The sequence below is a fragment of the Pseudarthrobacter sp. NamE2 genome, assembly GCF_005796205.1.
In the GTDB taxonomy this organism is placed as follows: domain Bacteria; phylum Actinomycetota; class Actinomycetes; order Actinomycetales; family Micrococcaceae; genus Arthrobacter.
This window is the reverse complement of record NZ_VAHN01000009.1, coordinates 111809-165944: the sequence shown is the minus strand read 5'-3', so window position 1 is coordinate 165944 and position 54136 is coordinate 111809. Positions and strand designations below refer to the sequence as shown.

At 65.9% G+C, this 54136-nt stretch carries 60 protein-coding genes and 1 pseudogene (2 of these 61 cut by a window edge); 33 read left to right on the top strand and 28 right to left on the bottom strand.

The window, feature by feature from the left end; translation table 11 throughout:
• The 3 genes from FDW83_RS12490 to FDW83_RS12480 all read left to right on the top strand — a co-directional run.
• A protein-coding gene (locus FDW83_RS12490) for an aldolase (RefSeq protein WP_138138405.1) crosses the window boundary here: on the top strand, nt 1-556 show its end. Its footprint begins 722 nt before the window's first position; only the last 556 of its 1278 coding nucleotides appear in the window; its start codon lies off the left edge, out of view; its stop codon occupies nt 554-556.
• Between the two features lie 13 nt (nt 557-569).
• Nucleotides 570-1382: a bifunctional allantoicase/(S)-ureidoglycine aminohydrolase gene (locus tag FDW83_RS12485; RefSeq protein WP_138138404.1), complete on the top strand. Its 813-nt coding sequence runs from the start codon at nt 570-572 to the stop codon at nt 1380-1382.
• A gap of 93 nt (nt 1383-1475) precedes the next feature.
• Complete coding sequence (locus FDW83_RS12480; protein WP_138138403.1) at nt 1476-2627, top strand: serine hydrolase; 1152 nt, start codon at nt 1476-1478, stop codon at nt 2625-2627.
• Between the two features lie 12 nt (nt 2628-2639).
• Here FDW83_RS12480 and FDW83_RS12475 read toward each other — a convergent pair whose 3' ends face one another.
• Nucleotides 2640-3821 (bottom strand): zinc-dependent alcohol dehydrogenase, encoded by a 1182-nt coding sequence (locus tag FDW83_RS12475; RefSeq protein WP_138138402.1) that lies wholly within the window; start codon nt 3819-3821, stop codon nt 2640-2642.
• 169 nt (nt 3822-3990) lie between these two features.
• Between FDW83_RS12475 and FDW83_RS12470 the strand changes: the two genes are divergently transcribed.
• Nucleotides 3991-4239, top strand: a complete 249-nt coding sequence (locus tag FDW83_RS12470) for a hypothetical protein (RefSeq protein WP_138138401.1) — start codon at nt 3991-3993, stop codon at nt 4237-4239.
• On the opposite strand, the gene FDW83_RS12465 is transcribed toward FDW83_RS12470, so the two are convergent.
• From FDW83_RS12465 to FDW83_RS12455, 3 genes are all read right to left on the bottom strand, one after another.
• The gene (locus tag FDW83_RS12465; protein ID WP_138138400.1) at nt 4236-4940 is read right to left on the bottom strand and encodes an HAD family hydrolase; all 705 of its coding nucleotides are present in this window, start codon (nt 4938-4940) and stop codon (nt 4236-4238) included. The two genes, FDW83_RS12470 and FDW83_RS12465, sit on opposite strands and share 4 nt — an antisense overlap.
• Entirely contained in the window at nt 4940-5230 is a 291-nt protein-coding gene (locus FDW83_RS12460) for a hypothetical protein (RefSeq protein ID WP_138138399.1), read from the bottom strand. Before FDW83_RS12460 ends, FDW83_RS12465 begins: the two co-directional genes overlap by 1 nt.
• Before the next feature lie 112 nt (nt 5231-5342).
• Nucleotides 5343-7151, bottom strand: a complete 1809-nt coding sequence (locus tag FDW83_RS12455) for a glycoside hydrolase family 15 protein (protein WP_138138398.1) — start codon at nt 7149-7151, stop codon at nt 5343-5345.
• A 60-nt stretch (nt 7152-7211) separates the two neighbouring features.
• On the opposite strand from FDW83_RS12455, the gene FDW83_RS12450 reads away from it, so the two are divergent.
• Together FDW83_RS12450 and FDW83_RS12445 are read left to right on the top strand one after the other, a co-directional pair.
• Nucleotides 7212-7943 (top strand): DUF72 domain-containing protein, encoded by a 732-nt coding sequence (locus FDW83_RS12450; protein WP_138138397.1) that lies wholly within the window; start codon nt 7212-7214, stop codon nt 7941-7943.
• Nucleotides 7944-8023: 80 nt separating this feature from the next.
• The gene (locus FDW83_RS12445; RefSeq protein ID WP_138138396.1) at nt 8024-9130 is read left to right on the top strand and encodes an App1 family protein; all 1107 of its coding nucleotides are present in this window, start codon (nt 8024-8026) and stop codon (nt 9128-9130) included.
• Here FDW83_RS12445 and FDW83_RS12440 read toward each other — a convergent pair.
• Nucleotides 9127-10695: a glycoside hydrolase family 32 protein gene (locus FDW83_RS12440; protein ID WP_138138395.1), complete on the bottom strand. Its 1569-nt coding sequence runs from the start codon at nt 10693-10695 to the stop codon at nt 9127-9129. The genes FDW83_RS12445 and FDW83_RS12440 overlap by 4 nt on opposite strands.
• A 220-nt stretch (nt 10696-10915) precedes the next feature.
• Here FDW83_RS12440 and FDW83_RS12435 point away from each other — a divergent pair, with 220 nt between their 5' ends.
• From FDW83_RS12435 to FDW83_RS12415, 5 genes are read left to right on the top strand one after another with little or no spacing between them, the layout of a single operon-like run.
• The gene (locus FDW83_RS12435; protein WP_138138394.1) at nt 10916-12352 is read left to right on the top strand and encodes a family 43 glycosylhydrolase; all 1437 of its coding nucleotides are present in this window, start codon (nt 10916-10918) and stop codon (nt 12350-12352) included.
• A gap of 53 nt (nt 12353-12405) precedes the next feature.
• Nucleotides 12406-13740 (top strand): ABC transporter substrate-binding protein, encoded by a 1335-nt coding sequence (locus tag FDW83_RS12430; protein ID WP_138138393.1) that lies wholly within the window; start codon nt 12406-12408, stop codon nt 13738-13740.
• A 9-nt stretch (nt 13741-13749) separates the two neighbouring features.
• On the top strand, nt 13750-14631 hold the full coding sequence (locus FDW83_RS12425) for a carbohydrate ABC transporter permease (RefSeq protein ID WP_138138392.1): 882 nt from the start codon (nt 13750-13752) through the stop codon (nt 14629-14631).
• Nucleotides 14628-15530, top strand: a complete 903-nt coding sequence (locus tag FDW83_RS12420) for a carbohydrate ABC transporter permease (RefSeq protein WP_138138391.1) — start codon at nt 14628-14630, stop codon at nt 15528-15530. Before FDW83_RS12425 ends, FDW83_RS12420 begins: the two co-directional genes overlap by 4 nt.
• A 38-nt stretch (nt 15531-15568) precedes the next feature.
• On the top strand, nt 15569-16645 hold the full coding sequence (locus FDW83_RS12415) for a LacI family DNA-binding transcriptional regulator (RefSeq protein WP_138138390.1): 1077 nt from the start codon (nt 15569-15571) through the stop codon (nt 16643-16645).
• Here FDW83_RS12415 and FDW83_RS12410 read toward each other — a convergent pair.
• The 4 genes from FDW83_RS12410 to FDW83_RS12395 all read right to left on the bottom strand — a co-directional run bounded on the left by FDW83_RS12410 (nt 16642) and on the right by FDW83_RS12395 (nt 19562).
• Nucleotides 16642-18189, bottom strand: coding sequence for a glycoside hydrolase family 1 protein (locus FDW83_RS12410; RefSeq protein WP_138138389.1), 1548 nt, complete (start codon nt 18187-18189; stop codon nt 16642-16644). The genes FDW83_RS12415 and FDW83_RS12410 overlap by 4 nt on opposite strands.
• An 80-nt stretch (nt 18190-18269) precedes the next feature.
• The gene (locus tag FDW83_RS12405) at nt 18270-18647 is read right to left on the bottom strand and encodes a hypothetical protein (protein WP_138138388.1); all 378 of its coding nucleotides are present in this window, start codon (nt 18645-18647) and stop codon (nt 18270-18272) included.
• 59 nt (nt 18648-18706) lie between these two features.
• The gene (locus FDW83_RS12400; protein WP_138138387.1) at nt 18707-19030 is read right to left on the bottom strand and encodes a J domain-containing protein; all 324 of its coding nucleotides are present in this window, start codon (nt 19028-19030) and stop codon (nt 18707-18709) included.
• A gap of 106 nt (nt 19031-19136) precedes the next feature.
• Entirely contained in the window at nt 19137-19562 is a 426-nt protein-coding gene (locus FDW83_RS12395) for an Hsp20/alpha crystallin family protein (protein WP_138138435.1), read from the bottom strand.
• Between the two features lie 138 nt (nt 19563-19700).
• Here FDW83_RS12395 and FDW83_RS12390 point away from each other — a divergent pair, with 138 nt between their 5' ends.
• On the top strand, nt 19701-20021 hold the full coding sequence (locus FDW83_RS12390; protein ID WP_138138386.1) for a MerR family transcriptional regulator: 321 nt from the start codon (nt 19701-19703) through the stop codon (nt 20019-20021).
• A gap of 19 nt (nt 20022-20040) precedes the next feature.
• Here the strand turns inward: FDW83_RS12390 and FDW83_RS12385 are convergent, their stop codons facing one another.
• Nucleotides 20041-20844 carry a phosphatase PAP2 family protein gene (locus FDW83_RS12385; protein WP_138138385.1) on the bottom strand — a complete coding sequence of 268 codons (804 nt, stop codon included), beginning with the start codon at nt 20842-20844 and terminating at the stop codon, nt 20041-20043.
• 61 nt (nt 20845-20905) lie between these two features.
• On the opposite strand from FDW83_RS12385, the gene FDW83_RS12380 reads away from it, so the two are divergent.
• Nucleotides 20906-22018 carry a DNA alkylation repair protein gene (locus FDW83_RS12380; protein ID WP_138138384.1) on the top strand — a complete coding sequence of 371 codons (1113 nt, stop codon included), beginning with the start codon at nt 20906-20908 and terminating at the stop codon, nt 22016-22018.
• A 36-nt stretch (nt 22019-22054) separates the two neighbouring features.
• On the opposite strand, the gene FDW83_RS12375 is transcribed toward FDW83_RS12380, so the two are convergent.
• From FDW83_RS12375 to FDW83_RS12365, 3 genes are all read right to left on the bottom strand, one after another.
• Complete coding sequence (locus FDW83_RS12375; RefSeq protein WP_138138383.1) at nt 22055-23869, bottom strand: S8 family serine peptidase; 1815 nt, start codon at nt 23867-23869, stop codon at nt 22055-22057.
• Nucleotides 23870-24040: 171 nt separating this feature from the next.
• Nucleotides 24041-24919 (bottom strand): NAD(P)-dependent oxidoreductase, encoded by an 879-nt coding sequence (locus FDW83_RS12370; protein WP_138138382.1) that lies wholly within the window; start codon nt 24917-24919, stop codon nt 24041-24043.
• A 33-nt stretch (nt 24920-24952) separates the two neighbouring features.
• Nucleotides 24953-25540 (bottom strand): adenylate kinase, encoded by a 588-nt coding sequence (locus tag FDW83_RS12365; RefSeq protein ID WP_138138381.1) that lies wholly within the window; start codon nt 25538-25540, stop codon nt 24953-24955.
• Nucleotides 25541-25828: 288 nt separating this feature from the next.
• On the opposite strand from FDW83_RS12365, the gene FDW83_RS12360 reads away from it, so the two are divergent.
• Complete coding sequence (locus FDW83_RS12360) at nt 25829-26572, top strand: GAF and ANTAR domain-containing protein (protein WP_138138434.1); 744 nt, start codon at nt 25829-25831, stop codon at nt 26570-26572.
• Nucleotides 26573-26637: 65 nt separating this feature from the next.
• The gene (locus FDW83_RS12355; protein ID WP_138138380.1) at nt 26638-27030 is read left to right on the top strand and encodes a response regulator transcription factor; all 393 of its coding nucleotides are present in this window, start codon (nt 26638-26640) and stop codon (nt 27028-27030) included.
• 77 nt (nt 27031-27107) lie between these two features.
• On the opposite strand, the gene FDW83_RS12350 is transcribed toward FDW83_RS12355, so the two are convergent.
• From FDW83_RS12350 to FDW83_RS12330, 5 genes are all read right to left on the bottom strand, one after another.
• On the bottom strand, nt 27108-27944 hold the full coding sequence (locus tag FDW83_RS12350) for an alpha/beta fold hydrolase (RefSeq protein WP_138138379.1): 837 nt from the start codon (nt 27942-27944) through the stop codon (nt 27108-27110).
• 109 nt (nt 27945-28053) lie between these two features.
• On the bottom strand, nt 28054-28251 hold the full coding sequence (locus tag FDW83_RS12345; protein WP_138138378.1) for a hypothetical protein: 198 nt from the start codon (nt 28249-28251) through the stop codon (nt 28054-28056).
• A 99-nt stretch (nt 28252-28350) separates the two neighbouring features.
• A complete protein-coding gene (locus FDW83_RS12340; RefSeq protein WP_171027549.1) occupies nt 28351-29541 on the bottom strand; it encodes an acyl-CoA desaturase in 1191 nt (396 codons plus the stop codon).
• A 13-nt stretch (nt 29542-29554) separates the two neighbouring features.
• Nucleotides 29555-30652 carry a ferredoxin reductase gene (locus FDW83_RS12335; RefSeq protein ID WP_138138376.1) on the bottom strand — a complete coding sequence of 366 codons (1098 nt, stop codon included), beginning with the start codon at nt 30650-30652 and terminating at the stop codon, nt 29555-29557.
• 220 nt (nt 30653-30872) lie between these two features.
• Nucleotides 30873-31907: an LLM class flavin-dependent oxidoreductase gene (locus FDW83_RS12330; RefSeq protein WP_138138375.1), complete on the bottom strand. Its 1035-nt coding sequence runs from the start codon at nt 31905-31907 to the stop codon at nt 30873-30875.
• 77 nt (nt 31908-31984) lie between these two features.
• Here FDW83_RS12330 and FDW83_RS12325 point away from each other — a divergent pair, with 77 nt between their 5' ends.
• The 3 genes from FDW83_RS12325 to FDW83_RS12315 are packed head-to-tail and all read left to right on the top strand — an operon-like array spanning nt 31985 to nt 33079.
• Nucleotides 31985-32323 carry a YnfA family protein gene (locus FDW83_RS12325; RefSeq protein WP_138138433.1) on the top strand — a complete coding sequence of 113 codons (339 nt, stop codon included), beginning with the start codon at nt 31985-31987 and terminating at the stop codon, nt 32321-32323.
• Between the two features lie 18 nt (nt 32324-32341).
• Nucleotides 32342-32746 (top strand): YidH family protein, encoded by a 405-nt coding sequence (locus FDW83_RS12320; protein WP_138138374.1) that lies wholly within the window; start codon nt 32342-32344, stop codon nt 32744-32746.
• Nucleotides 32747-32749: 3 nt separating this feature from the next.
• Nucleotides 32750-33079, top strand: a complete 330-nt coding sequence (locus FDW83_RS12315; RefSeq protein ID WP_138138373.1) for a DUF202 domain-containing protein — start codon at nt 32750-32752, stop codon at nt 33077-33079.
• A 13-nt stretch (nt 33080-33092) separates the two neighbouring features.
• Here the strand turns inward: FDW83_RS12315 and FDW83_RS12310 are convergent, their stop codons facing one another.
• Nucleotides 33093-33491 carry a hypothetical protein gene (locus FDW83_RS12310; protein ID WP_138138372.1) on the bottom strand — a complete coding sequence of 133 codons (399 nt, stop codon included), beginning with the start codon at nt 33489-33491 and terminating at the stop codon, nt 33093-33095.
• A 92-nt stretch (nt 33492-33583) separates the two neighbouring features.
• Between FDW83_RS12310 and FDW83_RS12305 the strand changes: the two genes are divergently transcribed.
• The 3 genes from FDW83_RS12305 (at nt 33584) to FDW83_RS12295 (ending at nt 36430) form a co-directional block, all read left to right on the top strand.
• The gene (locus FDW83_RS12305; RefSeq protein ID WP_138138371.1) at nt 33584-33817 is read left to right on the top strand and encodes a DUF2630 family protein; all 234 of its coding nucleotides are present in this window, start codon (nt 33584-33586) and stop codon (nt 33815-33817) included.
• Nucleotides 33818-33921: 104 nt separating this feature from the next.
• Nucleotides 33922-34740, top strand: a complete 819-nt coding sequence (locus FDW83_RS12300) for a carbon-nitrogen hydrolase family protein (RefSeq protein ID WP_138138370.1) — start codon at nt 33922-33924, stop codon at nt 34738-34740.
• Between the two features lie 367 nt (nt 34741-35107).
• Nucleotides 35108-36430 (top strand): ammonium transporter, encoded by a 1323-nt coding sequence (locus tag FDW83_RS12295; RefSeq protein ID WP_138138369.1) that lies wholly within the window; start codon nt 35108-35110, stop codon nt 36428-36430.
• 26 nt (nt 36431-36456) lie between these two features.
• Here FDW83_RS12295 and FDW83_RS12290 read toward each other — a convergent pair whose 3' ends face one another.
• Nucleotides 36457-37035: a PadR family transcriptional regulator gene (locus FDW83_RS12290; RefSeq protein ID WP_138138368.1), complete on the bottom strand. Its 579-nt coding sequence runs from the start codon at nt 37033-37035 to the stop codon at nt 36457-36459.
• Between the two features lie 181 nt (nt 37036-37216).
• On the opposite strand from FDW83_RS12290, the gene FDW83_RS12285 reads away from it, so the two are divergent.
• Nucleotides 37217-39391: a transglycosylase domain-containing protein gene (locus tag FDW83_RS12285; protein WP_138138367.1), complete on the top strand. Its 2175-nt coding sequence runs from the start codon at nt 37217-37219 to the stop codon at nt 39389-39391.
• A 33-nt stretch (nt 39392-39424) separates the two neighbouring features.
• Here the strand turns inward: FDW83_RS12285 and FDW83_RS12280 are convergent, their stop codons facing one another.
• Nucleotides 39425-40666 (bottom strand): HNH endonuclease signature motif containing protein, encoded by a 1242-nt coding sequence (locus FDW83_RS12280; protein ID WP_205754677.1) that lies wholly within the window; start codon nt 40664-40666, stop codon nt 39425-39427.
• A gap of 203 nt (nt 40667-40869) precedes the next feature.
• Here FDW83_RS12280 and FDW83_RS12275 point away from each other — a divergent pair, with 203 nt between their 5' ends.
• Nucleotides 40870-41415, top strand: coding sequence for a GNAT family N-acetyltransferase (locus FDW83_RS12275; RefSeq protein WP_138138365.1), 546 nt, complete (start codon nt 40870-40872; stop codon nt 41413-41415).
• On the opposite strand, the gene FDW83_RS12270 is transcribed toward FDW83_RS12275, so the two are convergent.
• Nucleotides 41412-42008, bottom strand: a complete 597-nt coding sequence (locus tag FDW83_RS12270) for a DUF1992 domain-containing protein (RefSeq protein WP_138138364.1) — start codon at nt 42006-42008, stop codon at nt 41412-41414. The two genes, FDW83_RS12275 and FDW83_RS12270, sit on opposite strands and share 4 nt — an antisense overlap.
• 122 nt (nt 42009-42130) lie before the next feature.
• Between FDW83_RS12270 and FDW83_RS19530 the strand changes: the two are divergent.
• Nucleotides 42131-42646 (top strand): annotated as a pseudogene (locus FDW83_RS19530) (beta-galactosidase); the annotation flags it as partial.
• Between the two features lie 507 nt (nt 42647-43153).
• Here the strand turns inward: FDW83_RS19530 and FDW83_RS12260 are convergent.
• Both FDW83_RS12260 and FDW83_RS12255 read right to left on the bottom strand, forming a co-directional pair.
• The gene (locus tag FDW83_RS12260; protein ID WP_138138363.1) at nt 43154-43651 is read right to left on the bottom strand and encodes an SRPBCC domain-containing protein; all 498 of its coding nucleotides are present in this window, start codon (nt 43649-43651) and stop codon (nt 43154-43156) included.
• A 12-nt stretch (nt 43652-43663) separates the two neighbouring features.
• Nucleotides 43664-43996 carry a helix-turn-helix transcriptional regulator gene (locus FDW83_RS12255; protein ID WP_138138362.1) on the bottom strand — a complete coding sequence of 111 codons (333 nt, stop codon included), beginning with the start codon at nt 43994-43996 and terminating at the stop codon, nt 43664-43666.
• A gap of 99 nt (nt 43997-44095) precedes the next feature.
• Here FDW83_RS12255 and FDW83_RS12250 point away from each other — a divergent pair, with 99 nt between their 5' ends.
• On the top strand, nt 44096-44845 hold the full coding sequence (locus tag FDW83_RS12250; protein WP_138138432.1) for a Type 1 glutamine amidotransferase-like domain-containing protein: 750 nt from the start codon (nt 44096-44098) through the stop codon (nt 44843-44845).
• A gap of 14 nt (nt 44846-44859) precedes the next feature.
• On the opposite strand, the gene FDW83_RS12245 is transcribed toward FDW83_RS12250, so the two are convergent.
• Nucleotides 44860-45591 carry a GAF and ANTAR domain-containing protein gene (locus FDW83_RS12245; protein ID WP_138138361.1) on the bottom strand — a complete coding sequence of 244 codons (732 nt, stop codon included), beginning with the start codon at nt 45589-45591 and terminating at the stop codon, nt 44860-44862.
• 113 nt (nt 45592-45704) lie between these two features.
• Between FDW83_RS12245 and FDW83_RS12240 the strand changes: the two genes are divergently transcribed.
• The 8 genes from FDW83_RS12240 to FDW83_RS12205 all read left to right on the top strand — a co-directional run bounded on the left by FDW83_RS12240 (nt 45705) and on the right by FDW83_RS12205 (nt 52423).
• Nucleotides 45705-46466 carry a GAF and ANTAR domain-containing protein gene (locus tag FDW83_RS12240; protein WP_370281261.1) on the top strand — a complete coding sequence of 254 codons (762 nt, stop codon included), beginning with the start codon at nt 45705-45707 and terminating at the stop codon, nt 46464-46466.
• Nucleotides 46467-46751: 285 nt separating this feature from the next.
• Nucleotides 46752-46931 carry a hypothetical protein gene (locus FDW83_RS12235; protein WP_138138360.1) on the top strand — a complete coding sequence of 60 codons (180 nt, stop codon included), beginning with the start codon at nt 46752-46754 and terminating at the stop codon, nt 46929-46931.
• Between the two features lie 188 nt (nt 46932-47119).
• Nucleotides 47120-47317 (top strand): hypothetical protein, encoded by a 198-nt coding sequence (locus FDW83_RS12230; protein ID WP_138138359.1) that lies wholly within the window; start codon nt 47120-47122, stop codon nt 47315-47317.
• A gap of 122 nt (nt 47318-47439) precedes the next feature.
• The gene (locus FDW83_RS12225; protein ID WP_138138358.1) at nt 47440-48384 is read left to right on the top strand and encodes a M48 family metallopeptidase; all 945 of its coding nucleotides are present in this window, start codon (nt 47440-47442) and stop codon (nt 48382-48384) included.
• 76 nt (nt 48385-48460) lie between these two features.
• Nucleotides 48461-49306 carry a CPBP family intramembrane metalloprotease gene (locus FDW83_RS12220; RefSeq protein WP_240720971.1) on the top strand — a complete coding sequence of 282 codons (846 nt, stop codon included), beginning with the start codon at nt 48461-48463 and terminating at the stop codon, nt 49304-49306.
• A gap of 14 nt (nt 49307-49320) precedes the next feature.
• Complete coding sequence (locus FDW83_RS12215; protein ID WP_138138357.1) at nt 49321-49647, top strand: hypothetical protein; 327 nt, start codon at nt 49321-49323, stop codon at nt 49645-49647.
• 98 nt (nt 49648-49745) lie between these two features.
• Nucleotides 49746-51833 (top strand): penicillin acylase family protein, encoded by a 2088-nt coding sequence (locus tag FDW83_RS12210; RefSeq protein ID WP_138138356.1) that lies wholly within the window; start codon nt 49746-49748, stop codon nt 51831-51833.
• Nucleotides 51830-52423 carry a GNAT family N-acetyltransferase gene (locus FDW83_RS12205; protein WP_138138355.1) on the top strand — a complete coding sequence of 198 codons (594 nt, stop codon included), beginning with the start codon at nt 51830-51832 and terminating at the stop codon, nt 52421-52423. The genes FDW83_RS12210 and FDW83_RS12205 overlap by 4 nt, the downstream gene beginning before the upstream one ends.
• A 7-nt stretch (nt 52424-52430) precedes the next feature.
• On the opposite strand, the gene FDW83_RS12200 is transcribed toward FDW83_RS12205, so the two are convergent.
• The 3 genes from FDW83_RS12200 to FDW83_RS12190 all read right to left on the bottom strand — a co-directional run.
• A complete protein-coding gene (locus FDW83_RS12200; protein ID WP_138138354.1) occupies nt 52431-52610 on the bottom strand; it encodes a hypothetical protein in 180 nt (59 codons plus the stop codon).
• 38 nt (nt 52611-52648) lie between these two features.
• Nucleotides 52649-53416, bottom strand: coding sequence for a hypothetical protein (locus FDW83_RS12195; protein WP_138138353.1), 768 nt, complete (start codon nt 53414-53416; stop codon nt 52649-52651).
• Between the two features lie 193 nt (nt 53417-53609).
• Nucleotides 53610-54136: the 3' portion of an NAD(P)-dependent alcohol dehydrogenase gene (locus tag FDW83_RS12190; RefSeq protein WP_138138352.1), read on the bottom strand. Its footprint extends 514 nt past the window's final position; only the last 527 of its 1041 coding nucleotides appear in the window; the start codon falls outside the window, past its right edge — the gene reads right to left on this strand; it ends in the stop codon at nt 53610-53612.

Genomic DNA, 54136 nt, shown 5'->3' with positions numbered 1-54136 from the left:
GCCGCATGCTGTTCCCGGACGGATCAGCGGACTGCACTACGGCACGTACGACTACTCCGCGTCGCTGCAGATCTCGGCCGAATACCAGTCCATGGAGCACCCGGTGGCCGACTTCGCCAGGGAAGTCATGCAGCTGGCCGTGGCGGGGACTGGAATCCGGCTTTCGGACGGGTCCACCAACATCATTCCGGTAGGCGACAACGTGGAGAACGCCTGGCGGCTGCACGGCCGACTGGTCCGGCGGTCGCTGGAGCGCGGCTACTACCAGGGCTGGGACCTGCACCCCGCCCAGCTCGCCAGCCGCTTCGCCGCCACCTACGCCTTCTACCGGGAGGGCCTGCCGGCGGCCGCCGCGCGCCTGCGCAACTACGTGGAGCGGACCGAAGGCGGCGTCATGGACGAGCCCGCCACCGCCCGGGCCCTGGCCGCGTTCGTCCTCCGGGGGGTCCAGTGCGGCGCTGTGGGGGCCGAGGAAGTCCAGGCGCTTGCCGGCGTCGGAATTCCGCAGCTCACCGCGCTGGCGCACCCGCGGCTCGCCACCACTTCCAACTCCTAAGTAAGGACCTTCGATGGGCAAGTACTACACCCCCACCGGCGGATTGCCGCCGCAGACCCACCTCACCACCGAGCGCGCCATCGTCACCGAGGCGTACACGGTCATCCCCAAGGGCGTGCTGACGGACATCGTCACCTCCAACCTGCCGGGCTTCGCCAACACCCGCTCGTGGATCATCGCCCGCCCCATCTCGGGCTTTGCCACCACCTTCTCGCAGCTGATCGTGGAGATCGGCCCGGGCGGCGGGGCACCCCGCGCCGAATTCGAGGAGGGCGTGGAAGGCGTCGTTTTCGTCACCAAGGGCACCGTCAACCTGACGCTGGACGGCGAACTGCACACGCTTGAGGAGGGCGGATACGCCTACCTGGCCGCCGGGGCACAGTGGGGCCTGGAGAACGTTTCCGATGACATCGTCTCCTTCCACTGGATCCGCAAGGCCTACGAACGGCTCGAGGGGTACGAAGCCAAGTCCTTCGTCACCAACGAAAAGGACGTGGAGCCAACGTCCATGCCGGACACCAACGACGTCTGGAAGACCACCCGATTCACGGACTCCAGCGACCTGGCCCACGACATGCAGGTCAACATCGTGACGTTCCAGCCCGGCGGCGTCATCCCGTTCCCGGAAACCCACGTGATGGAGCACGGCCTGTACGTCCTGGAGGGCAAGGCGATGTACCTGCTCAACAACGACTGGGTTGAGGTGGAGGCCGGCGACTTCATGTGGCTGCGCGCCTTCTGCCCGCAGGCCTGCTACGCCGGCGGCCCCGGCGAGTTCCGGTACCTGCTGTACAAGGACATGAACCGCCAGGTGCGCCTCACCTGACCCGACCACCCCACCCAACTGACTCGCAGTTAACGTCGTAAAAACCCGTTTTCGCGACGTTAACTGCGAGTCAGTTGGGGGAGAATCGGTTGTATGGGCAGGCGCCGGGGCGGCGGGTGGAGACGGACCGCGGCTGCCCTGTGCGCCGTCCTGCTCACGGCCGCCGCCTGTACCGGGGACCCGGAGCCGCCCCCGCAGCCGCCGGACGGGGATGAGCCCTCCGCCGTCGCCATCCTCGAGGCGTTCACCGCCCGAATGCTGGACGAAGGCGCCCCTGCGGTGCTGATCTCCGTGACGGACAACGGGGAAACGTGGAACCATGCGGCTGGTGTGCGGAACATGGAAACGGGCGGCTCCGCCCAGGTGTCCGACCCCGTCCGGGTTGGCGGCATCTCTGAATCCTTCGTCGCCGTCTCCGTGATGAAGCTGGTGGAGGAGGGCAGGCTGGACCTCGACGGCCAGGTCAGCAGCTACCTGCCCGAGTTCGGGACCGTCCTGCGGCCGCCCGTTCCCGTCAGTGTCCGCCAGCTGCTGACCCACGAATCCGGGATCCCCGACTTCTCCATCCCCCTGCTGGCATCCGGGCCGTGGGAGGAAACCATGAACCGGCCGCTCAGCCTTGAACAACAGCTGGCGCTGGCGGCCACGCTGCCCTGGGACGGCCGGCTGGCGCGGATCTTCGACTATTCGCGCTCGAACTACACCGCCCTGGCCCTGATCGTCGAGCGGCTCCGCGGCCAGGAGATCGGCGAGGTCCTGGCCGCGGACACCGCCGCTCCCCTGGACCTGGGAAACACCCGCCTGGGCGGGATGCCGCCGGACACGACGGTCCACGGGTACGTCACCCTGGAAGGACAGCGGGTGGACGTGACAGGGCCCGCCTGGCTCACCGAACTGCCCGCAGCGGGTGCCCTGTCCACGGTGGAGGAAGTGAACAGGTTCTACGCTGCCCTGCTGCAGGGCCGGCTGCTTGCCCCGGATACCGTGACGGCCATGAAGGGCGGCTACTCGCAGTACTACGGTTTTGCCCTGCGGCGCTGGAACAACACCTGCAACAACCGCTTCTACTATGGACTTCCCGGTGATGTGGACGGCTACGGCACGATCGCCATGACCAGCGAGGACGGCAGCAGGCAGCTGGCCATGGCGGTGGCTTACCCTCCCGCGCCGCCTACCCTGGACCTGAATCCGTTGATTTTCGAGATGCAGGATGTGGCGCAGGAGGCCCTCAACAGCCTGTGTTGAAAGAGCCCCTTCTCAGGCGCCCGGGTTCAGGACCACCTTGATGCAGCCGTCCTCCTTCTTCTGGAACTTCTCATACAGCGCCGGTGCGCCTTCCAGGCCCGAACGGTGGGTGACCAGGTCCATCACACCCAGCGGATCGGCGTCGTCTTCCACCAGGGGCAGCAGGTCGTCGGTCCAGCTGCGCACGTTGCACTGGCCCATCCGCACCTGCAGCTGCTTGTCGAACATGGTGAGCATCGGCATGGGGCTGGCCTGGCCGCCGTAGACGCCGCTGAGCGAAAGGGTCCCGCCGCGCCGGACGGCGTCGATGGAGGTATGCAGTGCCGCAAGCCGGTCCACGCCGCCGGTTTCCATGGCCTTCTGCGCCAGCTTGTCCGGCAGCAGCCCCAGGGCCTGGTGGGCAAAGCCGGCCACGGGTGAACCGTGGGCTTCCATCCCGACGGCGTCCACCACCGCGTCCGGGCCCCTTCCCGAGGTCATCTCCCGCAGTTCGTCCGCGATGGTTTTGGAGTAGTCGAACGTTTCCACCCCGTGCCGCGCCGCCATCTCCCGGCGTTCCGGTACCGGATCCACGCCTACAACACGGAAGCCGTGGTGCACGCCGATCCGGCTGGCGAACTGGCCCACCGGACCCAGGCCGAACACAGCGAGGGTGCCGCCGGGCTGCACGTTGGCGTACTCCACCGCCTGCCACGCGGTGGGAAGGATGTCTGAAAGGAACAGGTAACGCTCATCGGGCAGTTCGTTTCCCACCTTGACCGGCCCGTAGTCGGCATGCGGCACGCGCAGGTACTCGGCCTGGCCACCGGGGACGGACCCGTAGAGCTCGGAATAGCCAAAGAGGGCTGCCCCGGATCCTTTCTCCTTTACCTGGGTGGTTTCACACTGGGACTGCAGTCCCTGTCCGCACATGTAGCAGTGCCCGCAGGAGATGTTGAAGGGAATCACCACCCGGTCGCCCGGTCGAAGGTTGGTGACGGCGCTGCCCACTTCCTCCACAATGCCCATCGGCTCGTGGCCGATGACGTCGCCCTTGTGCATGTAGGGGCCAAGGACCTCGTACAGGTGCAGGTCCGAGCCGCAGATCGCCGTCGAGGTGATGCGCACGATGGCATCGGTGGGCTCCTGGATCACGGGGTCCGGCACTTCCTCCACGCTTACCGAGCGTTTTCCTTGCCAGGTCAGTGCTTTCACAGTCTCCCTTTCTCTGGTGCTCCGTTGGGGCATAACGCCCGCCCTTCGACGCTATAGGCTCCGGCGGAAAAAAGTAAGCAGGCTGATCAAATACTTGTCGTCCCGGCCGGGGCCTTCTAGCGTAGGAAGGGCCAACATGCCCCTGATGCCGAGTGGAAAGAGGAACCCCATGTCGTTGTACCAGCCGGAACCGGTCGAGATCTCCACCCGCATGCGGCCCGGCGAGTGGACGGAAGCCAGCCTCGAGGAACTCGTCAACAGCTACCGCCACAGAATTGTGGAGATGGGTGCCAGCGTGTCCGATATCGTTACGGACATCGAGCGGAATGACGACGGTTCGGTGCGCGTCGCGGTGTCCTGGGCAAAGCCTGCCGACGCCGGCGACGAGGACACCGTCACGGGCGGCCAGACCGTCTAAGCCAGGAGCAGCTTGCCGATCGCGCTTGATTCCAGGTTCCGCAGGAGGTCGCGCGGGCCCTCGTAGACCTCAACGGCACCGGCATCCCGCAGTTCCGCTGCGCTGATGCCCCCGCAGGTGACCCCCACGGAGGGGATGCCGAGCGCGGCGGCGGCTTTCATGTCCCAGACGGCATCGCCAACAAAGACGGCGTTCTCCGCTTCCAGGTCAACGGCCCGCAGGGCCGCCACCAGGATGTCCGGCGAGGGCTTGCTTTCCTTGGCATCGTTGGCGCTGGTGGCGCCGTCGATCACGCCGTCAGCATCAAGGATGGATTTCATGACCTGCAAGTCCTTCTTTCGGGCGGAGGATGCGAGCGCAACGGCCAGCCCCCGGTCGTGGCATGCTGCCAGCAGTTCCCGCGCCCCGTCCAAGGCACGCAGTGACGGCCAGTGGGATGCGTAGAGGGCGCCGTGGCTGGACATGACCTCGTGGTCCGCATCGCGGTCCCGGTCGGCGGGCAGGAGGTTATCCACCAGCCGGTCGCCGCCCATCCCCACGAAGTGGTGGATGGACGCCATGGGGATGTCGTAGCCGTACTGGCGGAAGGCGCCCCACCAGGAAATGGTGTGGATGTAGGACGAGTCGATGAGTGTTCCATCGACGTCAAACAGAACCCCCCGGCGTCCGCCGCCGGGGGGTGAAGTACGGGACGGGCCCATCAGCCGACCGCAGCCCGTTTGGCCTCCGGGGTCCTCCTGCGCCTGGCCGCCTCCTCCTTGGGAGTGCTGACCGGCCGCACGCGGTCCCGGATCACCGTTCCGGCACCGTCGCGGCTCTTATCCCGGATAAGTCCGGTGCCGGCAATTTCACGCGCCATCGCGACGCCGGCCGCTGCCGCCCTTTTGGTGGGAAAGGTCACCGAGATGGCCATCAGGTTCCCGGCACCGTCCATCATCCTGACCCTATAGCCGCCGTCAGGCGCGTCCACGAGTTCGAAATACCCGGCCATTCACATCACTCCTCCATCAGTCACGGCGTTGTGCCTGAAGCACTCCGTGAAGTGTTAGTAAGTATACTTATCTATGTTGCGAAGGAGAAGCTCCGCCCTTTCCGGCGCCGCCTCAGCGCCTCTCCGCCGTTTCCGGCGGAATCGGGGTATCGCTCCGCCGAACCGTATCCTGATGCAGTTCCAAAGCGCTAGTCACAAGCGCGAAATGGCTGAAAGCCTGGGGAGTGTTGCCCAGCTGGCGCCCGGCTTTGACCGCCCATTCCTCGCTCAGCAGGCCGACATCGTTGCGCAGCTCCAGCAGGCGTTCGAAGAGTTCCCGGGATTCCGCGTGCCGGCCCGCGCCCAGGAGGGCTTCCACCAGCCAGAAGGAACAGGCCAGGAAGACGCCCTCATCGCCCGGCAGCCCGTCGTCGCTCTCGGCCGGACGGTACCGCAGTACAAAGCCGTCCTCCGTGAGCTCCCGCTGGACAGCCTCGATGGTTCCGATGACCCGCGGATCGTCCGGCGGCAGGAACCCTACGCGCGGAATCAGGAGGAGGCTGGCATCCAGCTCCGGCCTGCCGTAGGACTGCACGAAGGTGTTGCGCTCGGCATCGAAACCGTTGGCCATCACGTCCCGGCGGATGGTCTCCCGCAGCATTTCCCACCGTTCAACGGGACCCGGCAACCCGGATTCGCGAACCCCTTTCACCATCCGGTCCGCGGCAACCCAGGCCATCACCTTGGAATGCGTGAAGTGCCGGCGCGGCCCGCGCATTTCCCACAGCCCGTTGTCCGGCTGGTCCCAAATTGTTTCCAGGTGGGCCATCAGCGCGCACTGGACGTCCCATGCCTCGTCGGTATGCTTGAGCAGCGAGTTCCGCGTGAGCGCGAGGCAGTCCAGCACCTCGCCCCACACGTCCAGCTGCAGCTGTTCCGCGGCGCCGTTGCCGATCCGCACCGGCGAGGAATTCTCGTACCCCTTCAGCCAGGGCAGTTCCATTTCCGGCAGCCGGCGTTCGCCGTGGATGCCGTACATGATCTGCAGGTCGGCAGGGTCCCCGGCCACGGCCCGGAGCAGCCAGTCCCGCCACGCTGCAGCCTCGGCCGTATACCCGGCAGCAAGGAGGGCCTGCAGGGTCATGGTGGCGTCGCGGAGCCAGCAGTACCGGTAGTCCCAGTTGCGCGGCCCGCCCAGTTGTTCGGGCAGGGACGTGGTTACCGCCGCAACGATCCCGCCCGTGGGTGCGTAGGTAAGCGCCTTCAGCGTGACGAGGGACCGGACCACCGCTTCCTGGTATTCGCCCTTGACCGTGCACTGCGAGGACCAGCCGCGCCAGAACGCATGCGTGGTATCCAGGACCCGTTCCGCGTCCACCGTGTGGGGCCGGCCCAGGTGGCTGGGTGCCCAGGTGAGGACGAAGGGGACGCGCTCTCCGGCGCTGACCGTGAAGTCGCTGACGGTGTGCATGTTCTCGCCGTGCAGGGGCGCGCTGGTGGCGAAGTAGGCGGCATCCGGCCCGGCGATGGCGTGCAGGCCGTGCTTGTCCCTGCGCACCCAGGGGACGATGTGGCCGTAATCGAACCGCATGATCAGCTCGCCATGCATCCGCACGGTGCCGCTCACGCCCTCGACGATGCGCACGATGTCCGCCACGGCATCACGGGGCGGCATGAAGTCGATGACCCGCACCGTTCCGTCGGGGGTGTCCCACTCCGTTTCCAGGATCAGGGTGCCGTCCCGGTACCTCCGCCGGGTGCACGGCCCGGCGCCGTGCGGCGCCAAAAGCCAGCGGCCGGCGTCGGGCGTGTCCAGCAGTGCGCTGAAACATGCCGGGGAATCGAAGCGGGGCAGGCACAGCCAGTCGATGGAGCCCTCGTTGCTGACCAGGGCACCGGTTTGCAGGTCCCCCACCACCGCGTAATCCTCAATTCGTGCCATGTCCTTACCCTGCCACAGTCCGCCCGGCGGCAAAGGCACAATCCGGTGTAGCCTGCAGGAATGGCGGTCCATATCGGCACCTCGGGGTGGAGCTACGACCATTGGGAGAACGTGCTCTACCCGCCGAAGCTGCCGGTGAAGGACCGGCTCCGGCATTATGTGGCACGGTTCAGTACCGTGGAGCTCAATGCAAGTTTCTACCGGTGGCCAAGGGACACCACGTTCGCGGGCTGGAACCAGCGCCTGCCTGCCGGCTTCACCATGTCCGTCAAGGCCCCGCGGGGCCTCACCCATGCCCGCAAGCTGTACTCACCGGAAGTGTGGCTGGAGCGGATCACCCGCTGCTGGCACGAACTGGGCGACAAGCGGGCCGTCCTCCTGGTCCAGCTCCCGCCGCAGATGGAACGGGACGACGCCCGGCTGGACTACTTCCTGGCCTCGGTGCCGCCCTGGATACGGGTGGCTGTCGAGTTCCGGCATCCTACCTGGGACTCCCCCGAGGTGTTCGCACTCCTTGAGCGGCACCAGGCTGCCTACTGCATCATGAGCGGCGCCAACCTGCCCTGCCTGCTGCGCACCACGGCCCCGTTCGCGTACGTCCGGCTGCACGGGCCGGACCACCAGCACCTCTACGCCGGCTCCTACTCTGACGCGGACCTGCACTGGTGGGCGGACAAGATCCGCGGCTGGGAGGGCAGCGGCCTGGACGTCTACGCCTATTTCAATAACGACGGCGGCGGCAACGCAGTGCGGAACGCCGAGACCCTGCGCGCGATCCTGGGCACGGGCTGAGAACCGGCGGCCGGGTCACCAGGCGGCGTAACGCTGCCGGTGTCTCCTCGCCGGAAGCGGTGCTGTGGCAGAGTGGACCCATGGACAAGGCTCCACAGAATCCGCCACGGAACACAGCGCCCGCTTCCGCCGGGGACCTGCACAGCAGGACCGGGCTGTCCGGAAGCCAGGTCTTCCGGATGGCGCACCGCATCTCTGACACCTTCAACGACGCCCGGGTCAGGCTGGCCAAGCGGTGGAGGTTCGTTCCGCAAACCATCGCCTACCAGGGCTACGGCTCCACCCATCAGGTCCGGGTCCTGGGGCGCGTGCTGATGACGCAGAAGCCGCTGCCCGGCAGCAAAGCAGAAGCCGAGGCCCAAAACGGAAACCAGAACATCCGCGGCTGGCGGGCGTTTACGGGCATACCGTTGCAGTTCACCGACGTCGAAATCACCATCGGTGATGTTGTCACCCATGTCCGGTCGGACCGCGGCGGCGTCATCGACACGGAAGTGGACGTCCGACTGTCCCCCGGCTGGCACACTGCCGTCCTCCGGGCCGAAGGAACAGAGCCGGTGGAAGCTCCCATCCAGGTGATCGCGCCGGGCGTGAAGTTCGGCATCGTGTCCGATATCGATGACACGGTCATGGTGACCGCCCTGCCACGGCCGTTCCTGGCGCTCTGGAACACGTTCGTGCTCAGCGAGCGCGCCCGCATGGCCACACCAGGCATGGCCGTGCTGCTGGACCGGCTCACCATCGAGTATCCGGACGCTCCCGTGATCTACCTGTCCACCGGCCCCTGGAACGCGGCCCCCACCCTGGCCCGTTTCCTCACCCGCAACATGTATCCGAAGGGCGCACTGCTGCTCACCGACTGGGGCCTGACCCAGGACCGCTGGTTCCGCAGCGGCCAGGAGCACAAGCACCGGAACCTGGAACGCCTCAGCAAGGAGTTCCCGGACATGCGCTGGCTCCTGATCGGCGACAACGGCCAGCATGACGAGGCCATCTACTCCGGATTCGCCTCGGAGAACCCGGACAAGGTGGCAGCGATCGCCATCCGCCAGCTGTCCATCAGCGAGTCCGTGTTCGCCGGCGGCCACTCGGAGGACGGGGACCACACCACGTCCAAGGTGCCGTGGATCTACTCCCCGGACGGCGCCGGCATGGCCAAGCAGTTGTCCATGCTGGGCATGCTCTAGGCCGCCGGCCTTGCGAACTCCCGGATGGTGATCCCGGAGTAGGTGGCGGGTCCGCCGTCGGTGTAGAACGAGATGCCGGTATCGCCGGGGGCGAAGTGCACCTGCTGGGAAAGCACCGTGTGCCCGGCATTGACGAAGACCTCCACGCTCTGGGTGTCAACGAAGATGCGCAGGTGCATTGAGCGGGCTGCGGCATCGATCGGCGCGGCCGCGCGGGTGTAGGGAACAAGCGTAAACCCGGCCTGGTCAGAGGGTGCACGGTCCACGTACAGGTCAGCGCCGTACTTGCCGATGTTTGTGTGGCGGGTGCAGTCGGCGGAACGGCCAACAGAGACCCCGATGTTCGCCGCGGTGTCCCATGAGATGTCCAGTTCCAGCTCATACGCCCGGCCGCACCACGGCAGGACGGCGCTGCCGTTCACGGCCCGATCGGGGAACAGCGTGGTGGAGGTTGCGTGCCGGACGAGCGCCTGGACCGGGCTGCCCAGCAGGCTGTACCACCCGCCAGGTTGCTGCTCGAGGCGCAGCTCGCGCACGATCGAGTTCTGTCCGTTGTACCCGTCGGTGGCGTCGGTGGGAACGTCACGGGCGGCATACTTCCAGTTGTTCATCCAGCCGATGGCGTAGCGTTTTGTCTCCGGCGCTTCCACTGCCGGCCAGGTCACCGCGCCGTACCAGTCCCAACCCCAGTCGAGCCACTGCGGGTTGTTGACGTCGTTTGCGAGGAACTGTTCGCCGTCCCACCGTCCGGTCCAGTAGGCGTAGGTCATGGGCAGGCCGATGCTGTAGGCGTCCATGCTGGCGCCGAGTATCCAGTGCCGTGTGCCGTCATTGGCTGTCATCTCGAACAGGTCCGGACACTCGATTCCACCCAGCGCGTGGTTGGGGAAATCGAAGTTCCGTTTCAGCTGCCAGTCCCGCAGGTTCGGTGACGTGTAGAAGGCTGCGTACCGGGCCCGCCCGATCACGCACACCCACTCATTGCGTGCTGCATCCCAGTGGACCTTCGGATCCCGGAACCATTCGGCGTTGTCGATGTCCGCCTGCGTCACAGCGGCCCGGCCGTCGGTGTTGGCGATCACCGGATCCGGCAGCGCGGTGAAGGTGTAACCGCCGTCCGTGGACCAGTACAGGTACTGCTCCTGGTACTTCCGGATGCCGTCGGTGGGCTGGGTAGCGAGCACTACGATGGCACCGGCGCCAAAGCCCGCAGTATTGGCGCCGTCCACTACCGCCGAACCGGACCATACCGGGAAGTCGGGCTGCAGCGGCAGGACGTCGCCGTGGTGCGTAAAGTGCACGCCGTCGGCCGTGGTGGCATGGTCCCATCCGCCCGGGCCGTTGTTCACTGTGGAGTGCAGATAGTAGAGGTGGTAGGCCCCGTTGACGAACACCGGACGCTGGGGGTCGCACAGCCAGCCTGACGGCGGTGTCATATGGTACACGGCACGCTGGGAATTTTGCGCCCCTGCAGGCGGGGCCGCAGCGGTGGCGCCAAGAAGCAGGGCGAGCGCTCCGGCTCCCGTTCCCTGCAGGGCGTGTCGGCGGGTTATGGCATGGGTCATCGTTGACTTCCTCTCCAGGGGTGTCAGCGCTTAAGCGCTTTAGCAGGAGAAGATACCGACAGCGGCATCCGCTGGTCAAGCGTTTGAGCAAAGTAACCCCATGACAAAACCGACAGAAGGAGCTTCTAAAAGTATTTCTGCTAAAACGCTTGATCGTCATGCTTTTTCCCGCTAGTTTTCGAATGGTCAAACGCTTTAGCAGAAATGGACATCACCGTCGATGAACTATCCAGTCTTTTTCCAGCCCGCCGATGCCTGGGTTGGCGATCTTATCCCTTACCAGCAGGACGGCGAGTTCCGGCTGTTCTACCTCCACGAAGTGCGCGGCGAGCCAAAGCCCGGAACGTCCTGGAACCTGGTGACCACCAAGGACCTGACGCAGTTCCAGGACCACGGCGTCGCCCTCCCACACGGGAGCACGGACGAGCCGGACTTCAACTGCTACACCGGCAGCATCGTTGTGGACGAGGCCGGCGTCCACCACCTGTTCTACACCGGCCACAATCCTGCGAACACAGGCCAGGACGGCCTGCCGCTGCAGCTGGTCATGCACGCCACCAGCACGGACGGAACGGGCTCCTGGACCAAACATCCAGAACTCACCTTCGGGGCCCCGGACGGGTACGAGTCCGCAGACTGGCGGGACCCTTTCGTTTTCCGCGACGGGACTTCCGGGCTATGGCGCATGCTCTTGGCGGCACGGCACACGGACGGACCCGAGCGCCGGCGCGGCGTCATCGCCCAGTGCGTGTCCACGGACCTTATGACCTGGGAATATGCAGAGCCCTTCTGGGACCCCCGCCGATACATTACCCACGAGTGCCCTGACGTCTTCGAGTGGGGTGGCTGGTGGTACCTGGTCTACTCCGAATTCTCGGAAACCTTCACCACCCGCTACCGCATGGCCAAGAGCCCCACCGGTCCCTGGACGGTCCCGGCCCTGGACAGCATTGACGGGCGCGCCTTTTACGCCTCCAAGACGGCGGAATGGGACGGCCGGCGGTTCTTCTTCGGCTGGATCGCCAGCAAGGAAGGAGATTCCGACGACGGCGCCTGGCAGTGGGCGGGCACCATGGCCGTCCTTGAGGCCCGGCAGAACCCGGACGGGACGTTGGCGTTCGGCCTAGCCGATGAGCTGGTGGACAGTTTTTGGGACGAGGTACCGCTCGCGCTGGGCCAGGACATGCCCCTCCGGATGGACGTCCCGGACGGCTACAGCTCCGTCCTCTCCGCCCACGACGTTCCCACCCAGTTCTATGCCAAAGCGGTACTGGACATCGCGGCCGGCACCACCGAATGCGGAGTGCTGCTGCGATCGAGTGCTGACGGCGACCGCTCCTACATCCTCCGGCTGGAGCCACACCGCGGACGCCTGGTCCTCGACCGCTGGCCGCGGGCCACCACGGGTGACGCGCAGTGGCAGGTATCAGGCGACGTCCCCTACGCCGTCGAGCTCGAGCGCCCCTGCAACCTGCCTCCCGGCAAGCACACGCTGGAAGTCGTGGTGGACGGTGACCTGTGCGTCGCCGTCGTGGACCGGCAGGTGGCCCTCAGCACCCGGATCTACGACCACCCCACGGGCCGGATCGGCGTGTTTGCCGGCGAGGGATCAGTGGCCGTCACCTCCTTCGAAGTACGCAAGCGCACCACCAGCTAATCCTCCCTGCCCCCTCCCTCCCATCGATCCGTTTCCAGCAAGAAAGAATCCCAATGAAGAACCTGTTCCGCGCCGCCGCTGCCGCGGCTGTCACCGCATTGGCCCTGACCGCCTGTGGCGGTGGAAATTCCACCGACCCCTCCAACGTCAGCCCCGCCGGAGAGATCAAACCCCGGGAAATTTCCTGGCTGCTGTCCCGCCCGGCCGATGGCGCCGTCATCAACATCATGAAGAAGCTCGCCGACGACTACGCCAAGGAGCACCCGGGCTTCGAGCTGAACCTCATCACCACCCCGGACCGGCCGTCCTACATCCAAAAGCTCGAAACCCTGGCGGCGGCCAACAAGCTTCCCGAACTGTTCGACACGGACGCCACTCCCTTCGCACAGCAGCTGGCCAAGCAGGGCAAGATGGTGGACGCCGAGAAGCTGCTGAAGACGCTGGACATGTACGACGACTACCGCCCGGCAGCACTGGACTACCAGCGTTTCGACGACGGCTCCCTCTACATGATCCCGTTCCAGTTCGAACTGGAGTTCATCTGGTACAACAAGGCGCTGCTGGAAAAGGCCGGCGTCGGCGTGCCGAAGTCGCTCGACGACATACCGGCCATGTGCACCGCCCTGCGCCAGGCCGGTATCACCCCGATCGCCATCGACGGCCAGGACCAGTGGCCGCTGGAACGGTACGTCGCGTACCAGCCCTTCCGTGAAGCAGGCCCCGACTTCATTCAGAAGCTGAAGAAGGGCGAGGCCAAATTCAGCGACCCTGCCGGCCAAAAGACGGCCATCTGGATGGCCGAGCTCGGCAAGGCAAAGTGCTTCCAGGACGGTTTCTCGGCCCAGGGCTATTCCGATGCCCAGAACCATTTCACCTCCGGCCAGGCCGCCATGTACAACATCGGCACGTGGGAACTCCCCAGCCTTGCCACGGACAAGCTGAACCCCGCCGTCCGGAACGACATCGACTTCTTCACGCTGCCCACCACAGAGGGATCCGTGACGGCGGCAAACGAGTTCGTCTCCCCCTCCGGCATCGGTATGGCCGTCAATGCCAGGACCTATGACCCCCTGGTGAGCGACTTCCTGAAGTTCGCGCTGGAAAAGTACCCCGCCGAATACGCCGCAACGGGCGCACTTTCCCCCACCACCGACGTCGAAACCGCCGTTCCGGCCAATGCCACGCCCCTATACCAAAAGGCCCTCGACCAGGCCAAGGACCTCGGCGAAAAGCAGGCCATGCCTTGGGACACGCAGCTGGACCCCACTACCAACGGCCGGCTGCAGCAGGAACTCGTCCTGCTGGTGCAGGGTGAAATCACCCCACAGCAGTTCACGGACACCATGGACAAAACCATCGCCCAGAACGCTCCGAAGTTTTTCAAGTAAAGGCCCGCCATGCTTCCCAACAGGTCACGGACTTCCGTCCTGGTCTTCCTGCTGCCGCCGCTGCTGCTCTACGGCGCAGCGGTCCTCTTCCCCATCCTCCAGTCATTGTTCCTGAGCTTCTTCTCCTGGAACGGCATCAGTGATATGGAGTTCGTCGGCCTGGACAATTACGTCCGAATGTTCTTTGCCGATGACATCTTCTGGCGCGCGTTCCTGAACGCCCTGATCTACCTGGCGATCTGCCTGGTCCTGCAGCTGGGTGGCGCGTTGGTTGTCGCCAGCCTCCTTACATCCCTGCGGCGTGGACGGGAACTGATCAAGACGCTCTACCTGCTGCCGGCCGTGATCTCCACGGTAGCCATCGCCTTCCTCTTTGTCCGGATCTACTCCCTGGAACCGGTGGGCCTGCTCAACCAGCTGTTCCAATGGGTGGGACTCGGCGCCCTGGAACGGCCCTGGCTCTCGGACGTCAACACGGTACTGGCCGCCGTCTCCGCACCTGAAGGCTGGCGCTTCACCGGGCTCTACATGCTCATCATCTACGCGGCCCTGCTCGCAGTGCCCAAGGAGCTTGAGGAGGCTGCGGTATTGGACGGCGCGTCCCGGTGGACCCTCTTCACCAGAATCCGGTTCCCCTACATCCGCCCGGTGTGGATCACCACCACCATCATGGCCACCACGTACGGGTTGCGCGGCTTCGACATCCCCTACCTGATGACCAACGGCGGCCCGGGGCAATCCTCGGAGCTGCTCACCACCTACATGTACAAGACGGCATTCACCAGCACGGACTTCGGCTACGCCAGCACGATCTCGGTGTTCATCGTGATCGAGTGCCTCGTCGCCGTCGGACTCATCCTGTTCCTGCTGAAGCGGAAGGCAGACTCATGATCACCCAGGCGGCAGCCCCGCCCACGGCGACCGCAGCCGTCACGCCGCCACAGCCCGGCCGCAAGCGCCGCCGGCCCGACCTGTTCCGTACGCTGTCCCGTGTACTGATCATGCTGATCGTGATCGTGCAGGTGTATCCCCTGGCGTGGCTGTTCGTGACCAGCCTCCGCTCAGAGCACGACTTCGCCACCGGTGACCCGTTCGCCCTTCCGGGGTCCCTGACTTGGGACAACTATGCCAGGGCGTTCGAAACGGGCGACCTGGGCCGCAACATCCTTAATAGCCTCACCGTGACCATGGGCGCCAACGTCCTGATCGTCCTGCTGGGAATGATGGCCGCCTACGCCATCCAGGTCCTCGGGTTCCGGTTCAGCCGACTGGTCCGCGGGCTGTTCCTGGTCGGCATCATCGTTCCGGTCCAGATCGCCCTGGTCCCCCTGTTCATCGACTACTCGGCGGTGAACCTGCTCGACACCTACCAGTCGATGATCATCCCGCTGGCCGGCTTCTCCCTGCCCATGTCCGTCTACCTGTTTTCCTCGTTCTACGAATACATCCCCAACGAGACGTATGAGGCGGCGTCACTGGATGGTGCCGGGCCTTACCGGATCTTCGGCCTGATCACCCTGCCGCTGTCCCTGAACACGGTGGTGACGGTGGTCCTGGTCAACAGCATCTTCATCTGGAACGACTTCATTTTCGCCAACACGTTCATCCTGTCCGAGGAGCTGAAGACCATCCCGTTGGGCCTGCAGAACTACATCGGCGCCATGGGCAAGGTGGACTGGACCGCCACATTCGCGGCCGTATGCGTCACCATCACGCCGCTGCTGCTGGTTTTCCTGGTGCTGAACAAAGCGATGATCCAGGGACTGGAAAGCGGGGCGACCAAGGGATGACGGCTGCGGCGGACGGATATACTCCTGACGGAGGGCAGATGGTTTCAAAGGAGAAAGGGCCGGGAGAGCAGGCCACGGCGGCCCGGTCCCTGCGGCCGGAGCGGAGCCACCCGGTGACCCTCCGCGATGTGGCCGAGGCAGCGGGTGTTTCCACGGCGACGGTCTCGCTGGTGGTCAATAAAAAGAAGGACGCCCGGATTGCGGAGGAAACGCGCCAGCGGGTGAAGGACGCCATCCGCGCGCTCGGCTACCGCCCCAACGCGATGGCAAAGACCCTGGTGAGCGGAACGTCCCGGTTCATTGGCCTGGTGGCCGACGGTGTTGCCACCACCCCCTTTGCCGGCCAGATCATTCACGGCGCCCAGGACGAGGCGTGGAAGCACGGCTACGCCCTCCTCATTGCCAACACCGAGGGCAACGGGGAGCTTGAGCAGGACGCCATCACCATGATGCTGGAATACAAGGTGCGCGGCATCCTCTACTCCACGTGGTTCCACCGGCAGACGGACATTCCGGCATCGCTCCGCGAAGCGGACTTTGTCCTGGTCAACTGCTTCTCGCCGGAACCGGGTACCCGGGCTGTTGTTCCCGACGAAGTGCAGGGCGGCCGCTCGGCCACTGACATCCTGCTACGGCACGGCCACCGGCGCATCGCCTTCATTAACGCCACCATCCCCGCCCCCGCCAAGGACGGACGGCTGCAGGGTTACCGGGAAGCGCTCGAAGGCGCCGGGGTGCCATTCGACCCGGAACTGGTCATGGAGGCGTACCCGGACCAGGAGGGCGGCTACGGGGCAACGGCTGGGCTGCTCAAGCGGGACGCGACAGCCGTGTACTGCTACAACGACCGGATGGCGATGGGCCTCTACGACGGCCTGCGGGACCAGGGACTGTCCATCCCGGACGACATCGCCGTGGTGGGGTTCGACAACCAGGAAGTCATCGCCGCGCACCTGCGTCCCCCGCTCTCCACCGTGGCCCTCCCCCACTATGAGCTCGGTGCGGCAGGCGTGCGGATGCTGCTGGGGCTGGACGAGGTTCCAGACGGTCTAGCCGCGAAGATCCACTGCCCGGCGGTGGAACGGACCTCTGTCCGCGCCCACGCGAGGAGCTAGACGCTGGCACCCAGCGGGGCCACGCCGTCGTCGGGCGCTTCCGCTTCAAACTCCTCCGGCGCTATTGCCTGCGCGATGGCCGTATCTGCCGCCGCGGCCAGGTCGCGTTCCTCGATGAGCTCCTGGAACCAGAAGTAGGACGCCTTCGGTGTCCGCTCCAGGGTCTCGTAGTCCACGTGCAGGAGCCCGAATGGCTGGTTGTAGCCGGCCGACCATTCGAAGTTGTCAAGCAGGGACCACACGTAATAGCCGCGCAGGTCCACTGCTTCCGCCTCGCCGCCGGGCGCGGTGGCCCGGAGCGCTGTTTCCAGGTGGTCCGAGAGGTACTTCAGCCGGCGCTCGTCCGGGATGAACCGGGTATTGGTGGATTTGTCCCGGACGATGATGTCCTCGAAGCTGGCGCCGCCCTCCGTGATAATCACCGGCGGAAGGTTGGGATACCGCTCGGCCATCTCCTTCAGGGCAACGGTCATGTACTCCGGCTTCACTGGCCAGCCGTAGGAGGTGATGTCCGCCTCCGGCCAGGTTTCCACGTGGAACGGGGTTCCGCCGCTGCCCGCCGCGCTGAGGTCGCTGCCCATGGCCTCCGCCATGCTGGCCGGCACGGCGCCGCCGCCGGGACCAACGGCCACCTTGGTGGGCATGTAGTAGTTGAGCCCGTAGAAGTCCAGCGGCTGGGAGATGAGCTCCATGTCCTCCTCCGGGTGCTCGAAGGAACTGAAGAACTTTGCGGCCCGGATCAGGTCCGGGTACTTTCCGGTGAGCACGGGGTCCGCGTACAGCCGGTTCTGCGCCAGGTCCATCAGCCCGGCGCTGATGCGGTCCAGCGGGTTGATGGAGTTGGGCACCATGGGTGAGTAGACGTTGGTCATGCCGATCTCCCCGGGAACCCCTGCCGCACGGAGGGCCTGGACTGCCAGTCCGTGGCCCAGCAGTTGGTGGTGGACGGTGGGGAACGCACCCAGGAGCAGTTCCTTGCCCGGCGAGTGCAGGCCCAGGGAGTAACCGTTGGTGCTGACGGTTGCGGGTTCGTTGATGGTGCACCAGCGGGCTACCCGGTCCCCGAACGCGTCGGCGAGGATCCCGGAATACTCCCCCAGCCGGTAGGCAGTGTCCCGGTTCATCCAGCCGTCCGCTTCCTCCAGGGCAAGCGGCGTGTCCCAATGGTAGATGGTGGCCATGGGCGAGATCCCGTTGGCCAGCAGTTCATCCAGCAGGCGGTCGTAGAAGTCCAAACCCGCCCGGTTCGCCGGCCCACTGCCCGTCGGCTGAATCCGCGGCCAGGCAAACGAGAAGCGGTATGAGTCCACTCCCAGCTGCTTCATGAGTGCGACATCCTGGGGCATGCGGTGGTAGTGGTCGCAGGCCGTCACCGGGCTGTGGTCCTCCACGATGGCGCCCGGCTTGGCGGCGAACACATCCCATGCGGCAGGTCCCCGGCCATCCTCGTCAAGGGCGCCCTCAATCTGGTAGGCCGCGGTGGCAACACCCAAGGTGAACCCCGGCGGGATGAGTGCTGCGAGTTCCTTGGCGGTGATATGCATGGGGGCCTTCTGTCAGGTGGATAAGTAGGTTTCAGGATTGCACAGCAAAGGGCCCCTGACGAGCACAAACATAGCCGGCGTCACTGCGAGCCGAAGAGAAACTCCTTGGCATGGGCAACGGCTTTCCGGAATGCGTCATTGCGGAGGGTGACCAAATGCTCCGGTTCGCCGTCTGCGGGTTCCAGGTAGCCAGTGTAACCGGGGCGCAGCATCCAGATATCACCGGCCGGGGGCAGGTAGAACACGCCGAACGACCGTTGCTGCTTCTCTTCCCCCGTCCACACCGGCACCACCGCGAGCGCCGCCCCCGTGGCCGGGTTGATCCATTGCGCCCGGGGCAGGGGTTCCTCATGCGCTTCGGGATCCAGGAACGGCGCAGTGCCCACGCCCCAGCGTTGTTCAAAGCGCTCGTAAAATGCCGGGATCAGGTGTGAATCGTAACGCCGCCACTCGCTCATGCAGTCCTCCGCTTCCTTGCAATCTGTCGTCGATGCCCCGCTGGGCCGGAGCCGGGACGCTAGGCCCACGGCCCGCTTTCCCAGCGCACCGGGGTGACCCTGATAGTGTGCCCGGACGTCCGGGTGCGGCCGGCCGATTTCCGCACGGGAATCACGGTGGGTGCGGAGGCTGCCTGCTGCCTGTCGTAGGCCGCCCGCCGCTCCGGGTCCCGCAACACACTGAACGCCTGCATGATGCGTAGCAGTTCACCTTCCGGCGCGGCGGGCCCGTCCATGTCCGGATGGTGGCTCCGCATCAGGGCACGGTATGCGCGGGAGATCTCCTGCTGGCTGGCGTCCGGCCGGACCCGCAGGATGGCGTAGTAGTCGGGAGTATCTGTCATCTCGGCCCTTCCCGCACCGGCGGCGACGGGACTTGGCAAACCCCGCGCCGCCGTCGGGCATGAACGCGGGCAGCGCCGCCAGCGCTGCCCGCACCGCCGTTGGTAACTAGGTTGCGATCTGCTGCATCTGGCCCTGCTGCGTCTCGATCTCGATCTTGCGCGGCTTTGCCTTCTCCGCGACGGGGATCCGCAGGGTCAGGACGCCCTGGTCATAGCTTGCCTTGATGTTGTCCGTATCCAGGGTGTCGCCGAGGATCAACTGGCGGCTGAAGACACCGCGTGGGCGCTCGGACGCCACCAGTTCTACGTTGGGCTGCGTTGAGTCCTGCCGCTCGGCCCGGACGGTGAGGACGTTGCGCTCGACGTTCAGGTCAAGCGAGTCCACCTTGACGCCCGGAAGGTCAAACGCCACCACGAAATCGCCGTTCTCCTGCCATGCGTCCATGGGCATGGCGGCCGGGCGGGCGGTGGTTCCAAAGACCTGCTGCGTGAGCCGGTCCAGCTCACGGAACGGGTCCGTACGCATCAACATCATTTCCCACTCCTTCAGCTTGTAAGTGTTGGACCGGATGCCTATCCACCCGCCGATCTGTGGTGGTGGATATAGATTTTTTATAGCACCCGTGGGAAACTGAAGCAATACCGCTAAACGGTGATTTTTGGAGGCGCCATGGCAGATTCCGGAGCAGGACGGACCCCGCGGCCCGCCGGCGGGCGCGCACTCTACGCGATCTCGGTTGCGGCCGAGTTGACCGGGACCGGGCAGCAGAACATCCGGCTGTATGAGACAAAGGGCCTGCTGACGCCGTCCCGGACAGCCGGCGGCACCCGCCAGTACAGCGACGACGACATCGCCATCCTCATGCGCATCGGGGAACTCCTTGAGCAGGGCCTGAACCTCGCGGGCGTAGCCAAAGTGCTGGAGCTTGAGGCGGCCAACCTGAAACTGCACCGCGCCCTCAAGCGGGCCAGGTCACGGCCGCCGGGCTGAGGGGCAACGCGGCGGAACGCTAGTCCCGCGGTGCCTCGGCCTTGGACAGTTTGCCCGTGATCCGCTCGCCGGGCACCCTTGCGGTCCGCCACGTATCCACGGCAATCACGCCGCCGAGGATGATGAGTGACAGGGACACCGAAGCGAGCGCATCGCTGAGCCAGTGGTATCCGAGATACAGCCGGCTCACCGCTGCGAGCAGGATTCCGACGCCGGCGGCGACAAAACCCCAGACCGCCGCCAGCATGTTTTTGCGCCTGGAAAAGATCAGGTACGCGCCCACCAGCAGAAAGTCGCAGGCACCCAGGACATGTCCGGAGGGGAATGAGAATGTGTGGTCGATACCGAACAGCATCTGGTCCGCCGGCGGACGGGAACGCCCGACGATCTGCAGGATGATCTGCGAGATGATGACGCCGCTGATCATCGCCGACGCCAGCAGGATGGGCCGCCAGGCATGCCTCGCCGCGAAGCTCCAGGCAACAACCACCACCAGGACGATGATCGGAAGGGCAATGGGGCCGAACACCACTGCCAGGAAGATCATGGCGGCGGTCAGGGTGGCCGACCTCCTGCCGAGGAGCCAGTCGCGCACGGGAACGTCCGCTGCAGACAGCCCGTCAGCCTGCAGCACGCTGATCAGGGTGGCAATGAACAGGGCCACCCCCGCTGCCGCCAGGATCACCGCGTAACGGTAGAGGGCGCGCCTGTCCGCCGGCTCCACGTAGCGTTCCTCCACAACGAACTTGTCGTGGAAGTAGCGCCACTTGCCAACGTGCTTTCCCGTTCCAGACACCGACGATCCGTGCTGTTCCACTGTCATACCCGTCCCTAGGTCCGGCATTGCTTAGGGTGAAGATTATCCCCGGCGCTAGCCTGACTCCATGGGCGTTATGAACGAGCTGATCAATGCAGGCAGTGTGGAAACCCTCACCCGGATTCTCACGGAAATTGGGCCGGAAATTCGGTGGGAGCGGACAGCAGGTGCCGCATCAAAGCTGGACGGCCTCAACCTGCGCGCCCGCACGGACCTGCTCGCCGAAGCCCTTGTGGCTGATATCAGCAGCGTCCCCTCCCCGGGCTACCCGACGGCGGCGGACAGCTTCCGTGCGGCGTTGCAGGTTCCGGAGTTCACCGGTTGGCTGCTCTGGCCGGTGTCCGAGGCCGCCGTCACCCTCGCCTTGGCATCGGGCGCGATGAAGGACTTCGACGACTGCCTGGCGCTGCTGGCCGCACTCACGCCCAGGCTCACCGGCGAGTTCGCTGTCCGCCGCCTGCTCGCAAACGACCCGGACCGGGCCCTGGCGGCAATCCGCGGTTGGGCCGCCAGCCCTGACGAACACGTCCGGCGCCTGGCGAGCGAGGGCACCCGCCCCTACCTGCCGTGGGCGGTACGGGTGCCCGCCCTCATCCAGCGCCCGCAGGCCACCCTTGCCATCCTCGATGCCCTGTACCGGGACCCGTCCGGGTACGTGCGCCGTTCGGTGGCCAACCACCTCAACGATCTTGCCAGGCATGCCCCCGGCGAGGTGGTGGACACCGCCCGGCGCTGGCTCGCCGCGCCGGACGCCAACACTGGCCGGCTGGTCCGCCATGGCCTGCGTACGCTGCTCAAGAAAGGACACCCGGACGCGCTGGTGCTGCTCGGCTTTGCCCCGGCGCAGGTGGCCGTGAGCGGTCCCCGCCTTGACCGGGAAGTCCTCACTTTGCCGGGCGAGCTGACCTTCGCGTTCGACGTCGCCAACACCGGAAGCGAGGACGCGCGCCTCGCGGTGGACTACCTGGTTCACTACCGCAAGGCCGACGGCAGCGAGTCCGCCAAGGTCTTCAAGATCTCAACGGTGACCCTGGCGCCTGGGGAAAGCCGGAGCCTGACCAAGCGCCATGCCTTCAGGGAGATGACCACCAGGGTGCACTACCCGGGCGTACATGCGCTGGAGCTGCAAATCAACGGCACTGCCCACGGCCGCACGGAGTTCCTGCTCGAACTGCCCTAGCTCAACCTGACTCGCACTGCCTGGAACTCGCAGTGCCTAGAACGAGCCGGTAGTGAACTGCCACGTCCGGGTGGCCAGCTGGTTCCCTGCAAGGTCCCGTACGGCAGTTCCGCCGCCGGTTACGGTCACGGTGTATTTGGTCTTGGCGGCCAGGGCCTGCTGCGGATCCAGGATCCACTGGTTGGTGGTGCCGTTGCGGTACACGGCGGCAGGTACCACGGCGCCGGTGGCCGCATTCTTCACGGTGAACGTGATGCCGTTAACTCCCTGGACAGCCTCGTTGAAAGTCACGCTGATGTTGTTGCTCCGGCGCACCAGGGAGGCGTTGCTTCCGGGGGTAGTACCGGTGACAACGGGCGCGGGGCCGGTAAGGAACGTCCAGCTGGTGGAGGCAAGCGGTGTGCCTGCGGCGTCACGGATGGCGGAAGTCCCGCCAACCAGCGTTGCCGTGTAGGCCGTGTCCCCCGCCAGGGCAGCGGACGGGTCCAGGGTGGCGGTCCTCGTGGTCGCGTTGTAGGTGACGGTTGCCGGGACAGTGGTGCCGGCGGCGTTCCTGAGCACAAAGGTGGCCGGGGTGACGCCCTGCACCGCCGTACTGAACGTTGCCGCCACGTTGGTTCCCACAGGCACCGCCGTGGCGGTAGCCCCGGGGGTGGTAGCGGTGACGGTGGGCGCGGGAGCCGGTGCAGGAGCCTGTGCCGGGGCAGCAGCCGCGGCCGCCGCGAACAGCAGCCGGTTCGGTGTCCCGGCGGTGGCTCCGCTGATGACTCCGGTTGTCGCACTGGTGACGAGGGAGCCCGCCACTTGCGCCGGGGTGAGGGCCGAATTCTGCGAGAGCAGCACAGCGGCGGCACCGGCTGCGTGGGGCGCGGCCATGGAGGTGCCGGACATGGACGCGGTTGCGGTGGAAGAGGTGTGGTACGTGGAGGTGATTCCGACGCCCGGTGCGTAAAGGTCCACGCAGGAGCCGTAGTTGGAGAAGGAAGCCTGGCGGTCGGAGGAATCGCTGGCAGCCACCGTGACTGCGCCGGACACGCGGGCGGGAGAACTGCCGCAGGCGTCCGCGGCGGAGTTGCCGGCGGCAACCACGGCGGTGACGCCGTCGTTCATCACTGCCTGGATGGCGGTGTCCACTGCCGAACTGGCGGGGCCGCCCAGGCTGAGGTTCGCAACGGCAGGCACACCGGCGGGATGGTGGGCCGCGATCCAGTCGAGGCCTGCCACCACGTCGGAGTTGTAGCCGGAGCCGTTGCAGTCGAGCACCCGGACGGGTACCACCGTGGCGGACTTGGCAACGCCGTAGGTTGACCCGGCCACCGTCCCGGCCACGTGTGTGCCGTGGCCGTTGCAGTCGCCGGAGCCCCGGCCGTCCGCGACGGCGGTCCAGCCTGCGGCCACCCTGCCGCCGAAGTCCGCGTGGGATGCCACCACGCCGGTGTCCACCACGTAGGCTGTCACGCCTGCACCGGCGGAGGTCCACGAGTAGGAACCGGAAAGCGGCAGTGCCCGCTGGTCCACCCGGTCCAGGCCCCATGGCGAGGGCTGCTGCGTTGCCGAAGCGGTGACGGGTGCGTCCGGCTCCACGGACACCACGCGGCCGGACCGGGCAAGCGCCTCGGCCTGCGCCGGGTTGGCGGTGATGACGGCGCCGCGGAGGGCGTGCTTGAAGGTCCGTCCGACGGCGAGGCCCTGCCCGCGCAGGCCTGCCGCCTCCGCATCAACGTCGGCAGTGGCGGCGTACTGGACGATGTAGCGGCCGGTTGCGCCGGCGTCGGATTTCGGTGCGGCGGCGGCGGGGACGGAGGTGGACAGGGCGACGGCGGATACCAGGGCTGCGGCGGCGGGCAGCACGATCAGTGAAGTGCGAATTTTGGGGTTCCTTGGGATCGCTTTTGGGATGCGGGGCGGGGACAACCACGCTGGTACCAAAAGACTAGGAGCCCGGAATGCCGCTCCGGCCGGATTTTGCAGGATCCTTAGCTAAGCCTTGGGGTTTCCTGCGGACCTGGTGTTTTCCTGCCCTTAACCCCCGGCTTCAACCCCTGGCGCGGCGCCCTGCTGGTGGTCCCGCCAGCTGTGTTCGGGCTCGTATCCCAGGAGCCGGCGGGCCTTGTCGATGGACAGCATGGTCTCGTGCTGGCCCAGTTCCTTGGTCACCTTGACCGCGGGAAACACCTCCGCGGCGAGGCTGGCGCTGGACCGGCTCATGACGGTGTCCGCGTTGGCGATGATGAAGGCCTCGAACCCCGGCCGGCCCTTCTCCAGTGCCCGCACCACTGCCTGCGCGCCGTCCCTGCCGTCGATGTAGCCCCAGAGGTTCCACTTCCGCAGTGTGGCGTCGGAATCGAAAGCGGAGAACCGAGCATAGTCCTCCATGTCCATCACGTTCGAGAAGCGCAGCCCGATGATGCTTAGCTCCGGGTCCCAGCGCGTCAGCTCCGCTGCCATCTGCTCCTCGAGGTGCTTCACCAGGGAGTAGGTGCTTTCCGGCCGGGCCGGGTATTCCTCGTCCACCGGGATGTAGGGCGGGTCCACGTCGAACGGCAATCCCAGCACCGTCTCGCTGGACGCATAGACCACTTTCTTGATGCCCGCCCGGCGCGCCGCCTGGAAGACGTTGTACGTGGACAGCATGTTGTTTTCGAACGTCGCCGCGTCCGGCAGGATGCCCGGCGCCGGGATGGCGCCCAGGTGCACCACGGCGTCGAAACCGCTGTGCCTGTCATCCACGCCCAGCAGTGCGTCCACCACCTGGCCGTAGTTGCGCAGGTCCACCACCAGGAGGCCCGGGCTGCGGACCCCTTCCCGGTCCAGGTTCAGGACCTGGTGGCCGTCATCGATCAGCCGGCGCACCACGTGCCGGCCGAGTTTTCCGCTTCCGCCGGTGACGGCAATTCTCATCAGAACGTCCTTCTCTTAGGGGGCCTGCGCCGGTCAGGCCCGGGATGCGGCAAGGAACTTCTCGACGGCGTCAATAGCCTGTGCGGTGATTTTCACCGGATTTCCGCTGCCGTCCACCGGGACGAGGATCCCGCGGGCGGTATAAACCGAGACTACTTCATGGGTCTCGCGGCGGTAGAGATCAAGCCGGCGCCGGAACACGTCCGCCGTGTCATCCGTCCGCCCCTGTTCCCTGGCCCGCCGGCGCATCCGCTGCTCCAGCTCGGCATCGGGCGCGCGCAGCTCAATGACGGCGTCCAGGGCCAGGCCCGCGGCGGCGAGCATGGTGTCCAGTTCCACCGCCTGGGCAGCAGTGCGCGGATACCCGTCCAGCAGGAAGCCCCGCCGCACATCCTCGTCCAGAAGCCGGTCCCGGACCAGGGCGTTGGTGAGATGGTCGGGGACGAAGTCGCCGCCGTCGAGGTATTGCGCGGCCTTGCTGCCCAGCTCGGTCGCCTGGCTCACGTTGCTCCGGAAGATATCTCCGGTGGAGACGGCGGGGATGTTGAAGTGGCGGGCAAGATGCACGGCCTGAGTCCCTTTGCCGGAGCCCGGCGGACCGATGATGAGCAGTCTGGTCATGTTCGTGCCCCTTCCGGAAAAGCGGCCGCTGGTGTGCGGCCTGCCGCCGGGGCCGGCGCCTGCTTCATTCTGCCGGGTATGCCGCAGGGGCGCCAGTGGACCTTCTTCCGGGGAGGGACAATGTGACGCTTTGCCCGGCCTGGGGATGTATATACTCGTGGTTATCGGTTTAGCAGCAGGCCGTTGGACAGTTCGTCGATCCAGCGACCTCCACCGGTCCCCGCCTTTCCAGCAGGACGGTGTGTGTCGCCGGGTCGTTTTGACCTGAGCGAACGGCACCAGAAAATCGTGGCCAGCGAGTCAACAGCAAAAACCGATACATCCATCACCGAGCACCTGCATGAACTGGTCCTCAACAGCTCGGACGTTGAGGACTTCCTTAATGAACTGGCACAGGTGTCTGCACGCAATCTTTCCGCGCCCGGCGACGAGATGCTCTGCGCCATCACCCTGCTGCGGCAGCGCAAGGCCGCTACCGTAGCCAGCAGCAGCCCCGAGGCCAAGGCAATCGGCCTCCTGGAACACGAGTTAGCAGAGACTCCCAGCCTGACCGCTTCCACCACCCAGGAGACGGTTCACGTTCCGGACATTGAGGCGGACGGGCGGTGGCCGGAGTACTTCGCAGCACTGACCGCCCAGGGAGTCCGTTCCGTGCTCGCCCTCCCCTTCCAACTGGAAGGCGAAACAATGGCCGCGCTGCTGCTGTACTCGCGCCGGCCCAACCGGTTTGAAGGCCGCGTCCTCGAGTTCGCCGAGGACTTCGTCAGCCAGACCTCGCTCGCGCTGCGGCTGGCCGTCCGGTTCGCTCACTACAGCGAAACCGCCGCCAACCTGCGGGCCACCCTGGAATCCCGGACGGTCATCGACATGGCCGTCGGCATCATCATGGCCCAGAACCGCTGCAGTCAGCATGACGCCTTCGAAATCTTGAGAACGGCATCCAGCACCCGCAACTCGAAGCTGCACGACGTCGCCGCCGCCGTCGTCAACGCCCTGGGACAGGGACCGGCCCGCACACATTACGACGGCTAGCAGTCTTTTCCACTAAAGCCCCCAGGCCACCGATAGAATGATGCAAACTCTGGCCGGGGGCTTCGATGGAAAAGAAAAGTGTCTGCCTTGTTGTGGAAGACGACAAGGACATTCGTGGACTGATTACCGTGGTCCTGTCACGCGCCGGTTTCGACGTGCAGGCAGTTTCAACCGGTGCGGAGGCTATCGCCGCAGCCGCGGATCCCGCCATCACGCTGGTCACCCTCGACCTCGGCTTGCCGGACATGGACGGGCACGTGGTTGCCCGCGCCATCCGTCCCCTGAGCAAGGCGCCCCTGCTGTTCCTCACGGCCAGGTCCGAGGACGATGACCTCCTGGCCGGGATGGCCTCGGGCGCCGCGGCATACCTGACCAAGCCGTTCCACCCCAAGGACCTGCGGGATCTGGCAACAAATCTTTCCCCCGCTGTTTCACGGACTCCTCACCTGCCTGCCTAGAAATGGGTCAGGACCCACTTTTCCGGTGACGGCGGACTCCCGCCGTCGCCGAAAGTGTTAGGAGCTACGTGCCGGCGCTACTTGCCAAGGAAGCGCAGCAGCGCCTCGTTGACCTCCGTGGCGTGGGTCCATAGCAGGCCGTGCGGCGCATCCTCGATTTCCACGTACTCGGCAGACGGCAGCGCCTTGGCGAACAGCCGTCCGGAGGAATTGATGGGCACGATGTTGTCCGCGGTACCGTGCAGGATCAGCGCGGGGACGTCGATCTTGGGGATGTCTGCACGGAAGTCGGTGAGCCAGGTGGGCTGGGCGTCGATGGAAGCCGTGGCGCCGGAACTGGCGGCGGTGTTCCAGCTGTGGTTGACGTACTCCTCGCTGAGCCGTGGGGTTCCGAGGTACGTGTCCGTGTTGTAGAAGTTCTTGAAGAACTCGGTGAAGAAGGCGTACCGGTCCGCCGTGACCGCTTCGGTCAGCCCGTCAAAAACCTCCTGCGGCACGCCGTCCGGGTTGTCGTCGGTCTTGAGCAGGAACGGTTCCAGGGAGGCCAAAAACGCTGCGCGCGACACGCGGGCCGAACCGTAGGTGGACAGGTAGCGGGCAACCTCACCGGTTCCCATGGAGAAGCCCACAAGGACTGCGTCGTTCAGGTCCAACGTGGTGAGCAAAGTGTTGAGGTCGGCCGCAAAGGTGTCGTAGTCGTAGCCGCTGGTGGTCTTGCTGGACTTGCCAAAGCCGCGGCGGTCATAGGTGATCACCCGGTAGCCCGCGTCCAAAAGCGCGGCGGCCTGCTTTTCCCAGGATGCGCCGTCCAGGGGGTAGCCGTGGATCAGCACGACGGGCTGGCCCGTTCCGTGGTCCTCGTAGTAGAGCTCAATGTCCGTGCTGTTTTCAGTTCCAACGGTAATAAAAGCCATGTGCGGGCACATTCCTTTCAGACTGATCCGGAGCGGACAGGCGGGTGCCCTAGCCGCGCACTCCCTACTCTAGGGCGGCTGCCGTCGTAGGGGATGCCGGGACATTCGCCTATGGGGACGGCTGCGGAAGCTCACAGGAGATTTGCGGATTGGCGCCCATGTAATTCAAAGGACCGGCCACGATGGTGATGGCGATGGTCCCTGCCCGGGCACAGTTTCCCGGGGCGGCGCCAAAGTAGCCGCGCTGCCATGCAGCCACGCCGCCGATGATCAGCCAGATGACAACGAGTGCTCCAAGGATCCGCATGATTCCTCCATTGGCGCCGCAGCGGCTATGGGATCAATTATGCGACGGCGCCGCCCGTCACCATAGTGCGTGGACGGGCGCCCGCAGCGGTAAGGCGAATCAGGCTTTGGCGGCCTTGCCCGGCAGTGCCAGCTTGAAGACCTTGGCCCAGGATGAGCCCACCTGCTTGATCAGCGGCCCGGTGGTGTACTTCAGGCCGTACCGCTGGCAGATCTCCCTGACCCGGGGCGCCACTTCCGCGTAGCGGTTGGACGGCAGGTCCGGGAACAGGTGGTGCTCAATCTGGTGGGACAGGTTGCCAGTCATGATGTGCATGAATTTGGAGCCGGAGATGTTGGCGGACCCGATCATCTGGCGCACGTACCAGTCGCCGCGGGTCTCACCGTCCACCATGTCCTCCGTGAAGGTGTCCGTACCCTCCGGGAAGTGTCCGCAGAAAATGACGGCGTGGGCCCAGACGTTCCGGATGGCGTTGGCGGCGAGGGTGCCGAACAGCGCCTGCTTTGCGGAGCCGGTGAGCATGGCTAGGGCGGGGGTGGCCGCGTAATCCTTGGTGAATTGGGTAATCGCCTTCCGGCCCAGGGCCTTGAGGTCCTTGAGCAGGGCTTCCTTGGACTTCCTGCCTTCCTTGTAGTCCGCGAGTTCGAGATCGTAGATGGCGATGCCCCACTCGAAGACCGGCGCCAGCAGGGCGTTGTACAGCGGATTGCCGAGGGCCTTCGGCGTCCACGGCTGCTCCTCGTCCATGCGCAGGAGGTTGTATCCGACGTCGTTGTCCTTGCCCACCACGTTGGTCCAGCGGTGGTGCAGGTCGTTGTGGGTGTGCTGCCACGAGCGCGAGGGGGTGACGAAGTCCCACTCCCAGGTGGTGGAGTGGATGTCCGGGTCGCGCATCCAGTCCCACTGTCCGTGGAGGATATTGTGGCCCAGTTCCATGTTTTCCAGGATCTTGGCGAGGCTGAGCAGTGTAGTGCCGGTGACCCAGGCAGCTTTGTTCTTGCCCACCAGCAGGGCGGCCCGGCCGGAGATTTCCAGTCCTCGCTGGAGTTTAATCATCCGGCGGATATAGGCGGCGTCTTCGGCGCCCCTCTTTGCCAGGATTTCATCGCGGATGGCGTCGAGTTCGCGGCCGAGTTCCGCCACCTGCTCATCCGTCAGGTGTGCTGCGGCGGGCGGGCGGACCGTAGGACTGCCGGACTCCGCCAGCTTTCCGGGACGCGTGCGGGATCCGCTGGCGGCACTGCTTTCAGTGGACGCGGGAGCGGCTTTGCTGGGTGACATTACAGACATACCTTTAAGCTCCTCAGAGTTCGAGGTTGACGGGCCCGGCGGCTGCCGAGACGCACGTTTGGATCAGTTGGCCGGGTTCGCCGTGGACTTCCCCGGTGCGGAGGTCGCGCACTTGGCCGGCCCGGAGCGGAGTGAGGCAGCTGTGGCAGATGCCCATGCGGCAGCCGCTGGGCATCAGCACCCCGGCGTCCTCGCCCACGTCCAGAAGGGGCGTATCGCCGTCGGCGTCCACTTCCCGGTCCGACGTTTCAAAGGTGACCAGGCCGCCGTCGTGCCCCACACCCCCGGCAAAAGTGGTGTTGAACCTCTCAATCATGAGGTTGCCGGCACTGCCGGCCACTGCCACCTCGGAGCCGGGCGCCGCCGTGGTCAGCGCCGCGCGCTTCCACAGCGCCTCGGCGTCGTCCAGGAAGCTGTCCGGCCCGCAGGCGTAGGCGGCGCGTTCCTTCCAGTCCGGGCAGATCTCGTCCAGCTGGGCGGTGCTGGTCAGGTCCATGCGGCCCTGCTCGCCCGTGAACCAGTGTGCCAGCCGGAAGTTCGGGAACTGGTCCGCAAGTTCGGCAAGTTCCTCGCGGAACAGGCTGTCGCCGGGCGTGCGGGCTGAATGGACAAGCACGACGTCGGCATCCGGACGCCGCGGAACAAGCGTGCGGATCATGGACATCACCGGTGTGATGCCGCTGCCCGCGGTCACCATCAGCAGGGGGCGGGGGTGCTCCGGAAGCACAAAGTCGCCCTGCGGCGGCGCCAGGAACAGGACGTCGCCGGGCCGGGTGGTGCGGACCAGAGTGCCGGAAACCGCCCCGACGTCGGTGACGGTGATGGCAGGATCCTTGCCCGCGGGCGCACTGAGCGAGTAGGAGCGCCAGTGCCGGACGCCATTAAGTTCAACGCCGATGCGCGCCCACTGACCTGCCAAATGGGAGTGCCAGCCGCGGCCGGGGCGGAAGAAAATGGTGGCGGACTGGGCGGTTTCCTGCACCACCCGCGTGACCACGCCGCGGAGCTGCCGGGCGGAGTACACGGGGTTGAACAAGGCGAGGATATCTTCCGGCGCCAACGGCGTGGTAAGCACAGAGGCAGCTTGGGCCAACTGTCGAAGCCGGATCATGCGACCAAGCCTAGGGCGGCGCGAGCCATAATTCTCTCTCTCCGTCATATGACCGTTCCGCAGTCACGCTGTTAAGGGGCGCTAAGCCCCCAAGCCGCACTTCAAGAGTAACGGCTGAGTTACCCGGAACGTTCCCTCAAATTACAGTAAGCATGCTTATTGTATCGCAGAGGCGTCCCGCGCCCCAAGATTACCCGGGCGCAGGAGAGATGACGCCCGCTCAAGCCCTGGCCGGGCTCCAGCCAAGCGCAGGGGCTATGTACCGGGCCACGTTTTCCACAAGCTTCGCATTGAATTCCACGCCTAGCTGGTTCGGCACGGTCAGCAGCAGGGTGTCGGCGGCCAGGACCGCCGTGTCCGCCGCCAGGTCCTCTGCCAGCTGGTCCGGTGGGCCAACGTAGCTCTTGCCGAACCTGGCAGTGAGCCCGTCGATGATCCCCACCTGGTCCCGTCTGTCACGAAGGGCGCTGCCCGCGAAATACCTGCTGTCCTCGGCATCCACGATGGGAAGGACACTGCGGCTGACCGAGATCCTGGGGGTGTGCGGATGGCCCGCCGCGGACCAGGCATCCCTGTACAGCCGGATTTGTTCGGCCTGCAGCTCATGGAACGGCACGCCCGTATCCTCGGTCAGCAGGGTGGAACTCATGAGGTTCATGCCCAGTTCTGCCGCCCACACGGCCGTCTTCCGTGTCCCGGCACCCCACCAGATCCTCTCCGCGAGGCCGGGTGACTGCGGCTGGACCGGAAGAAGGCCAGTGGCACCGCCCGCGTACCGCGGATCCGCTTCAACCACGCCCACGCCACTGATCGCCTTCCGGAAGAGGGCTGTGTGCCGGCGGGCCATGTCGGCGTCCGTTTCGCCCGGTTCCGGCACATACCCGAAGGCGGCCGCGCCCTGCCGTGCCGGCTCGGGTGAGCCGCGGCTGATCCCCAGCTGCAGCCTGCCGCCGCTGATGAGGTCAGTGGCCGCTGCTTCCTCTGCCATATAGAGCGGGTTCTCGTACCGCATGTCGATGACGCCCGTGCCGATTTCGATTCTGCTGGTGCGGGCGGCGATGGCGGACAGCAGCGGGAACGGGGACGCCTGCTGGCGGGCGAAGTGGTGGACGCGGAAGAACGCCCCGTCCACGCCGAGTTCCTCCGCGGCAACGGCCAGCTCGATACCCTGGACCAGCGCTTCACCGGCGGTCCTGGTGCGGGAACCCTGGCCGGGACCCCAGTGGCCGAATGACAAGAAACCGATGCGCTCCATACCAGCCCCAACCCGTTCGGCGCCGGCTGCATTCCCGGGCTGGCATGATGTCCTCCGTGGAAACTCCTGAGCAAACCCTGACCATCGGCAAGACCATCCTGCTGTTCGCGCTGGCGGCGGCAGCCGAGATCGGCGGGGCCTGGCTGGTGTGGCAGTCCGTGCGCGAGGGGAAGGAGTGGTGGTGGGCCGGGCTGGGCGTCATCGCCCTGGGCGCATACGGCTTTGTGGCCACACTGCAGCCGGACGCGCACTTTGGCCGGATCCTGGCGGCATACGGCGGGGTGTTTGTGGCCGGGTCCCTGGCCTGGGGCATGATCTTCGACGGTTTCCGGCCGGACCGCTGGGACGTTGCAGGGTCCCTGATCTGCCTGCTGGGCGTGGCGGTCATCATGTTCGCCCCGCGGAGCGGTGGCTGACGTGCCTAGACTGGCACCGTGACCAACAGCGAGCGCGCACCCAGGAAACCTGCGCCGCCGTCGCGAGGGAAAATTGCGGAACGGCTGCTGCCCGGAGGGGAAGAGCCCGATCCCCGGTTCACGCTCGCCAATGAACGCACGTTCCTGGCATGGATCCGTACGTCCCTGGCGCTCCTGGCAGGCGGCATCGCCATCGAGGCGTTCACGTCGGACCTGTTCCTCGAGCCGGTCCGCAAGGGCCTGGCCGTCGTCCTGTTGCTGCTTGGCATGCTGCTCAGCGCCGGAGCGGCAGTGCGGTGGCTCCGCGTGGAGCGCAGCATGCGGAACAAGGCGCCCCTTCCGCTCCCGCTCATTGTGCCCCTGCTGGCCGGGGCAGGCGCGCTGGCTGCCGCCGTCGTGCTCGTCTTTATTCTCTGGCGCTGACCCGTGGCATACTCCCAGCGCCCGCACGGCGACCCCGGCCTGCAGCCGGAGCGGACCAGCCTGGCGTGGGGACGCACCATGATGGCGCTGGTGACGGTGAGCGCGATATTCCTGCGCTGGCTTCCGGTGCATGGGCTGCCCATCCTGCTGCTCTTTGCCGTTTCGTCGGCTGCGGCGCTGGCCATCTACCTCACCCAGCGCCGCCGCTACGGAGCCAGTTCCCGGGGCATCCACGAAGAACGCGTCGACGCCGATGTCCGCTCCGTGCTGTGGACCGCCTTCGCCGCGGTGATGCTGGGAGGCCTCGGCATCGGAGTGGTACTGGTTGGCTAGTCGTCCCCGCGGCTTAGAACATCGGCAGGACAAAGCCGGCCAGCAGGGCCGCCGCACCGACGGCGGTCAGGACGCGGCCGAGCACGGCAGCCATCCTGCCTTCCTCCTCCGGAACGGCCGTCCGCCACTGGGTGGGGCGCTTGGGGTGGTAGTAGATGGGGAGCGTTTCGCCCACGGCCAGGTCCTTGATGTCGTGAGGGGACATGGGGGCGTTGTGGACCTTGTTCCTGCCGTCCACCCAGCGGAAGCCCACGCCGGTGTTGTCCGAGTACACCACGGCTTCGGCTACCGCCCAAGGGTGGACGAAGCGGCGGAGGAACCCGGCATAGAACAACAGCCCCAGCCCGACGGGCAGGCACATCCAGGTCAGCATTTCCAGGATTGGACCTGCCATTTCAAGCACAGTGGGCATGAACCTGATGGTACAGCGCGGGGGTGGTGGCTTCCGTACCAACTACGTACGCTGGGGGAACAAGCGGGACCGGCCCGACGTAAGGGGAGATTATGAACGACGAAGACATTTTGGCGCGCATTCAGGCCCTGGTGGAGGAGGAGCACACACTCCGCGGTTCCGGGGACGGCGACGTGCCGGACCGGGCCCGGCTCAAGCACGTGGAGGAAAGCCTCGACCAGTGCTGGGACCTCCTGCGCCAGCGCAGGGCCAAGGCGGAATCCGGGGAGAACCCCAACGAGGCCGAAGCGCGGCCGGTCAGCGAGGTGGAGGGCTACAAGCAGTAATCTCCGCGAAAGGGAGGGGCCCCTGTGGTTCTGCCGGATACCAGCGGAACCACAGGCGCTTCCGTTTCAGGACATGATGGATAGCAACAGATTGGAGTTCATCCATGCGTCTTGCAGTCGCCCAAATCATCAGCAGCGCGGACCCCGCAGCCAACCTCGAACTGATCCGGGACTACGCCACGCAGGGCAAGGCGGCCGGCGCTGAGCTGGTGGTCTTTCCGGAAGCGGCAATGCGCGCGTTCGGCCACTCCCTCACCGATATCGCAGAGCCGCTGGACGGCCCATGGGCCGAAAAGGTCAGGGAGATCGCCAGGGAACTCGACATTGCGATCGTAGCCGGGATGTTCACGCCAGGAAAGGACGGGCGTGTCCGGAACACCCTGCTGGTGACCGGACCCGGCGTTGACACCTCCTATGACAAGGTGCACCTGTTCGACGCCTTCGGGTTTACCGAGTCCAAAACGGTGGATCCGGGCGAGAAGCCGGTCACCTTTGAGGTCAACGGCACGGTCTTCGGCCTGGCCACCTGCTATGACGTCCGGTTCCCGGCGCTGTTCGCCGCCAATGCCAGCGCGGGTGCCCACGTCAACATCGTGTGCGCTTCATGGGGTGCCGGTGAAGGCAAGGCCGAGCAGTGGGACCTGCTGGTCCGGGCCCGCGCCCTGGACAGCACCACGTTCGTGGTTGCCTGCGGCCAGGGTGATCCCGAAACCATCGGTGCGGCTCCTGCCGGCACGGCTCCCACCGGCATCGGGCACAGCGCCGTGGTCTCGCCGCTGGGTTCCACCCTGGCAGCGCTGGGCGGGAAGCCGGAACTCGTCGTCGTGGACATCGATCCAGCAGCTGTTGAAGAGGTCCGCGCCAAGCTTCCGGTGCTGGCCAACGCCCGGCAGTTCCAGGTCTCAGCCCCTGGGCAACACTGACGACGGCGTGCGGCACTTTGTGCCGCGCGCCGTCACTATCTATGCCGTCGAACGTGAGGTTGCGTTCATGGGCAGGAAACGTTCACGGAAGTGCGCACGACGACTGCGCCTCACCTTGAGCGGGAGCAGTCATCCCGGCTGGCACGGTAACAAGAGGCATTCCCGTCGAGCGCGGGCGCGGCGGCATTGGAACACGTTTACTTGCCGGAAACATACCCGACATGCGAACTTCACGAACGGGCGGTTTGTGTAACGCCACCGCAACTTGGGCGGGCGGTAACGGAAACACGGGCCGTCAAAGATGGACGCCGGGGGAAAGCCGGGCGGTCAGCGCCCTATCCAAGCTCACATGCGAAGGGATGCGCCCGTGGAGATCACCGCCCAACACGTCTGGCTCATGATTTCAGCCGCGATGGTTTTGTTGATGACGCCCGGGCTCGGCCTCTTTTATGGCGGAATGACGCGCGCCAAGGCCGCCCTCAACATGATCATGATGAGCTTCATTTCGGCCGGCATCGTGGGAGTGGTCTGGGTGCTGTGGGGTTACTCCATGACCACCGGTGAGGGCGTGCTCGACATTTTCGGCAACCCCTTTGCCAGCTTTGGGCTGCAGAACCTGATGGGTTCCCCGGACCTGATCAAGGCGGGGTACAGCGCCACGTTTGCGATCATCACCGTTGCACTGATCAGCGGCGCCATCGCGGACCGGGCAAAGTTCGGTGCGTGGGCCCTGTTCGTGCCGGTGTGGGTCACGGTGGTTTATTGCCCGCTGGCCTACATGGTCTGGGGCGGGGGCCTGATGAGCGCAGGCGGCGCCGTCACCGCTGTTTTTGGCCAGGTGATCGACTTCGCCGGCGGTGCCGTGGTGGAAATCAGCTCCGGAACTGCGGCACTGGTTCTTGCCCTCATCGTGGGTCAGCGGCACGGCTTTGCCAAGGACCCCAACCACCGCCCCCACAATGTTCCTGTCATCATGCTGGGTGCCGCCATCCTCTGGTTTGGCTGGTTCGGCTTCAATGGCGGCGCCGCCACTACGGCCGAGCAGGCAGGCCTCATATGGGTAAACACCCTGGTGACTCCGGCGGCTGCAATGCTGAGTTGGCTGGTCACGGAGAAAGTCCGGCACGGCCACCCCACATCCCTGGGAGCTGCGTCCGGCGTGGTGGCCGGACTGGTGGCCGTCACCCCGTCCTGCGCCAATATCAGCCCGGTGGCCGCAATCGGCCTGGGCCTGGTGGCGGGTGCTGCCTGCGCCGTTTTTGTTGACCTAAAGTACCGGTTTGGGCTGGACGACTCGCTGGATGTGGTGGGAGTCCATCTGGGTGCCGGTCTCATCGGCACCCTGGCGCTCGGTTTCATCGCCCTCCCTGTTGACGGCCAGGGCGGCGGCCTGTTTTACGGCGGCGGCCCCCAGCAGCTCATCGCACAGACGGCGGCCGTGGTCATCACCCTGCTGCTTTCCGGGCTGGGAACCCTGGTGATCGGGCGGGTCATCAACAAGACCGTCGGATTCAGGGTCAGCCACGAGGCCGAGACCGCAGGTGTGGACCTGTCCGAGCATGCCGAGAGCGCCTACGCCTTTGGCGAGACCGGTTCCGGCTTCAATCCGCTGCGGCGGGGCCCGGCCACCCTTCCCGGTGCTCCCCACGGTGCTGCAGAGCGGCCGGCCAAGGAGGATTCCTTCGCGTAACGGCTGCGCCGTCAGGTACCGCCGGGCTAGTCCGCAAGGATCTTGTACAGGGCGCGGCGGGTTTCATCAAGCTTTTCGATGGCCGCCGCGCGCTGCTCCTCGGTAACGCCGCTACGGAACTGGTGGATGACCCCCATGAGCTTGCCGATGCTCTGGTGGAAATCCCGGTCCGAGCTGTCCGGACCCGCGTTCCAGGCGTTCTCCATGTCCTCGGCGTGCTCCGCCACGTAGGCCCTGCCTGCATCCGTCAACGCGAACCCGGTGCCGCGGCCATCGCTCAGTGCCTCGATCAGGCCTTCATCCACAAGCTGCTGCAGGGTGGGGTAGATGGAACCGGGACTCGGCCGCCACGCACCGTCAGTCTTTTCAGCGATGGTCTTGATCAATCCGTAACCATTCGACGGCGTTTCGGCCAGGAGCGAGAGGATTGCAGCGCGGACATCACCGCGGTTGGCACGCCTCCCGCCACGGCCGAACCCGGGTCCGAAACCAGGACCAAACCCTCCGCCCCGGTGCCCGTGCGGTCCCCTGCGCCCTCTGCCGCGCTGGAATTTGCCCCTGCCGAACTCGGGGCTTGGGAATTTTTCGTCAGATATGCCTCGCATGGCGGCATCGTCCTTTCATCAGGAATCATTACGCCGACCCTTCAGCGATATTTAACGATATGTCGTTAAGTATCGCTGGGTCAAAGTGGAAGCGTGACCAAATCCTGACCTGGCAGGCTCTGGAACACCCTCCGGCGTGGACGTATTCTTTTCACACCTCCAAGCTCCCGAGGGCTGATGCATGGCGAAGAAAAGGAAGCGCAGGCGCGGTTTAAGCGCCAGTGTGGGACGACTTCTGGGATTCCTGGCCGCGAGTATCGCGTGCGGAATCCTGGCCGCCGGACTTGTGGTCCCGGCAGTGGCTGCCGCGGGACTGGGCGTCAAAAACTCCATAGGCTTTTTCGAAGGCCTGCCGGAAGAACTGACCGTGCAGCCGCCGTCGCAATCCACCAAGGTGCTGACGGCCGACGGGCAGACCATCGCCACTTTCTATGCAGAAAACCGCGTGCGGGTGCCCTTGGACCAGATGTCGCCCTATATCAAGGACGCGGTCATCGCGATCGAGGACAGCAGGTTCTACGATCATGCCGGGGTGGATCCCCAAGGCATTGTCCGCGCCCTCATTACCAACCTGACCAGGGGTGAGCAGCAGGGCGCTTCCACCATCACCCAGCAGTACGTCACCAACGTCATCAATGAGGCCCGCGTGTCGCAGGACCGCCCGGATGAGGTGATCCTCAGCGGGCAAAAGGACATCGGCGACAAGCTGCGCGAGATGAAGCTCGCCCTGGAGCTGGAGAAGAAGTTCAGCAAGGAACAGATCCTCGAGGGCTACCTGAACATCGTGTTCTTCAACAGCGACGCCTACGGTGTGGAGGCCGCCGCGCGCTACTTCTTCAGCAGCACCGCCAAGGACCTTACGCTGCCCCAGGCAGCCCTGCTGGCCGGGCTGGTCAACAGCCCCACGTTCTACAACCCCGCAATCAACCCGGACAACTCCATGACCCGGCGCAATCAGGTGCTCGGCGAGATGCTGCGCCTCGGCAAGATCAACCAGGCGGAGCACGACCAGGCGGTGGCCACGCCCATCGAGCTGAAGATCAATCCGGAGGGGCAGGGCTGTGCCAATGCCGACATGGCGCCGTACTTCTGCGACTACATCTCACACCTCATCCTGAACAACCCGGCGTACGGGCCGAACCAGACCGAACGCGAGCGGCGGCTGTACCGCGGCGGGCTCACCATTGTGACCACCCTGGACAGCAGGCTCCAGGCTGCGGCCCAGTCGCAGGTGGACGGGACCGCCGGACCGAACCCCGACCGGTGGGGTGCTGCCCTGGTGACGGTGCAGCCCGGGACCGGCAAGATCCTGGCGATGGCCCAAAACACTGTCTTCCTGCCGCAACCGGGCAAGTTCGATACGCACCTGAACTTCAACGTGGATGCCAAGGATCCCCAGGGTAACAACCTGAACGGGGCGGGCGGATTCCAGACCGGGTCCACCATGAAGCCGTTTACCTTTGCCCAGTGGCTGAACGAGGGCAAGCCCCTGACCGCGGAAGTGGACGCGTCCCAGCGTGTCTACCCGCTGGGGTTCCCGTGGCGGTCAAGCTGCGGAAGGGTCCTGGGCGCTTACAGCACGGCGCAGAACAACCCCGAGCTCGGCGCTGCTGACGACCTGCAGAACGCCGAGGAGGGCTTCTACCGGAAGATGCCCATCAACTACGGCCTGTACAACTCCATCAATACCGCCACCTTCGCCTCGGCAACACAGCTGGATTTTTGCGGCATCCAGAAGATGGTCGATGCAGTGGGGCTGCACAACGGGCATGACGGCTCCCCGATCAACATGCACCAGCTGGGTAACCTGCTGGGAGCCACCAACGTGGCTCCGCTGCACATGGCCAACGCTTTCGCCACCTTTGCGAACGACGGCCGTTACTGCACCCCAATCGCCATTGTGGACGTTACCGACGCTAATGGCGGAAAGCTGCCAGGCCAGCCCGTGGAGTGCAGGGATGCCGTGAAGCCGGACGTGGCACGCGGCGTCAATAACGTCCTGCAGGATGTCCTGGTGAGGGGTTCGGGTTTCTGGATCAACCCCAAGGTCCACGACAAGGTGCCAACGGCTGCCAAGACCGGTACGTCAAATAACAACGGCGCCACCTGGATTGTTGGCTACACCACCGGACTGGCCACCGCGTCGTTCTTTGGTGACGCGCTGGAGAGCCAGCAGCGGTCGGGCCAGAATGTCACCATCAACGGCACGTTCTACCCCCGCCTCGACGGCTACATGATCGCCGGGCCGCAGTGGGCCAACTACATGGTGAACGTGGCGCCCCTGTACCCGGCTGCACCCTTCCCGGGTCCTCCCCCGTCCATGATCGGCCCGAACCCGACGCCGCCGAAGCCCTAGTAATCCAGGCATCTACCCTGGGCCGTTTTCCGATCAACCCGCTGGTCCGGCGCGGCCCAGCACTTGGACGCTTGGCTTTTTTGCCGCCGGGACCCTCCATCGGGCGCCTGGAAGGGGTGGCGCGGTGGATGTGTAGGTGTGGCCGGTGGGGGTTTTAAGCTGGACGGTGTGCCGGGTTCCGGGGATACGGAGTGGTTTGGCTGACCAACATGGTGTTTCTTTGGTGTGGTTGCAGGCTTCGCAGAGGCCCTGGCCGTTACCGGCGCTGGTGGGCCCGTCTTTGCGCCAGGGGATGATGTGGTCGTCGTGCCGGATGGGCGCGTCACAGTACGGGGTCCGGCAGACGTCGTCCCGGACCTGGATGAAGCGGCGGAGTCCGTGCGGAAAGAGCCGTGCCTTGGAGTCCATCGCGACAAGATCCCCTGTGGCGGGTGCGGTGTAGAGCCGCCGGACCCAGGTCTTCAGTCCTTCACCTCCCGCCGGCCCCGCGACAGCAATTTTTCTGGCCCATGCTGCCGGGACGGTGCCGTAGCCGGTCAGGCGGGCCGGTTCGCTGTCGCCCTGGAGGAAGGTGCGGTCGGTCATGACGAGCTGGATGTCGATGCTGCTGACCCCGCCCTTTACGCCGGTGGCTCTTTCGACGAGGGTGTCGGCCATGATCTGGCCCTTGCCGCGCCCATCTCCCACAGCCCGGAGCGTGTCGGCTTCCTTGGTGAGAGCGGCGTAGACGGCCACGCCCTGCGCTACGGGCAGCAGCGCAGTTAGGCGCGCCATGGTGTCCGGCGCCGGCCGCAACGACACCGTCCGTTCATTCACCGCGTGGCTGGCGCGCCTCGCCACCGACCGCGGATCCCTCCGGTACGCGGCGGCCTTGACGGCGGAGATGATGGCCCGGTCACCGGCGCCGTCGAAGGTCCCGGTGTCGGCGGCGAGTTCCTCGTCCACCGCGGCCCGGTCCTCCACCGACAAACACGCCGTTTCCTTCACTATCAGCGTGGTCCGCCACTCGTTCAGCTGCCCGGACCGGAACGCCGCGTACGTGCGGGGCATCCCGGTCAGGGCCCTGGCCAGGCCCAGCAGCCTCCCGCCCCGCGCCGGGGACTCCCGCCGCGCCAACGCAACCTGCGCAGCCACCCCGGCACCCTGCTCCCCGGCAGGGACACCGGCGGCGGCCTGCTCCCACCGCTGCTGCAGATCAAAAGCCACTGCGACCTCGGCCTGCCGCGCCGCCGCCAACGCCTTCACATCCTCAAACTGCCGCAGCTGATCAACCATCCCCGGACCATCAGACGCCACGCGCACAGCAGCCAGAACCCTCAGGGCATCAGCGATGGTTGGGGCGGCATGAGACAGTACACCATGGTGCCCTGCCTCCACTACTGCGACCCCAAACAACACCTCCATGAACAAAGTCTTCCAGCACCCTCCGACAATTCCCGCCACCCAAAAGTCCTAGGTGGAAAACGGCCTCTGCCACAATGAACGGTGTGAAAAGCCTCGAAACCGAGCGGTTGATCCTCCGGCAATGGGAGCCGGAGGACGCCGGGTTTGTGCTGGACCTGTACTCCCGCTGGGAAGTCCAGCGGTTCATTGGAAATTCTCCGCAGGTCATGGCGGACGTGGCTCAGGCAGAGGAACGGATCCGGACTTGGCGAGCCATGGATCACCCCGTCGACGGCATCTGGGCGGTCGAGCTCAAGGACCGAAAGGTCCTGGCCGGAACGCTGCTCCTGAAAGGCATCCCCGCGTCAGGCCCGCCGCCCCTGCAGCCGTCGGGAGATACGGAAATCGGCTGGCATTTCCACCCCGACTTCTGGGGCCACGGCTACGCCAGCGGAGCTGGCCGGGCGGTCCTTGACTACGCTTTCGCAAGCGGCCTGCCCAAGGTGGTGGCGGTGACAGCCCCGGCCAACACCGCCTCCCAGAAGGTGTGCATCCGGATCGGTCTGCGGCATCAGGGCCAGACCGCACGCTACTACAGCATGCTCTGCGAGCTCTTCGAACTCACAGGGGCGGCAGCCTAGCCCGTCCCCTTCCACAGCCGCTGCCAGAACGTCCGGCGTTCCTCCGGCTCCGCCGGCGCCTCCTGGACCGTGCGGGACGCACGCCGTAGGCGCCAGCGCTCCACTTCCTTATCCACGTCGCGGGTCTTGGTGATTACGGGCGGGCCGCCCTGCAGCTGCCGGCGGGCGTCGATGACGCGCCGGTTGAAGTCCTGAAGCAGCTCGCGGACCTGCTGCTCCGTGTACTGCTCGTCGAGCTTGGAGTCGAGTTCGGCGTCCTCGGTCCGCAACAGGATGGCAGGCGGGCCCAGGCCGCTGACGTTCTCGCGCTGGAGCAAACCCTTGACCCACCAGTCCGGGTCGTAGGATTCGCCCAGCCCCGGGATCGGCTTGCCGGCGTACTTGAGGTTGTCGAACTTGCCCTGCGCCATGGCATCCCGGACCAAATACTCCGCCCTCGCTGCATCGCCCACCTTGCGGCGCTTCTCCCGCTCCTTCTCGTCAAGGGCGTCGAGGGCGGCTTCTTCCTGGGCACTGATACCCGCCCCGCGATGGGACCGAAGCTCGGCGGCGTGCTCCAACCGCTTTCGGAGCTCTTCCGATCCGCTGCCCATTCGTGCCACCGCCTTCCAGGTTCCGCTGCCTTCTTCAAGTATTTCGAAGCCTTTTGGATGCTTCAACGCGTCACTGAGCAGCTCCTCAGAAAACGTTTCCTGAGTATGGAATACTCGGCCCTATGCCCAACCCCGCAAGCCCTTCGCCTGCCGCCCTGCGTGTCGTCCACAAACCCTGGGAATCACCCCTGATCTTCCCGGACATGAGCAACACGACGGACCGCCACGAAAGGTTCCGCGTCACCAGACACTACATGGAGGTGGACGGGAAACCTGCAATTCCCGTGTCGGGCGAACTGCACTACAGCCGGGTTCCGCGCGCCAAGTGGGAAGAGCGGCTGCGCCTGATAAAGGCCGGCGGCATCATGGTGGTGGCCACCTACACCTTCTGGATCCACCATGAGCGCACGGAGGGCAAGGTCAGTTTCGACGACGGCCTGGACGTTGCAGCGTTCGTCCGCCTGCGTGCCGAGGTGGGGCTGGACGTGGTCCTGCGCGTCGGGCCGTGGTGCCACGGCGAGGTCCGCAACGGCGGTTTTCCGGACTGGGTCCAGCAGGCTCCGGTCCAGCACCGCACTAACGATCCCGCGTACCTGGAACTCGTGAAGCGCTGGTTCGGCTACCTGGGCGAGGAACTGGCCGGACTCCTGGGCCCGGGCAGCAACGTCGTCGGCATCCAGCTGGAAAACGAGCTGTACGACCAGCCGGACCACATCACTGAGCTCAAGAAGATCGCCCGCAACGCCGGCCTGACCGCACCCGTCTGGGCAGCCACGGCCTGGGGCGGCGCAGAACTTCCCGACGGCGACGTCCTGCCGCTGTTCGGCGGCTACGGCGACGGCTTCTCAACGAATTCGCACAGGAATACCGCCTGGACCTTCCGGACGATGCCGGCTCTGCAGCCCACGCGGAGCTGGAGATCCACTGGGCGGGCGACGTGGCGCGGCTCCTGGTGGACGGCACCGTGGTGGCGGACCGGTTTTGGAACGGCTCCCTTTGGGTCCTCGACCTTACAGACCTCAACATCCGGCGCAGTGAGGTGGCCCTGCAGATCCTCCCGCTGTCTAAACAGGCGAAGGTGGGACTGCCGGCCGAGGCGCAGCGGCGCAGGGACGCTGCCGCCGGGGACCTTCGTACGCGTTCCGTCATGCGTTGGCGTGCTCGGCGAGGATGCTGTCGATCTGTCCGACGGCCTCCTTGAGGCCCTCTTCCATGCCCATCTGCACCATCTGCTCCAGCTGTTCCTCCGACTCAAACGTGGACAGGATGGTCATCCGCGTCCTCTCCCCCACGGGTTCGAGGGTGACCGTGGCATGGCTGGTGCCGAACTCGCCCGTGGGGTTGCCGTCGCTGTCGGCGAAGCCGTCGTTGAACTCGAGCTGGCGCGGCGCCTCGATGCTGGTGAACTCCCACCAGCCGTGCGCCTTGTCCCCCTCCGGACCGGTCATGTAGTAGCTGGCCTTACCGCCCGGCACGAATTCATGCTTGTAGAAGGTTGCCGGGTAGGTGGGCGGTCCCCACCAGCGCTCCAGCTGCCGCGGATCCTCGAAGAGCTGCCAGACGCGTTCCGCGCCGGCGTCGAACTCGGCAACCAGGGTAAGGCTCAGGGCCTCGAAGTTCTTATCCGTACTGATGACTGTCATGGCAATGCCTTCCTAACCTTCAGCGAGAATGTCGGCCATCCGGGCGGCGCGCTGCCGCCAGATCTGTTCATATTCGTCGAGCAGCCGCAGGGCTTTCTGCAGACCTTCATGGTTACCCCGCACAATCTGCTCCCTTCCGCGCTTCTCCTTGGTGACCAGGGAAGCACGCTCCAACACCGCAACATGCTTCTGGACTGCGGCGAAACTCATGGCATAGAGCGCCGCGAGGCCGGAAACGGAGTACTCCCCGACCGTCACGCGCCGGACAATGTCCCGTCGCGTGGTGTCGGCGAACGCCTGGAACAGGCGGTCCAGTTCGGTTTCGCGGAGCTGATCTACAACCATTTGGTTGTACAATATGCCCGTCCTGCAGTGGTGTCAACGGTTTCAACCCCCTTTTCGCCTTGCAGGACGTCGGGCAACGGGGACGGTAGGTTGAAGCCCATGAGCATCTTCCTCGCCGGCGCCGGCCCGGACCCCTTGGCCTTTCCCGACGTTTTCGACCGGTTCGCCCGGGAGGTATCAGCGAAGGTTGGCCGGGCGCGGCGCGCCCGCGTCGCCGTCGTAGTCCACGACCGGGCCGGAAATCCTGCAGCCCGCCTCCCCGAGTATTTGGACCCGCTCCAGGCCAGGCTTTCGTTCGAACCGGTTGAGGTGCTGCTGGGCCTGAACGGTGCCGCCGTTCCGGCAATGTTCGACGGCGTGGACGGCGTGGTGGTGGGAGGTGGCCTTACACCCGCCTACATGGCGGGCATTGACGCCGCGGCGGCAGCAGTTAATCAAGTGGTGGCGGACGGCGCTCCCTACCTCGGCTTTTCCGCCGGGGCGATGGTGGCGCCGGGACGGGCGCTGGTTGGCGGATACCGGGTAAACTGCCGGGATGTGTGCGGCGAGGAATGCTCCGAAGGGCTGGATGCGCTGGACATCCGCCCCGGCCTTGGTCTGGCCCCCTTCGCTGTGGACGTGCATGCGGCGCAGGCAGGAACACTGGGGCGCGCGGCCGGTGCTGTTGCGGCCGGGTTGGTGGAGAGGGCTGTTGCCATTGACGAGGACACGGCCCTCGTCCTCCCTGCTGCGGGTGCAGGGGATTATGAAGTGATCGGAGCCGGGCACTGCTGGGATATCCGGACACCCGGCGGGGCCTCCGGCACTGTTTCAGGGTCCGCCGTCGTCACCATGCGCGCGGCGGGTTAGTTCCCGAGCGCTGCCTAGTCGAAGTGCGTTTCCACGCGGTCGCCGGACAGTTGCTCGATGAGGTCCTTGGCAACGTCGCGCAGTTTGCGGTTGCGGTTGCTGGAAACCCTGGTGAGGATCTCCATCGCCTCGGCCTGGGTGCAGCGGTTCTGCGCCATGATGACGCCGCACGCCAGATTGATGGCAGTCCTGCTTTCCAGGGCCGCTTCCAAGTCTTCCGCCCGGTTCTGGGCAGCGTTGATCCGCACGGAAAGATGCATTGTATTGTGGGCGGCTACCGCGAAACCAACAGCTTTCTCGTATACGTCCGGCGTGAACGCGCCCGGCTTCGCGGCGAAGAAGTTGAGCGCAGCCCGGGCGTCACCGTGCACCTCCAATGGCACGCCCAAGGAACTGTAGACGCCCGCATCCGCAAATCTGCGTGTCAACTCCGGCCATCTGGAGTCAATGGTGACGTCATCGATCATCACCGGAGTCATCTCCCGCAGCGCCTTGATGCAGGGGCCATCGCCCACGGCTTGCTCCAGGCGGTCCAACTCCATCGCCCGCTCGCTGCTGCCTGCAGCGGTGGCTGGTTTGCGGTGCAGCTTGAGAGTGACCGCGCACTCGATGTGGTCATTGGCGGCAGCCGAGACGGCCGCCGCGGCCATGCCTGAGAGTCCGGCGAGGAATTCCACCACGTTTCCGGCGCCGACCAGGATTTCCTGCAACTGCTGGACGGACTCGTTATTGGCAGTACTGGACATGGGGCAATCTTACTGTCCCGCGCAACAGCCGTCCTTGGAGTGCACGGCTGTATCAGAAACCGCCGCACCGGCGTACTGTCGAGGGTGGGAGATTTCGGACGGAGGCGATATCGGTGGAGGACCACCGGATCTCAGCGGAAGGCCATGCCGACCCATCGGCGGACACCAACCTGACACTGCAGGAAATGGTCCTGGAAAGCCGAGACATCAGGGACTTCCTTGTGGAACTGGCCGTCCTGGCGGCCTCCCGGCTGTCCGTTCCCGGTAACACCATCCATGCGGGCGTCACGGTGCTCCGGCGCAAACGGGCGGAGGCAGTTGCCGCCAGCGACGCTCCTGCCCGCGCACTGGATGAGATGCAGAACGGGTTTGGAGACGGACCCTGCCTCACCGCGTTGCGGACCCGGAGCACGGTGCTGGTTCCGGACCTTACCGCCGAGCGCCGCTGGGGCCCCTATGTCCAGGCCGCGGCGGGACAGGGCGTGTCCTCCATCCTCGCCGTCCCGCTGGATTTGGCCGGTGACGCCGAAGCGGTCCTCAATCTCTATTCCGGGCGGAGCAACGGCTTTTCGGGCGAGGACATCGCCACGGCGGAAGGATTCGCCGGACAGGCCGCAAGTTCGCTGCGGCTGGCGGTCCGCATCACGCAACTGAGCGAGGTTCGGGACGACCTTGCCGCGGCAATGCAGTCGCGCACGGTCATTGACATGGCGGTGGGTGCCATCATGGCCCAAAACCGATGCACGCGGGACACCGCAGTCAACATCCTCACAAGGGCTTCAAACGTCAGGAACATCAAACTGCGGGACGTGGCGGCGGCCGTGATCATGAATATTTCAGGCGAGACGGATATTGCTACCCACTTCGACGAATGACTCCCGGGTCAGACACCCGCCAGCCGTGTCACCACCCTCTTTGGTCGGTACACCCAGTTGGGTGGGGACGTGATGAGATTCACTTGCAACAAAGGGCAATTTGGTTGAGAGCGCCCTTTCGGTTTCGGCACCATGGAAGGACAGGGCAGGAGCTTCTCCGGCCCCGACCATCCTGGTGACGCAAAGAGGCCCACCGGTGCGCCCTTCCGGCGTCCGCGGCCTCAGCGCACAGCAGGCCGACTTCCCGGCTGCAAGGGCCGGACCGATGCAAGGAAGTACTGAACAATGACGTTTGAAGCTGCCAACACCGTCACCCACAAAATCTGGGACCGCTCCGACGTGCACACCACGCTGGACACGCTCGTCGAGGACCTCGCCGTCCGCCACAACACCTCCAAGAGCAATATCGCCGTGACCTGCAGCGGCCCCAACACCTTCACCCTGAGCTTGGGCTCCGGCGCCTAGCCAGCGCCAACGGCCCGCCGAGTACCGGTGGGCTTGCTCACACCTCCCCTGACCGGTTGCCATTTTGTTGGCCGCCATGCACCATGGAGATATGGGAATGCGCTTTCCCAATGTAGCTTGTCCTCACCGACGAGGGCAGCGGCCGGACAGCATCAGGCCGCCAGACCGCAAGAAATGGAAGTTGAATAATGACGTTCGATGCCACTGATTCCGTAACCCTCAAAATCTGGGACAAGGGTGTGCTCCACCACACGCTGGACTCCGCGATCAGCGACCTGTCCGCCCGGCACAACACCACCACATGCCGGATCGCGGTCACCTGCAGCGGCCCCAACACGTTCACGTTGAGCGTCCGCGGCGAGGACCGCGCCCTGGCGACCGCCTAAGCGGCAACCACCTTGGAAGGAAGCGGACGACGGCGGGACCTCCCGTCGTCGTCCGCTTTCTTTAATTCCTGGAGGGTTTTCAGGCCATGGTGCCCACCGCGGTCCGCCTGCATACTGGACGGGTGACGGTTCGCAGATGGCGGGGGTCCGGGAAGCAACGGGGACCCCGCGAGGTCTGGTCCGACTGGACAGCCGCAGACGAGGCCGGAGACACGGGCACCGCAACGGCCCTGGCAGCTGAAATGCTGCACGTTGCGCCGGGCTCCTTTTACGCCTGGTACCACGCGGCACTTCTTTCCAAGGCCCTGGGCAGGTGGGCCGAGAGCCTGGAACGCAATGCACGGGCCGTCGAGCTTTTCACGCCCGCCGAAGCCGAGGATTTCGACGGCGTCAATCCCGCTGCCTGGAACCTCGGCATTGCCGCAACTGCCTTGGGCGACTGGGCCACGGCCAGGCGGGCATGGGAGGCGTACGGCATCCAGGGGATGGGCAGCGGGTTGGAAGCGATCGACGTGGACTTTGGTTTGGCGCCGGTCCGGCTGAATCCGGACCAGCCCAGCCTTCCCCACCAGGTGCTGCCATCCGCTGGAACAACGGAGGTGGTCTGGTGTTGGCGCAGGAGCCCGGCCCATGCCGTCATCGCCAACGTTCCACTGCCGGAATCCGGGCACCGGTTCCGGGACGTCCTCCTGCACGACGGCGAGCCGAAAGGGTTCCGCAAACTCGGCGGACAGGACGTGGCAGTGTTCGACCAGCTGGAACGCCTTGAGGATTCGGGCGTGCCCACCTGGCAGGCACAGGTAACGGGAGCGACGCCGGACGACCTCCGGGAGCTGTCCGCCCTGCTCGAGGAGCGGGGACTGGGTGTTGATGACTGGTCCGCCATGCGGATGCTGTGCGCCGAATGCTCCCGCGGCACCCCCGATGCCGCCCATAACCATGCCCCGGCACCTTCCGGTGTGAACCGGTTGGGGCTGGCGGGCCCGGAGTCCGAGCTGGACCGGGGACTTAACGACTGGCTGGCCCCGCGGCCGGCCGTGCACCTCGACCTGGCGCTGCTCTGGTGAGAGCCTCGTGCCGCTACCGGGCGGCAAGTAGACTTTGGAGCAACCACCGGAAGCGCCACCACAGCATAGGGACGTGATGAGGCAGCAATCCCAGGCGCAAGCCGACCTGCAAGGAGCGGGAACGGGGAAACCCGCCCGCACAACACTGGCCGTTGTCCCGGCGGCCCTTGTCTCGGCGTCGGGCTTTCTTCTCTTTGCCTGGGAGGACCGGTTCTCCGGTTTCCTCCTCCTTGCCGCCGCGCTGGTGCTCGCTGGCTTTGTCAGCCGCAAGCTCCTGATCGACCTGGCCCTGATCGGGGTGGGGCTGACCGCCATGAGCCTGGTCCCCATCACCACGGACATCAGCACCGAGCACATGGCCGTGATGGGGACGGCGATGATCCTTGCCGTCGGCATTCCCTACGCCGTGTCCCGGTTCATCACGAAGGACCACGCCATCCGCTTCCCCGTCAGGACGGGGAAGCCATGGACCCGGGCCGAGAAGTGGTACCTCCCGGCGGTGCTGGTGATCGGATATGCCCTGATGCCGGTGTACATGATCCGTACCGGCGTTTACAACAACTGGCCGGCGGTCAGCGACTTCGACGGCATCGCCCGGCTCTTCCTGGGGACGAACGTGCTGGGGATCTGGGACGAGCTGTTCTTCATCTGCACCACGTTTACGCTGCTCCGCCGGCACCTCCCGGACTGGCAGGCCAACCTGCTACAGGCGGTCCTGTTCACGTCCTTCCTCTGGGAGCTCGGTTTCCATGCCTGGGCGCCCTACTTCATTTTCCCGTTCGCCCTGCTGCAGGCCCGGCTGTTCACGGTGACCAAATCGCTGTCCTACATCGTCAGCGTCCACCTGCTCTTCGACTTCGTGCTGTTCCTGGTGCTGATCCACGCCCACAACCGGGAGTGGATCGACATCTTCCTGTACTGACGGCAGGAGGTGCCATGGCTACTGCTGGCGCCTGGGAGCGGCTGAGTGTTCTTTCAGCATGGCGGGAGACGAGGTACTTCGACGAACAGGAGCAGGCCGCCCTGGCGCTGGCGGAGTATGTCACGGGCATCAGTGACTCGCATGCCAACACAGGGCTGTACGAGTCCGCCGCGGAAGGGCTGACTCCGGGCCAAATGTCGGCTGTATCGTGGATGGCCATGTCCATCAACACCTCCAACCGTGTAGCCATCGGCAGCTCCTACAAGGTGGCTCCCCCGGGCACCGCTAGAAACCGCGCCACCAAAACCCGCGCCGCTGTCCGGCACATCTTTGTGTCATGAACGTTTTGGGGATGCCGGAACTGAGCCCGTACGCTTACTTAGGTTTACCTAAGAAGAAGGGCTGACCGTGCATCCCGTTCCCCCGGAAAATCCGCTCCGTGCCCGCTGAGACGTTCCGCGACCCCTGGGGCATTCCCCACCTGCGCGCGGACTCGGTTCACGAACTGGCGTTCCTGCAGGGGCACAACGCCGCGTCCGACAGGTCCTGGCAGATCGAGATGGAGCGCTGGCGGTCCGAGGGCAGGACTGCCGGGCAGCTCGGTCGCGAAGGGCTGCTGTGGGACCGGTTTGCCCGGCAGGCCCGCATCGACGACACCGCGCAGCGTTGCTTCGACAACCTGGACGCAGAAACGCAGCAGTGGGTCTCCGCCTACGTGGACGGCGTCAATGCCGCTTTGGCTGATGGCCGCCGCGGCGCGCAGGAGTTCCGGGACACGGACACGGAGCCCGCCGCCTGGCAGCCGTGGACACCACTGGGCGTCTTCCTGGTCAACCACATCCTCTTCAGCACCTTCCCGAACAAGCTGTGGCGGGACCACGTGGCCCACACGCTGGGCCCCGAGGCTGTGGAGCTCTTCAGCATCGAAGCCCCGGTGTGGTCCGGAAGCAACGCCTGGGCGGTGGCGGGGAGCTTGACCAGCACTGGGCGGCCGCTGGTTGCCGGCGATCCGCACCGGCTCCTGGAGCTCCCCGGCGTCTACCAGCAGGTGCGGCTCGCCTGCCCCGAGTTCGACGTCGTCGGGCTGGCTTTTCCCGGTGTCCCCGGCTTGCCGCACTTCGGCCACGCGGGTGACGCGGCGTGGGCCGTCACCAACGCCATGGCGGACTACCAGGACCTCTATCGCGAGCAGCTGCAGCGCGACGGCTCCACGCTCCAGGCGCTCGGCCCGAACGGCTGGGAACCCGTGCTTGCCGAGCATGACGATGAGATCCTGGTGCGCGGGGCCGGCCCGGAGCGGGTGCCCGTCATAGAGACCGCCCGCGGACCGGTCGTCACCAGCGGGTACGACGGCGGCACGCTGAGTCTGCGGACGCCCTCGCGGGTGAGCGGGCGGCTGGGTTTCGAGGCCCTCCTGCCGCTGCTGCGCAGCCGGACGGCAGCCGATGTGCAGGCGGCATTCAGCGCCTGGGTGGAGCCCGTCAACTGCGTCCTGGCCGCCGATTCAGCGGGTGATGTCCGGCAGCTGGTGGCAGGCGCCGTGCCTGACCGGAACACGGAGAACCGGGTCCGGCCGGTGCCGGCGGAGTCGCCCGGGCATCAGTGGACTGGCGGCTGGGTTAAGCTGCCGGCCGGGTTCGTGAAGACGATGGCCGTGAACGCCAACGACCGGGATTCCGGCGGCGGCGACCTGACCGGCCTGGAATTTGCGCCTGCCCACAGGGCCAACAGGATCCGGCACCTGCTCGAGGAAGCCGGAAGCGGCCTGGACGCTGACGCCATGCAGCGCATACACATGGACAGCAGCCTTGGACCCTGGCCGGCGTTCCGGGCGGTTCTGGAAGGCTGTGGAAACCAGGAGCGTTCCCTGTCCGCGGCAGCCCTGGACCTCCGGAACAGCCTGCTCGCCTGGGACGGGGACATGGCCGCGGACAGTGCCAAGGCGGGTGCTTTCAGCGCCTGGCGCTCGGCTTTTGTCCAGGCCCTGGCCACGGCTCCGCTGCTGGCCCCGCTGGCGCGTCCTGCCGGCCACTCCCCGTTGTTCAGTCCGTGGCTGAACCCCGTGTCCCGGGTGGGTTCCGCGCTGGACACCATCGTGGCCAAGGGTGATAAGGCAGGCCTTGATGTGGCAGCCGCCGCAGCCGAGGCGCTGGAGGTGGCGGCAGCGTCGCCGTCGTCCGATTCCTGGGGTAACTCGCACACCGTCCTGCCGCTGCACGCCCTCGCCGATTATCCGCAGACCGGTGCCGCCGTGCCGGCCGTTCCGCGCACGGCACTGTCCGGGGACACCAACTGCGTGCTGTCCACCGAAAGCCTGCCGGGCATCACGGACGCGTCCTTTCGGGGGCCGGTTGCCCGCTACGTGTGGGACCTGTCCGACCGGTCGAAGAGCCGCTGGATTGTGCCGTTCGGAGCATCCGGCGACCCCGGCGACCAGGACTTCCTCAGCCAGCTGCCGCTGTGGGCAGCGGGCGAACTCCTCCCCGTCGTCACCGACTGGGACCGGCTGACCAAGGAGAACCCATGACCGCCACCTACTCGACCAATGCCCGGGAGGCCGTGTACCAGGATGAGCTGGAAGGCCTGGGCATGCTCCGGCTGCTGCGCCTGTTACCGCAAGAGGACGCCGACCTCATCCACGGCTGGGTGAAGGAGGAACGCGCCCGGTTTTGGGGCATGATCGGCTGGAGCCGGGACGAGGTCCGCGACGTCTACGCCTTCCTGGACAGCCTGGACACCCACCACGGATACCTGATGACCGTGGCCGGGCAGCCGACGGGTATCTTCCAGACCTACGAGCCGCTGCACGATCCGCTGGGCGAGGTGTACCCGGCGCGGGCGGAGGACACCGGCATGCACCTGCTCCTGGCCCCGGCCGCCCGCCCGGTACCCAACTTCACGGGCACTGTGCTGGCCGGCCTGGTCCGGTTCCTGCTGTCCGACCCGGCCAAGGACCGGGTGGTGGCCGAACCGGATGCCCGGAACAGCAAGGCAATCGGCCGCTTCCTGCGGTTCGGCTTCGAACCCGGCCCGAAGGTGCAGCTTCCCGAGAAGGAGGCCCAGTTGGTCTTCCTGGACCGGGAAAAGTTCGGGTTGCGGGCGGCGGAGCAGGGCTGAGGCAGCCCTACTCCTCGCCGTTGTCCTGCGCTTCGAGGTATTTCGCCATCGCCTCGCAGGCCTGCTTCCAGCGTGCGTTCAACGCGTGCCGGCTGAGCGGTGCGAACATGCCGTCCAGCACCTTTTCCACTGCGTCATAGGCGGCGTCCCGGGCTCTTTCCTGCGCCGCCGGGGTGTAGTAGTTCATGACAGGAATTCGTTGCGGTTCTGCGGCCGGATGGGGTCCTAGCCTGCGGGCCGGAGCGAGGTAATCATCCGCCGGATGTCCTGGTACTCGGTGGTGTCCATGTACTTCCGGGCCTGTTCCAGGTAGGGCAGTCCTTCGGCGCCCGGAGTCCTGTTGTTGTCCGGGTTGTAGAAGGCGCCGAACATGGCAGCGGTGGGCGGCCACGTGAAGAAGTGGAAGATGGGGCAGGCGGTCTCCCCCTCGGGCGCGGGGACTGAAGTGATGCCGTAGGCGGCCGCCGGGGTGTCAGCCGGGCCGGGAGCCGTGGCGTTGCCGCGGGTTTCAAAGACAAAGCGCGGAACGTCGCCGTTCTGTGCCAGGGCCGGCAGCTGCTGCGATTCAAACTCCATGTACGGGTACTTCTCGGTGCAGGTTGAGCCCGTGGCCATGTTGGTCCGCAGGGTGGCCAGCGGCCTTCCCGCCTCGTTGGTGACCTCCGCGAAGGCGCCGCCGCCCTCGGGCAGCTCCCCGGCCGGATCCCGCACCTTCCACGCGGCGGGAAGGTCGAACGCCAGCTGTCCGTCCGCCGTCGTAAAGGTCTTCAGCGAGCCCTTCGGTGACGTGGGCGAGGGTTCCGCGGTCGCCGCGGCCGTGGGCGGGGCCGACGGCGGAGCTTTCACCGGCGTCGTGGGCGGCACACTGATGAGGGTCGGCGTGCCGGATACTGTCGCCGTCGAGATCGGCGGCGACGGCTGCGGGCCGCCGCATCCACCAGCAACCACGGCGACCAAAACCATTGCGGGAACCAGCCCGCGGGACCTTTCCATCACATCCTCCGGTACGAAAAATGGGGTACGAAAAACTTGTCCTTCAATTGTGGGAAACACCTGGCCGCGTGGAACCTGAAGTGCCTCGATTGGCGCTGAACCGTTGCGGCGCATAACAAAAGGACTTTGCGGTTAAAGCACGACGGCGGGCAGCCACCTTCCGGTGGCTGCCCGCCGTTGCGCGGTTCCCGGGTTAGAGGGTGGCGGTGTCGATCACGAAGCGGTAGCGGACGTCCGATGCCAGGACACGTTCGTATGCATCATTGATCTTCTCGGCCGGGATCACCTCGATCTCGGCTCCGATGCCGTGCCCGGCGCAGAAGTCCAGCATTTCCTGCGTTTCGGGGATGCCGCCGATCATGGAGCCTGCGAACGAGCGGCGGCCGCCGATCAGCGCGAAGGCGTTGACGGGCAGCGGCTCGGCGGGGGCACCGACGTTGACCAGGGCGCCGTCGACGGTCAGCAGCTGCAGGTGAGAGCTGATGTCGATCGAGGCGCTCACCGTGTTAATGATCAGGTCGAAGTGCCCGGCGAGCTGCTCGAAGGTGCCCGGGTCGCTGGTGGCGTAGTAGCTGGTGGCACCCAGGCGCAGCCCGTCCTCCTGCTTCTTCAGGGACTGGGACAGGACGGTCACCTCGGCGCCCATGGCAGCGGCGAGCTTGACTGCCATGTGGCCCAGCCCGCCGAGGCCGATGACGGCCACCTTCTTGCCGGCACCGG

Bases quoted from the DNA above. Each gene is read 5' to 3' on its own strand.
- FDW83_RS12365 (WP_138138381.1), bottom strand. From the start codon at position 25,540: ATGACCAGACTGCTCATCATCGGTCCGCCGGGCTCCGGCAAAGGGACT.
- FDW83_RS12260 (WP_138138363.1), bottom strand. From the start codon at position 43,651: ATGACAGTCATCAGTACGGATAAGAACTTCGAGGCCCTGAGCCTTACC.
- FDW83_RS12370 (WP_138138382.1), bottom strand. From the start codon at position 24,919: ATGAGAATTGCCGTCACCGGCGGAAGCGGAAAACTCGGCCGGCACGTG.
- FDW83_RS12480 (WP_138138403.1), top strand. From the start codon at position 1,476: ATGGGCAGGCGCCGGGGCGGCGGGTGGAGACGGACCGCGGCTGCCCTG.
- FDW83_RS12200 (WP_138138354.1), bottom strand. From the start codon at position 52,610: ATGAACTACTACACCCCGGCGGCGCAGGAAAGAGCCCGGGACGCCGCC.
- FDW83_RS12245 (WP_138138361.1), bottom strand. From the start codon at position 45,591: ATGTCCAGTACTGCCAATAACGAGTCCGTCCAGCAGTTGCAGGAAATC.
- FDW83_RS12235 (WP_138138360.1), top strand. From the start codon at position 46,752: ATGACGTTTGAAGCTGCCAACACCGTCACCCACAAAATCTGGGACCGC.
- FDW83_RS12395 (WP_138138435.1), bottom strand. From the start codon at position 19,562: ATGTTGATGCGTACGGACCCGTTCCGTGAGCTGGACCGGCTCACGCAG.
- FDW83_RS12230 (WP_138138359.1), top strand. From the start codon at position 47,120: ATGACGTTCGATGCCACTGATTCCGTAACCCTCAAAATCTGGGACAAG.
- FDW83_RS12340 (WP_171027549.1), bottom strand. From the start codon at position 29,541: ATGTCTGTAATGTCACCCAGCAAAGCCGCTCCCGCGTCCACTGAAAGC.
- FDW83_RS12410 (WP_138138389.1), bottom strand. From the start codon at position 18,189: ATGCATATCACCGCCAAGGAACTCGCAGCACTCATCCCGCCGGGGTTC.
- FDW83_RS12285 (WP_138138367.1), top strand. From the start codon at position 37,217: ATGGCGAAGAAAAGGAAGCGCAGGCGCGGTTTAAGCGCCAGTGTGGGA.
- FDW83_RS12255 (WP_138138362.1), bottom strand. From the start codon at position 43,996: ATGGTTGTAGATCAGCTCCGCGAAACCGAACTGGACCGCCTGTTCCAG.
- FDW83_RS12385 (WP_138138385.1), bottom strand. From the start codon at position 20,844: ATGACAGTGGAACAGCACGGATCGTCGGTGTCTGGAACGGGAAAGCAC.
- FDW83_RS12345 (WP_138138378.1), bottom strand. From the start codon at position 28,251: ATGCGGATCCTTGGAGCACTCGTTGTCATCTGGCTGATCATCGGCGGC.
- FDW83_RS12415 (WP_138138390.1), top strand. From the start codon at position 15,569: ATGGTTTCAAAGGAGAAAGGGCCGGGAGAGCAGGCCACGGCGGCCCGG.
- FDW83_RS12465 (WP_138138400.1), bottom strand. From the start codon at position 4,940: ATGGGCCCGTCCCGTACTTCACCCCCCGGCGGCGGACGCCGGGGGGTT.
- FDW83_RS12405 (WP_138138388.1), bottom strand. From the start codon at position 18,647: ATGAGCGAGTGGCGGCGTTACGATTCACACCTGATCCCGGCATTTTAC.
- FDW83_RS12280 (WP_205754677.1), bottom strand. From the start codon at position 40,666: ATGGTTGATCAGCTGCGGCAGTTTGAGGATGTGAAGGCGTTGGCGGCG.
- FDW83_RS12270 (WP_138138364.1), bottom strand. From the start codon at position 42,008: ATGGGCAGCGGATCGGAAGAGCTCCGAAAGCGGTTGGAGCACGCCGCC.
- FDW83_RS12425 (WP_138138392.1), top strand. From the start codon at position 13,750: ATGCTTCCCAACAGGTCACGGACTTCCGTCCTGGTCTTCCTGCTGCCG.
- FDW83_RS12455 (WP_138138398.1), bottom strand. From the start codon at position 7,151: ATGGCACGAATTGAGGATTACGCGGTGGTGGGGGACCTGCAAACCGGT.
- FDW83_RS12430 (WP_138138393.1), top strand. From the start codon at position 12,406: ATGAAGAACCTGTTCCGCGCCGCCGCTGCCGCGGCTGTCACCGCATTG.
- FDW83_RS12380 (WP_138138384.1), top strand. From the start codon at position 20,906: ATGGGCGTTATGAACGAGCTGATCAATGCAGGCAGTGTGGAAACCCTC.
- FDW83_RS12250 (WP_138138432.1), top strand. From the start codon at position 44,096: ATGAGCATCTTCCTCGCCGGCGCCGGCCCGGACCCCTTGGCCTTTCCC.
- FDW83_RS12290 (WP_138138368.1), bottom strand. From the start codon at position 37,035: ATGCGAGGCATATCTGACGAAAAATTCCCAAGCCCCGAGTTCGGCAGG.
- FDW83_RS12445 (WP_138138396.1), top strand. From the start codon at position 8,024: ATGGACAAGGCTCCACAGAATCCGCCACGGAACACAGCGCCCGCTTCC.
- FDW83_RS12350 (WP_138138379.1), bottom strand. From the start codon at position 27,944: ATGGCTTTTATTACCGTTGGAACTGAAAACAGCACGGACATTGAGCTC.
- FDW83_RS12220 (WP_240720971.1), top strand. From the start codon at position 48,461: ATGAGGCAGCAATCCCAGGCGCAAGCCGACCTGCAAGGAGCGGGAACG.
- FDW83_RS12485 (WP_138138404.1), top strand. From the start codon at position 570: ATGGGCAAGTACTACACCCCCACCGGCGGATTGCCGCCGCAGACCCAC.
- FDW83_RS12335 (WP_138138376.1), bottom strand. From the start codon at position 30,652: ATGATCCGGCTTCGACAGTTGGCCCAAGCTGCCTCTGTGCTTACCACG.
- FDW83_RS12330 (WP_138138375.1), bottom strand. From the start codon at position 31,907: ATGGAGCGCATCGGTTTCTTGTCATTCGGCCACTGGGGTCCCGGCCAG.
- FDW83_RS12205 (WP_138138355.1), top strand. From the start codon at position 51,830: ATGACCGCCACCTACTCGACCAATGCCCGGGAGGCCGTGTACCAGGAT.
- FDW83_RS12420 (WP_138138391.1), top strand. From the start codon at position 14,628: ATGATCACCCAGGCGGCAGCCCCGCCCACGGCGACCGCAGCCGTCACG.
- FDW83_RS12310 (WP_138138372.1), bottom strand. From the start codon at position 33,491: ATGCCCACTGTGCTTGAAATGGCAGGTCCAATCCTGGAAATGCTGACC.
- FDW83_RS12400 (WP_138138387.1), bottom strand. From the start codon at position 19,030: ATGACAGATACTCCCGACTACTACGCCATCCTGCGGGTCCGGCCGGAC.
- FDW83_RS12450 (WP_138138397.1), top strand. From the start codon at position 7,212: ATGGCGGTCCATATCGGCACCTCGGGGTGGAGCTACGACCATTGGGAG.
- FDW83_RS12460 (WP_138138399.1), bottom strand. From the start codon at position 5,230: ATGGCCGGGTATTTCGAACTCGTGGACGCGCCTGACGGCGGCTATAGG.
- FDW83_RS12435 (WP_138138394.1), top strand. From the start codon at position 10,916: ATGAACTATCCAGTCTTTTTCCAGCCCGCCGATGCCTGGGTTGGCGAT.
- FDW83_RS12275 (WP_138138365.1), top strand. From the start codon at position 40,870: ATGAACGGTGTGAAAAGCCTCGAAACCGAGCGGTTGATCCTCCGGCAA.
- FDW83_RS12355 (WP_138138380.1), top strand. From the start codon at position 26,638: ATGGAAAAGAAAAGTGTCTGCCTTGTTGTGGAAGACGACAAGGACATT.
- FDW83_RS12300 (WP_138138370.1), top strand. From the start codon at position 33,922: ATGCGTCTTGCAGTCGCCCAAATCATCAGCAGCGCGGACCCCGCAGCC.
- FDW83_RS12195 (WP_138138353.1), bottom strand. From the start codon at position 53,416: ATGGAAAGGTCCCGCGGGCTGGTTCCCGCAATGGTTTTGGTCGCCGTG.
- FDW83_RS12440 (WP_138138395.1), bottom strand. From the start codon at position 10,695: ATGACCCATGCCATAACCCGCCGACACGCCCTGCAGGGAACGGGAGCC.
- FDW83_RS12470 (WP_138138401.1), top strand. From the start codon at position 3,991: ATGTCGTTGTACCAGCCGGAACCGGTCGAGATCTCCACCCGCATGCGG.
- FDW83_RS12390 (WP_138138386.1), top strand. From the start codon at position 19,701: ATGGCAGATTCCGGAGCAGGACGGACCCCGCGGCCCGCCGGCGGGCGC.
- FDW83_RS12215 (WP_138138357.1), top strand. From the start codon at position 49,321: ATGGCTACTGCTGGCGCCTGGGAGCGGCTGAGTGTTCTTTCAGCATGG.
- FDW83_RS12305 (WP_138138371.1), top strand. From the start codon at position 33,584: ATGAACGACGAAGACATTTTGGCGCGCATTCAGGCCCTGGTGGAGGAG.